The 57,299-nt window shown below is 59.9% G+C and carries 50 protein-coding genes and 2 pseudogenes (2 of these 52 only partly in view); 31 read left to right on the plus strand and 21 right to left on the minus strand.

Features of this window, described 5'->3' with window-relative positions; all coding sequences use genetic code 11:
• Positions 1–549 carry the 5' portion of a LysR family transcriptional regulator gene (locus AO388_RS23710; RefSeq protein ID WP_058417287.1) on the minus strand. 342 nt of this gene lie to the left of the window's left edge, so only the first 549 of its 891 coding nucleotides appear in the window; it begins with the start codon at positions 547–549; its stop codon lies beyond the left edge, outside the window.
• A gap of 103 nt (positions 550–652) precedes the next feature.
• Between AO388_RS23710 and AO388_RS23715 the strand changes: the two genes are divergently transcribed.
• Complete coding sequence (locus AO388_RS23715) at positions 653–1,192, plus strand: GNAT family N-acetyltransferase (RefSeq protein WP_003371825.1); 540 nt, start codon at positions 653–655, stop codon at positions 1,190–1,192.
• Between the two features lie 113 nt (positions 1,193–1,305).
• Positions 1,306–1,950: a TetR/AcrR family transcriptional regulator gene (locus AO388_RS23720; protein WP_046719247.1), complete on the plus strand. Its 645-nt coding sequence runs from the start codon at positions 1,306–1,308 to the stop codon at positions 1,948–1,950.
• A gap of 38 nt (positions 1,951–1,988) precedes the next feature.
• On the opposite strand, the gene AO388_RS23725 is transcribed toward AO388_RS23720, so the two are convergent.
• Positions 1,989–4,730 (minus strand): beta-glucosidase, encoded by a 2,742-nt coding sequence (locus AO388_RS23725; protein ID WP_032609888.1) that lies wholly within the window; start codon positions 4,728–4,730, stop codon positions 1,989–1,991.
• Positions 4,731–5,226: 496 nt separating this feature from the next.
• Between AO388_RS23725 and AO388_RS23730 the strand changes: the two genes are divergently transcribed.
• The 13 genes and pseudogenes from AO388_RS23730 to AO388_RS23790 all read left to right on the plus strand — a co-directional run bounded on the left by AO388_RS23730 (position 5,227) and on the right by AO388_RS23790 (position 16,403).
• A complete protein-coding gene (locus AO388_RS23730; RefSeq protein WP_003435985.1) occupies positions 5,227–5,454 on the plus strand; it encodes a hypothetical protein in 228 nt (75 codons plus the stop codon).
• Positions 5,455–5,537: 83 nt separating this feature from the next.
• Positions 5,538–7,262 carry a type II secretion system ATPase GspE gene (gene gspE, locus AO388_RS23735; protein ID WP_046719248.1) on the plus strand — a complete coding sequence of 575 codons (1,725 nt, stop codon included), beginning with the start codon at positions 5,538–5,540 and terminating at the stop codon, positions 7,260–7,262.
• Positions 7,259–8,461 carry a type II secretion system inner membrane protein GspF gene (gspF, locus tag AO388_RS23740; protein WP_003371834.1) on the plus strand — a complete coding sequence of 401 codons (1,203 nt, stop codon included), beginning with the start codon at positions 7,259–7,261 and terminating at the stop codon, positions 8,459–8,461. The genes gspE and gspF overlap by 4 nt, the downstream gene beginning before the upstream one ends.
• Before the next feature lie 25 nt (positions 8,462–8,486).
• A complete protein-coding gene (gene gspG / locus AO388_RS23745) occupies positions 8,487–8,918 on the plus strand; it encodes a type II secretion system major pseudopilin GspG (protein ID WP_003317918.1) in 432 nt (143 codons plus the stop codon).
• Positions 8,919–8,926: 8 nt separating this feature from the next.
• Positions 8,927–9,361: a prepilin-type N-terminal cleavage/methylation domain-containing protein gene (locus AO388_RS23750; protein WP_072366198.1), complete on the plus strand. Its 435-nt coding sequence runs from the start codon at positions 8,927–8,929 to the stop codon at positions 9,359–9,361.
• On the plus strand, positions 9,361–9,732 hold the full coding sequence (locus AO388_RS23755; RefSeq protein WP_003343408.1) for a type II secretion system protein: 372 nt from the start codon (positions 9,361–9,363) through the stop codon (positions 9,730–9,732). Before AO388_RS23750 ends, AO388_RS23755 begins: the two co-directional genes overlap by 1 nt.
• Positions 9,729–10,361 carry a prepilin-type N-terminal cleavage/methylation domain-containing protein gene (locus AO388_RS23760; RefSeq protein WP_003371841.1) on the plus strand — a complete coding sequence of 211 codons (633 nt, stop codon included), beginning with the start codon at positions 9,729–9,731 and terminating at the stop codon, positions 10,359–10,361. The genes AO388_RS23755 and AO388_RS23760 overlap by 4 nt, the downstream gene beginning before the upstream one ends.
• Positions 10,358–11,092: a general secretion pathway protein GspK gene (locus AO388_RS23765; RefSeq protein WP_058417288.1), complete on the plus strand. Its 735-nt coding sequence runs from the start codon at positions 10,358–10,360 to the stop codon at positions 11,090–11,092. The genes AO388_RS23760 and AO388_RS23765 overlap by 4 nt, the downstream gene beginning before the upstream one ends.
• Positions 11,089–12,183, plus strand: a complete 1,095-nt coding sequence (locus AO388_RS23770) for a type II secretion system protein GspL (protein ID WP_017278748.1) — start codon at positions 11,089–11,091, stop codon at positions 12,181–12,183. Before AO388_RS23765 ends, AO388_RS23770 begins: the two co-directional genes overlap by 4 nt.
• Positions 12,158–12,756 (plus strand): annotated as a pseudogene (gene gspM / locus AO388_RS23775) (type II secretion system protein GspM). The gene AO388_RS23770 and the pseudogene gspM overlap by 26 nt, the downstream one beginning before the upstream one ends.
• Complete coding sequence (locus AO388_RS23780) at positions 12,753–13,283, plus strand: general secretion pathway protein GspN (protein ID WP_003371856.1); 531 nt, start codon at positions 12,753–12,755, stop codon at positions 13,281–13,283. The pseudogene gspM and the gene AO388_RS23780 overlap by 4 nt, the downstream one beginning before the upstream one ends.
• Entirely contained in the window at positions 13,283–15,610 is a 2,328-nt protein-coding gene (gspD, locus tag AO388_RS23785; RefSeq protein ID WP_003435970.1) for a type II secretion system secretin GspD, read from the plus strand. Before AO388_RS23780 ends, gspD begins: the two co-directional genes overlap by 1 nt.
• Positions 15,611–15,683: 73 nt before the next feature.
• Positions 15,684–16,403, plus strand: coding sequence for an alpha/beta hydrolase (locus AO388_RS23790; RefSeq protein WP_054081077.1), 720 nt, complete (start codon positions 15,684–15,686; stop codon positions 16,401–16,403).
• 6 nt (positions 16,404–16,409) lie between these two features.
• On the opposite strand, the gene AO388_RS23795 is transcribed toward AO388_RS23790, so the two are convergent.
• Complete coding sequence (locus AO388_RS23795; RefSeq protein WP_054081076.1) at positions 16,410–17,609, minus strand: MFS transporter; 1,200 nt, start codon at positions 17,607–17,609, stop codon at positions 16,410–16,412.
• A gap of 262 nt (positions 17,610–17,871) precedes the next feature.
• Here AO388_RS23795 and AO388_RS23800 point away from each other — a divergent pair, with 262 nt between their 5' ends.
• Genes AO388_RS23800 through AO388_RS23810 form a run of 3 tightly spaced genes read left to right on the plus strand, consistent with a single transcriptional unit; the run spans position 17,872 to position 20,840 of the window.
• Entirely contained in the window at positions 17,872–18,603 is a 732-nt protein-coding gene (locus tag AO388_RS23800) for a GntR family transcriptional regulator (protein WP_003435951.1), read from the plus strand.
• A 49-nt stretch (positions 18,604–18,652) separates the two neighbouring features.
• Positions 18,653–19,939: an MFS transporter gene (locus AO388_RS23805; RefSeq protein ID WP_058417289.1), complete on the plus strand. Its 1,287-nt coding sequence runs from the start codon at positions 18,653–18,655 to the stop codon at positions 19,937–19,939.
• A 55-nt stretch (positions 19,940–19,994) separates the two neighbouring features.
• Complete coding sequence (locus tag AO388_RS23810) at positions 19,995–20,840, plus strand: amidohydrolase family protein (RefSeq protein ID WP_058417290.1); 846 nt, start codon at positions 19,995–19,997, stop codon at positions 20,838–20,840.
• 4 nt (positions 20,841–20,844) lie between these two features.
• On the opposite strand, the gene AO388_RS23815 is transcribed toward AO388_RS23810, so the two are convergent.
• The 8 genes from AO388_RS23815 to pncA form a co-directional block, all read right to left on the minus strand.
• Positions 20,845–23,883: an efflux RND transporter permease subunit gene (locus AO388_RS23815; RefSeq protein ID WP_058417291.1), complete on the minus strand. Its 3,039-nt coding sequence runs from the start codon at positions 23,881–23,883 to the stop codon at positions 20,845–20,847.
• Complete coding sequence (locus AO388_RS23820; protein WP_003371884.1) at positions 23,880–24,971, minus strand: efflux RND transporter periplasmic adaptor subunit; 1,092 nt, start codon at positions 24,969–24,971, stop codon at positions 23,880–23,882. Before AO388_RS23820 ends, AO388_RS23815 begins: the two co-directional genes overlap by 4 nt.
• Positions 24,968–26,191 carry an efflux RND transporter periplasmic adaptor subunit gene (locus AO388_RS23825; RefSeq protein ID WP_058417292.1) on the minus strand — a complete coding sequence of 408 codons (1,224 nt, stop codon included), beginning with the start codon at positions 26,189–26,191 and terminating at the stop codon, positions 24,968–24,970. Before AO388_RS23825 ends, AO388_RS23820 begins: the two co-directional genes overlap by 4 nt.
• A gap of 65 nt (positions 26,192–26,256) precedes the next feature.
• Positions 26,257–27,183 (minus strand): alpha/beta fold hydrolase, encoded by a 927-nt coding sequence (locus tag AO388_RS23830; RefSeq protein ID WP_052810440.1) that lies wholly within the window; start codon positions 27,181–27,183, stop codon positions 26,257–26,259.
• A gap of 435 nt (positions 27,184–27,618) precedes the next feature.
• Positions 27,619–29,016 carry a sensor histidine kinase gene (locus tag AO388_RS23835; protein ID WP_003435937.1) on the minus strand — a complete coding sequence of 466 codons (1,398 nt, stop codon included), beginning with the start codon at positions 29,014–29,016 and terminating at the stop codon, positions 27,619–27,621.
• Positions 28,994–29,677, minus strand: a complete 684-nt coding sequence (locus tag AO388_RS23840) for a response regulator transcription factor (RefSeq protein ID WP_003371891.1) — start codon at positions 29,675–29,677, stop codon at positions 28,994–28,996. The genes AO388_RS23835 and AO388_RS23840 overlap by 23 nt, the downstream gene beginning before the upstream one ends.
• 86 nt (positions 29,678–29,763) lie before the next feature.
• On the minus strand, positions 29,764–30,699 hold the full coding sequence (locus AO388_RS23845) for a formate/nitrite transporter family protein (protein WP_058417293.1): 936 nt from the start codon (positions 30,697–30,699) through the stop codon (positions 29,764–29,766).
• 141 nt (positions 30,700–30,840) lie between these two features.
• Entirely contained in the window at positions 30,841–31,485 is a 645-nt protein-coding gene (gene pncA / locus AO388_RS23850) for a bifunctional nicotinamidase/pyrazinamidase (protein ID WP_058417294.1), read from the minus strand.
• Between the two features lie 191 nt (positions 31,486–31,676).
• Here pncA and AO388_RS23855 point away from each other — a divergent pair, with 191 nt between their 5' ends.
• Positions 31,677–33,803 carry a TonB-dependent siderophore receptor gene (locus AO388_RS23855; protein WP_058417295.1) on the plus strand — a complete coding sequence of 709 codons (2,127 nt, stop codon included), beginning with the start codon at positions 31,677–31,679 and terminating at the stop codon, positions 33,801–33,803.
• A gap of 110 nt (positions 33,804–33,913) precedes the next feature.
• On the opposite strand, the gene AO388_RS23860 is transcribed toward AO388_RS23855, so the two are convergent.
• The 5 genes from AO388_RS23860 to AO388_RS23880 form a co-directional block, all read right to left on the minus strand.
• A complete protein-coding gene (locus AO388_RS23860; protein ID WP_058417296.1) occupies positions 33,914–35,161 on the minus strand; it encodes a cellulase family glycosylhydrolase in 1,248 nt (415 codons plus the stop codon).
• Between the two features lie 418 nt (positions 35,162–35,579).
• Positions 35,580–36,536, minus strand: coding sequence for a D-2-hydroxyacid dehydrogenase family protein (locus AO388_RS23865; RefSeq protein ID WP_003371904.1), 957 nt, complete (start codon positions 36,534–36,536; stop codon positions 35,580–35,582).
• Positions 36,537–36,578: 42 nt separating this feature from the next.
• Positions 36,579–37,232, minus strand: coding sequence for a DUF1345 domain-containing protein (locus AO388_RS23870; protein ID WP_003396441.1), 654 nt, complete (start codon positions 37,230–37,232; stop codon positions 36,579–36,581).
• A gap of 152 nt (positions 37,233–37,384) precedes the next feature.
• The gene (gene gudD, locus AO388_RS23875; RefSeq protein ID WP_003435928.1) at positions 37,385–38,737 is read right to left on the minus strand and encodes a glucarate dehydratase; all 1,353 of its coding nucleotides are present in this window, start codon (positions 38,735–38,737) and stop codon (positions 37,385–37,387) included.
• A gap of 64 nt (positions 38,738–38,801) precedes the next feature.
• Positions 38,802–40,127 (minus strand): MFS transporter, encoded by a 1,326-nt coding sequence (locus AO388_RS23880; RefSeq protein ID WP_044308790.1) that lies wholly within the window; start codon positions 40,125–40,127, stop codon positions 38,802–38,804.
• Positions 40,128–40,588: 461 nt separating this feature from the next.
• Between AO388_RS23880 and AO388_RS23885 the strand changes: the two genes are divergently transcribed.
• Positions 40,589–41,302, plus strand: a complete 714-nt coding sequence (locus AO388_RS23885) for a FadR/GntR family transcriptional regulator (protein ID WP_003350184.1) — start codon at positions 40,589–40,591, stop codon at positions 41,300–41,302.
• Between the two features lie 210 nt (positions 41,303–41,512).
• Here AO388_RS23885 and AO388_RS23890 read toward each other — a convergent pair whose 3' ends face one another.
• Entirely contained in the window at positions 41,513–42,604 is a 1,092-nt protein-coding gene (locus tag AO388_RS23890; protein ID WP_054081111.1) for an alpha/beta hydrolase, read from the minus strand.
• A gap of 230 nt (positions 42,605–42,834) precedes the next feature.
• Here AO388_RS23890 and AO388_RS23895 point away from each other — a divergent pair, with 230 nt between their 5' ends.
• From AO388_RS23895 to AO388_RS23910, 5 genes and pseudogenes are all read left to right on the plus strand, one after another.
• Positions 42,835–43,926, plus strand: a complete 1,092-nt coding sequence (locus AO388_RS23895) for a sugar diacid recognition domain-containing protein (protein WP_003435921.1) — start codon at positions 42,835–42,837, stop codon at positions 43,924–43,926.
• A 112-nt stretch (positions 43,927–44,038) separates the two neighbouring features.
• Entirely contained in the window at positions 44,039–45,178 is a 1,140-nt protein-coding gene (locus AO388_RS23900; protein WP_058417297.1) for a glycerate kinase, read from the plus strand.
• Between the two features lie 173 nt (positions 45,179–45,351).
• Positions 45,352–46,122: pseudogene (locus tag AO388_RS30450) on the plus strand (HAMP domain-containing protein); the annotation flags it as partial.
• Positions 46,123–46,137: 15 nt separating this feature from the next.
• On the plus strand, positions 46,138–46,977 hold the full coding sequence (locus AO388_RS30455) for a methyl-accepting chemotaxis protein (protein WP_373458268.1): 840 nt from the start codon (positions 46,138–46,140) through the stop codon (positions 46,975–46,977).
• Between the two features lie 125 nt (positions 46,978–47,102).
• Positions 47,103–48,347 carry a D-mannose isomerase gene (locus AO388_RS23910; RefSeq protein WP_003371923.1) on the plus strand — a complete coding sequence of 415 codons (1,245 nt, stop codon included), beginning with the start codon at positions 47,103–47,105 and terminating at the stop codon, positions 48,345–48,347.
• A gap of 33 nt (positions 48,348–48,380) precedes the next feature.
• Here the strand turns inward: AO388_RS23910 and AO388_RS23915 are convergent, their stop codons facing one another.
• Positions 48,381–49,469, minus strand: coding sequence for an AbrB family transcriptional regulator (locus AO388_RS23915; RefSeq protein WP_003371924.1), 1,089 nt, complete (start codon positions 49,467–49,469; stop codon positions 48,381–48,383).
• Positions 49,470–49,575: 106 nt separating this feature from the next.
• Here AO388_RS23915 and AO388_RS23920 point away from each other — a divergent pair, with 106 nt between their 5' ends.
• Complete coding sequence (locus AO388_RS23920; protein ID WP_058417299.1) at positions 49,576–50,478, plus strand: LysR family transcriptional regulator; 903 nt, start codon at positions 49,576–49,578, stop codon at positions 50,476–50,478.
• A 9-nt stretch (positions 50,479–50,487) separates the two neighbouring features.
• Here the strand turns inward: AO388_RS23920 and AO388_RS23925 are convergent, their stop codons facing one another.
• Positions 50,488–51,006 carry a nucleoside 2-deoxyribosyltransferase gene (locus tag AO388_RS23925; RefSeq protein ID WP_003371929.1) on the minus strand — a complete coding sequence of 173 codons (519 nt, stop codon included), beginning with the start codon at positions 51,004–51,006 and terminating at the stop codon, positions 50,488–50,490.
• Between the two features lie 168 nt (positions 51,007–51,174).
• On the opposite strand from AO388_RS23925, the gene AO388_RS23930 reads away from it, so the two are divergent.
• Entirely contained in the window at positions 51,175–52,878 is a 1,704-nt protein-coding gene (locus AO388_RS23930) for a VRR-NUC domain-containing protein (RefSeq protein WP_058417300.1), read from the plus strand.
• Here AO388_RS23930 and AO388_RS23935 read toward each other — a convergent pair.
• Positions 52,854–53,156 (minus strand): hypothetical protein, encoded by a 303-nt coding sequence (locus tag AO388_RS23935; RefSeq protein ID WP_054081064.1) that lies wholly within the window; start codon positions 53,154–53,156, stop codon positions 52,854–52,856. The genes AO388_RS23930 and AO388_RS23935 overlap by 25 nt on opposite strands.
• Before the next feature lie 110 nt (positions 53,157–53,266).
• Positions 53,267–53,554: a hypothetical protein gene (locus AO388_RS23940; RefSeq protein WP_003371935.1), complete on the minus strand. Its 288-nt coding sequence runs from the start codon at positions 53,552–53,554 to the stop codon at positions 53,267–53,269.
• 518 nt (positions 53,555–54,072) lie between these two features.
• On the opposite strand from AO388_RS23940, the gene pstS reads away from it, so the two are divergent.
• The 4 genes from pstS to pstB form a co-directional block, all read left to right on the plus strand.
• Positions 54,073–55,092, plus strand: a complete 1,020-nt coding sequence (gene pstS / locus AO388_RS23945) for a phosphate ABC transporter substrate-binding protein PstS (protein WP_003371938.1) — start codon at positions 54,073–54,075, stop codon at positions 55,090–55,092.
• 81 nt (positions 55,093–55,173) lie between these two features.
• Complete coding sequence (gene pstC / locus AO388_RS23950; protein WP_003371940.1) at positions 55,174–56,169, plus strand: phosphate ABC transporter permease subunit PstC; 996 nt, start codon at positions 55,174–55,176, stop codon at positions 56,167–56,169.
• The gene (gene pstA, locus AO388_RS23955) at positions 56,166–57,050 is read left to right on the plus strand and encodes a phosphate ABC transporter permease PstA (protein ID WP_003435912.1); all 885 of its coding nucleotides are present in this window, start codon (positions 56,166–56,168) and stop codon (positions 57,048–57,050) included. Before pstC ends, pstA begins: the two co-directional genes overlap by 4 nt.
• Positions 57,050–57,299, plus strand: partial view of a phosphate ABC transporter ATP-binding protein PstB gene (pstB, locus tag AO388_RS23960; protein WP_002553918.1) — the 5' end (the start) only. 530 nt of this gene lie beyond the right edge of the window; the window shows 250 of its 780 coding nt (coding positions 1–250); the start codon lies at positions 57,050–57,052; its stop codon lies off the right edge, out of view. Before pstA ends, pstB begins: the two co-directional genes overlap by 1 nt.

Consider the following 57,299-nt stretch of genomic DNA (forward strand, 5'->3'; position numbering starts at 1 on the left):
CATGTGTGCCGGCATCGGTCGCTGGCTGCTGGCGAAAATCGCCACGAACTCATCTTCGAGCAGCGGTGTGATGTGCAGGCTGCGGCCGGAGGCGGGCAGGGTGACCAGTGCCAGGTCCAGAAGGTTTTCTTCGACCGCCTTGAGGATGCCGTCGGTGTTGCCGGTGCTGACGCGCACATCCAGTTCGGGGAAGCGCCGACGTAGCGCCTGCAACATGGGCGGCAGCAGATGGATGCAGGCTGTCGCGCCGGTGCCGATGGCGACTTTCCCGGCAATGCCGCTGGCATGGCTGGACAACTCCTGCAGGGCGTCTTCGACCACGGCATCGATGCGCGCGATATACTCCAGCAGTACATTGCCAGCGGAGGTGAGTTTGAGGCGTTTGCCGACCCGTTCGATCAGTTGCAGCTTCAGTTGTTCTTCCAGCTGTCGCACGTGCAGGCTGACGGCTGGCTGGGTCAGGTGCAAACGCTCTGCCGCCGCGGAAAAACTGCCATGGGCGATGACCAGCGAAAACGTGTGCAGGTGATTGAGGTTCAGCCGACGCATGACAAAGTATTTCTTATACTGTGGATGACAAATCATAGCTTTTTTAATGCTGTGGCGGGCTGCATCATTACGGCCTTCACACACATTCGTACAGAGTCTGGACATGACTTCAACCCTTGACCTGCGTGACGCCCGCGACGATGACATGCCCGCCGTGCAGGCGATTTACGCTGACCATGTGCTGCACGGGATTTCCAGCTTCGAGCTGGAGCCGCCCGATCTGGCCGAATTGCTGCAGCGTCGTCGCATGGTCCTCGCCAAAGGCTTGCCGTATCTGGTCGCCGAGCGCGCCGGAGAAATTGTCGGCTATGGCTATGTCACGCCGTATCGACCTCGCCCAGGCTACCGCTTTACCGTGGAGGATTCGGTGTACGTGCGCGACGGACTCGGCGGTCAGGGGATCGGCCAGGCGCTGTTGAGCGCCCTGGTGCAGCACTGTGAAGCGGGCGGCTGGCGGCAGATGATTGCGGTTATCGGCAATAGCCAGAATATCGCTTCGTTGCGCCTGCATGAGCGTCTTGGCTTTCGCCGGGTCGGCGTGTTCGAATCGGTCGGTTTCAAGCATGGCCGCTGGGTAGACACGGTACTGATGCAGCGCATGCTGGGCGAGGGCTGGGCCAGTGTTCCAGTGGAGCGCACCTGACCCTGCCATGGCTCTGCTGTACAAAATTAAATTGTCGAACAATCTGGCTCAATAGCGTTGCCAGCGCTTGCCTGAATCGTTAGGGTACGCGGCTGTTCAAGAAGGAGCCTGATATGACTCGGCATGACCCCACGGAAAAGGGCACGGCAGTCACTCGACAGCGACGCGCGCCAAAGGGCGAGAAGCGCCGGGAAGAACTGCTCGATGCGGCCCTGCAAGTGTTTTCCCTTGAAGGCTACACCGGCGCTTCAGTGGCCAAGGTGGCAGCCATCGTCGGTATTTCCGTCGCCGGACTGCTGCACCATTTTCCGAGCAAGATCTCGCTGCTGATGGGCGTGCTGGAGCGACGCGATGAGGTCAACGGCCGAATTGCTGCTGAAGTCCGCACCGATAACACCCTGACCGGTCTGCTCGGCGGCTTGCGCGCGATCAACCGCTCCAACGCTACGGCGCCCGGCGTGGTACGTGCGTTTTCGATCCTCAATGCGGAAAGTCTGCTGGAAAACCAGCCTGCCTTTGAATGGTTCCAGACGCGCTACAAGCGCATTCACGCGCACTTGCTGGGACAGTTTTCGGCCTTGGTGGAACGCGGGGAGGTACGTGCGGATGTGGATCTGGACAAGATCATCCGGCAGATTCTGGCGATGATGGATGGTTTGCAGATTCAGTGGTTACGCTTTCCCGATCAGGTGGACCTGGTCGAGTGTTTCGATACCTACATTGCGCAGGTCGATGCAGCGGTAAGGGCTCGTCCCTGAGCCTTTATTTGTCCGTTTACCCTTCAGTCAGCTAACGCTTACTCGACGGTCTGCTTGAATACACCGCCGGTCTTGACCGGTGGTTTCTCGACCAGAACCGAGTTCAGAGCGGAGCGTGGCAGCGGGTTGCTGGTGGTGGTCGACAGTTCCTGACGGAACGAGTTGACCAGCTTGGCGTTCAGGCGGATGTCCTGCGACGACGAACCGAGCGAGATGTTGAAGGTGTCGGCATCGACCACCCACTGCTTGCTCTTCTCGTCAAAGTAGGCCAGCGAGCGGTCATTCAGCTCGATGGTCACACGCTTGCTTTCACCCGGCTTGAGGAACACCTTCTTGTAGCCTTTGAGTTCCTTGATCGGACGCTCGACTTTCGGGTTCTGCTGGCCAACGTACAGCTGAGCGACTTCCGAACCACCGACCTTGCCGGTGTTGCTCAGGTCGAAGGACACCTTGATCGGCGTATTGCCGACCGCGACACCTGGCGTGACCTTGATGTTGCTGTAGCCGAATGTGGTGTACGACAGACCGTAGCCGAACGGGTAGAGCGGCTTGATGCCTTTCTTCTCGTATCCGCGATAACCCAGCAGCAGGTCATCCTTGTAATCCATTTCGGTCAGAGTGTTCTGATTGTCGAATTTCGGGAAGGAAGCGTAAGCCGGGTTGTCTTCGATATTGCGTTCGATACTGATCGGCAACTTGCCAGACGGGTTGACCTTGCCGAACAGGATCTCGGCCAGGGCCTGACCACCGTTCTGACCTGGGTAGAAAGCGTGCAGCGCTGCTGGAACCTGTTCGATCCAGTCGCTCATCTTCAGACCCGTACCGCCATACATGGTCACCACGGTATTGGGGTTGACCTTGGCGATGTTCTGGATCAGCTCGTTCTGGAATTCAGGCAGATCGAAGCTGTGGTCGAAACCTTCACCTTCGTATTCGTTGCTGTTACCCACGGCAACCACGACGGCGTCATAGCCGGACAGGTCCTGAGGAGCGTTCAGCGAAGCGGAGCTCAACTGCACACCTACCAGGCCGCCCATGGTCGACAGGTAGCCGGCACGACGCGAGTACTCGAGCTTCACATCGTAAGACTGGCCTGCTTCCAGATTGATCTTGGCGAACTCTGGAATGGTTGGCGGAATGCTGTTGCCCGGAAGCGGCTTGCCGTCACCGTTGTCGATGATTTTCTTGCCGTTGACCCACAGACGCACGGCGCCGTCGGCACGCACCTTGAACACCTGCTCGCCGCTCTGGGTCGGGGTGACCTTGCCGGTGTAGCGAATCGACGTCGACGATGTATCGCCGTTCAGTTCGCCAGCGGTCGAACCTTTGCTGGTGTACGGATCGGACGTCGACGTGTTGCTTTCGAACGGCAGGTTCTTGTCGTTGGCCCAGTCCAGGTCAACATGCTTCTCGGTGCGGGTGACCGCTGCATCACCAGACCAGTTGGTGTTGCTGAAGTACTCGACCTTCATGCCCTGAACTTCATTGCCCGTTGCGTCGGTGGTGGTCCAGGCACTGGTGCTTGGGTCCAGCGACAGGCCTTCGATGAAGTCGACCTTGGCGTTAGGCGCGATTTGTTGCAGGCCGCTCAATTCGCTGACGTAATGGCTGGCCATAACGTTGGCGCTGCCGAAACCGGTCGGTGGCGAGTACTTGGCCAGGGTGCCGACTACGGCGATTTTCTTGACTTTCTGCTTGTCCAGCGGCAGCAGATTGTCCTGGTTTTTCAGCAGGACGATACCTTCACGCGCAGCGTTCAGAGCAACCTTGTTGCTGGTCGAGCTGTTCATGTTGTGCGTGGTCAGCGGCGTCTTGCTGTCGAACTTGTACAGGTAGATCTGCTTGAGGATGCGGCGGACCTTGTCGTCGATGGTCGCAGCGCTCAGGTCGCCGGCGTCCAGATGCGGCTTCAGCACGGAGCTGTTCATCTGGTAGCCCATCATGTCCAGATCGGTACCGGCGCGGGCAGCGTTGAAACCGTGAACGACAGCGTTGTAGTCGCTCTGTACGAAGCCTTTGAAGCCCCATTCCTTCTTCAGGATCTGGGCGATCAGGTGGTCGCTTTCGCAGGCGAAATCACCGTTCACCTTCTGGAAGGCACACATCATCATCGCCACATTGCCGTTTTTCGACGACGATTCGAACGCAGGCAGCGACATTTCGCGCAGAACGCGCTCTGGCATTGTCTGGTTCAGATTGAAGCGGTTGCTTTCCTGATCGTTGGCCGCGTAGTGCTTGGCGTTGGCCCATACACCACGAGACTGGATACCGTTGATGACGCCTGGTGCCAGGCTGGCGCCGAGGAACGGGTCTTCACCGGAGAGGTATTCGAACGCACGGCCGCCGTACGGCATGCGATACAAATTGACGCCGGGACCAGTGATGAACTGGTAGCCGCCGACGGCAGTGTCATAACCCAGCGCGCGGCCGAGGTCGATGGCACGACGCGGGTTGAAGGTGGCGGCCAGGTTAGGACCGGACGGGTAAACAACACCCTGATCGTTACCTTCGCTGGTGTAGCGCACGCCGACACCGCCGTCAGCGCCGTGGATCTGCGGAATGCCGTAGTTGGTCAGCGGCTTGACGTCCCAGCCGCCGGTGCCGCCGATGTAGGCCAGCTTTTCTTCCATGGTCATTTTGGCCAGGGTTTTCTGTGCGGCTTTTTCGGCGCGATCTTCACGCCCTTGTTGCACGGTAGGGTCAGCGGCGTGCACCTGGGATACTGCCAATGCCAGCAAGGCCAGCGCCGAGTGCGCGCCTATCATCTTTCGCTTGTTCATATTGCTCTCCAACTGCGTTTCAAATAACTGTCTGCCTGCGCACGTGCGCAGGATCATTGCGTTCTTATTTACCGCTTTCCGCCAACTTTTTCTTTCGGCAACAGTTTCCCGTCGTCGCGTTTATTCCCTGTTGTCAGGGCGCGAGTTAGGACTCCTTAGTTGCCGTATTAGTTTTGTTTGGCGTTTCTTTTTTTACTTGTGGTGCGCTACTAAAGTGACATCACGTAGTGGCGTTTTGAATCTACAAAACGGTACAATTAAGTCTAAAACAAGGCATAAATGTCAAATAAAAGCGTATTTTTCTTCGATTTCGTATTTTTTCTTTACAAATGAGGAACTCTTGTTAAACCTACTGGTCGATGGGTTTAAGATTTTTCAGGACGAAGAAAGACAGCTCGCAAGTTGCGACGTTTGCTGTGCGCTAGTTCTTGCCCGGTTTCTACAACTGCCCCGCTTTTTTTGCGGGGCTCTTTTTGTTTTTCGAGGAGTTAATACGATGAAGTTTTCCATGATGAGTGCCGGTGTGGTGTTGGGTCTTGCCCTGAGTGGTGCGGTCTTTGCTGACGACGCGACAGACGCAGACGCGACTTCCGGTGCCAGCGACGAGACCGTGATGACCCAGACCCAGGACGCCAAGGCAGCGCAGAAGGCGCAAAACCAGAAGACCGAAACGACAAAAGGTGGTCGCCCGCAGAACGCAACCACTCAAAAGCAGTCAAACTGATCGTTTGAAGCCTTTGAGCGCAGCACTCTCCAGTCGGAGAGTGCTGTAATATGTCCCTCCGAAGTAGCAAAATGCCCTCATTCATGCCGTCAGCTCCCGTCGATGTTTCCAGTCTGCTCATTCCGGATGCCCAGCAGGTCTGTGCCTGGCTGATAGAAAATGCTGGTCTGAAAACGGCCGATCTGGAGCGCGCGCAACGTTTGCAGCAGGAGTCGGAAGGCACTGAGTTGCTCGGGCTGCTGACGCGTCTGGGCCTGGTTTCCGAATTCGAACTGGCCCGCGCGTGGGCGGCATTGCTGCAGGCGCCGTTGTTGCTCGCCGATGCCGTGCCGCCACTGTTGGATCCTCTGCCGCCGCTGACCGAACGCTTCATGCGCCACTATCAAGTCGTGCCAGTAGGCTGGAGCGATCAAGGCCTGCAAGTGCTCAGTGCCAACCCCGGCACGCTGTACCCGTTTCAGGCCATCGCCTATGCCTGCGAGGTGCCCGTGCGACTTTCCATCGGCCCGCGCAACGAAGTCGAGACCCTTATCGAACGCTACTACGGCCAGGGCCGCTCGGCGATGGGCACCTTGATCGAAAACCTGGATGAAGAGGGCGGCTCGCTGGAAGACATTGAGCACCTCAAGGACCTGGCTTCCGAAGCGCCGGTCATTCGTCTGGTCAATCTGATCCTGCAACGCGCGGTCGAACAGCGTGCGTCCGACATCCATATCGAGCCCTTCGAGAGCCAGTTGAAGGTGCGCTACCGCATCGACGGTGTCTTGCACGAAGCCGAAGCACCGCCGTCCAGTTCTTCGGCCGCGGTGATTTCCCGGGTGAAGATCATGGCGCGGCTGGACATCGCCGAGCGTCGTCTGCCGCAGGATGGCCGGATCATGCTGCGCATCCAGGGCAAGGAGCTGGACCTGCGGGTATCGACAGTGCCCACCAGCTTTGGCGAATCGGTGGTCATGCGTCTGCTGGACCGGCAGACCATCAACTTCGATTTCCCGAGCCTGGGTTTCGATGGCGAACGGCTGGACGAATTTCTCGACGTGCTGGAGCGTCCGCACGGCATTCTGCTGGTCACCGGGCCGACCGGTTCTGGCAAGACCACCACGCTGTACACCGCGCTGTCACGGCTCAATACGGCCGAGCGCAAGATCATCACCGTTGAGGATCCGGTCGAGTATCAGCTCGAAGGTATCAATCAGATTCAGGTCAAGCCATCCATCGGGCTGGATTTCGCCGGAGCGCTGCGCTCCATTGTGCGGCAGGACCCGGATGTCATCATGATCGGTGAGATGCGCGACCTGGAAACCTGCCGTATTGCCATCCAGTCCTCATTGACCGGTCACCTGGTGCTCTCGACCCTGCACACCAACAGCGCGGCGGCGAGTATTACCCGCTTGCTGGACATGGGCGTCGAAAGCTACCTGATCGCGTCCACGGTCAACGGGATTCTGGCTCAGCGCCTGGTCCGTCGCCTCGATCCTGCAACCCGGGAAGCCTTTGATGCGCCACCGGAGTTGATCGCTGAACACGGGCTGGAGCGCTTCACTGACGAGCGCCCCATCCGTCTGTATCGCCCGCGTGCCGATGCGCCCGGCGGTGGCTATCGCGGGCGCAGTGCAATCACTGAACTGTTGGTGATGAACGAAGAACTGCGCAGTCTTTTGATGCGCCATGCCGACGCTTCGACGCTGGAAGAGGCTGCCCGACGTGGCGGCTTGCGCACATTGCATGAAGAAGGTCTGCGTCAGGCCGTGGCCGGGGTGACTTCGCTGGAAGAAGTGCTGCGCGTCACCCGTGGTGAAGGCACATGAGTCTGTTCAAGTACCGAGCACTGGATGCTCAGGGCGCGCCGCAGAATGGCACTCTGGAAGCCCGCGATCAGGATGCCGCCATTGCCGCGTTGCAGAAGCGTGGCCTGATGGTCTTGCAGGTCGATGCCGCCGGTATGGGCGGTTTGCGCCGTGCGCTGGGCAGCGGCTTGCTCAATGGCGCGGCGCTGGTCAGCTTCACCCAGCAGCTCGCAACGCTGCTCGGCGCGGGGCAGCCGTTGGAACGATCGCTTGGAATTCTGCTCAAACAGCCTGGACAACCGCAGACCAAGGCGTTGATTGAGCGCATTCGCGAACAGGTCAAGGCTGGCAAGCCTCTGTCCGTGGCGCTCGAGGAAGAGGGTAGCCAGTTTTCGCCCCTCTATATAAGCATGGTTCGCGCCGGTGAAGCCGGTGGCGCACTGGAAAGCACGCTGCGCCAGTTGAGCGATTACCTAGAGCGTAGCCAGTTGCTGCGTGGCGAAGTGATCAACGCGCTGATCTATCCGGCCTTTCTGGTGGTAGGCGTATTGGGTTCTCTGGCCCTGTTGCTGGCCTATGTCGTGCCGCAATTCGTACCGATCTTCAAGGATCTGGGCGTGCCGATTCCATTGATCACCGAGGTCATTCTCAACCTCGGACAGTTTTTGAGCGACTACGGGCTGGCTGTGCTGGCGGGCCTGATCGCATTGATCTGGGGCATGGCCATTCGCATGCGCGACCCGCAGCGTCGCGAGCGCCGTGACCGCCGATTGCTGGGCATTCGGGTGATCGGTCCTTTGTTGCAACGCATCGAGGCAGCACGCCTGACTCGAACCCTCGGTACGCTTTTGACCAATGGCGTGGCGTTGTTGCAGGCGCTGGTGATCGCTCGCCAGGTCTGCACCAATCGTGCCCTGCAAGCGCAGGTCGAGCAGGCGGCCGAATCGGTCAAGGGTGGCGGCACGCTGGCCAGCGCGTTTGGCGCGCAGCCGTTGTTGCCGGATCTGGCGCTGCAAATGATCGAGGTCGGCGAACAGGCAGGCGAACTGGACACCATGCTGATGAAGGTCGCCGATGTGTTCGACGTCGAGGCCAAGCGCGGTATCGACCGCATGCTGGCCGCGCTCGTACCGGCGCTGACGGTGGTGATGGCGGGCATGGTCGCGGTGATCATGTTGGCCATCATGCTGCCGCTGATGAGTCTGACCAGCAATATCTGAATTCATGAAAGAGGAAACCATTCCGATGACTTTTAGCCGTACACGTTTCAAACCCGCACGTCGACAGGGCGGTTTCACGTTGCTGGAAATGCTCGCCGTTATTGTATTGCTGGGCATTGTTGCGACCATCGTCGTGCGTCAGGTGGGCGGCAACGTCGACAAGGGCAAATACGGCGCAGGCAAGGCTCAGTTGGCCAGCCTGGGCATGAAGATCGAAAGCTACGCGCTGGACGTTGGTTCGCCGCCCAAGACTTTGCAGCAATTGACTGAGAAACCGGGCAATGCGTCGAACTGGAACGGCCCTTATGCCAAGCCTTCGGACCTCAAGGACCCGTTCGGCCATGCATTCGGCTACCGCTTCCCGGGCCAGCACGGCAGCTTCGACCTGATCTTCTATGGCCAGGACGGTCAGCCGGGCGGCGAAGGCTACAGCGCCGACCTGGGCAACTGGGAGTAAAGCTCGGCATGAGAACGCCTGTCGCAAGCCGGGGTTTTACCCTCATGGAAATGCTGGTGGTGCTGGTGTTGATGAGCATCGCCGTCGGTCTGGTGGGTTTCGGTCTGCAACAGGGTTTGAGTACCGCCAGTGAACGGCGCGCGGTCGGTGACATGGTCGAAGCGCTGCGGGCAACCAGAGTGCGTGCAATTGTTACCGGTCAGCCGGCGCGCACCGAGTTCAACCTGCGCAAGGCGACCTTCAAGGCGCCGGGCAAGCGCGAGATGCACTGGCCGGAAAACCTGCGCGTGACGATGCAGACTGCGTCCGATCTTGGCTCCGCCGTGGAGTTCTATCCGGACGGCGGCTCCAGCGGTGGCAACGTGGTGGTCGCTGACGGCGACCGGCGCTGGCGTATTGATATTGGCTGGCTGACCGGCAGCGTCCAGGTCCGGACGCTTTAATGAAAACATCGCAGTCGGGGTTCACCCTGCTGGAAATGCTTGCTGCACTGACCGTCATGGCGGTGTGCAGCGGTGTTTTGCTGGTGGCGTTCGGGCAAAGCGCGCGCTCCTTGCAGCAGGTGTCGCGCAGTGACCGGCTGAGCCATGCGGCACGCACGATAATGGATCAGGAAAGCGCTGGTCCGCTGGAAAACGGTACGCGAAAGGGCGAACTCGCAGGCATCGACTGGACACTGGATATCCGTCAGTTGCCGGGTGCCAATGGTCAGGCGAGGATGTTTCGCCTCGACCTGATGCTCAGTGAACATCAGCGCAAGGCGCAGTTCAGCACGTTTAAATTACGCGGCGCTGTCAGCGGTGCGGGGTCATGATGCGTACCCAGCGTGGCTTCACGCTGCTGGAAGTGCTGCTGGTGATCAGCCTGCTCGGCGTGTTGTTGGTACTGGTTGCCGGGGCGTTGCTGGGCGCCAATCGTGCCGTGCTCAAGGCTGAGCGCTACACCGTTAACCTGGACGAGATCCGCGCCGCGCAAGCGTTTCTGCGCAGCTCGATCGCTCAGGCACTGCCGCTGGACACGTCTGGTGAGGATGACGTCAACAGCGGTTTTTTTGAAGGCTCGGCGCAGCAGTTGCGGTTTGTCGCAACGCTGCCGGGCGAGCTAGGCGGCGGTATCCAGGTTCACAGCCTGGAGCTCAAGGGGCCGCAAGACCATAGGTCTTTGCAAGTGTCGTTCGCTCAGGTTCTGTCCAGTGCGAATGGCATTGCCCTCAAACCCTGGGGTGAGCCTCAGGTATTGCTGCAAAACGTCGAGTCGTTGACGTTCAGTTATCGCGGGCTGACGCCCAAGGGCAAGCCGACCGGCTGGATGGCCGAATGGCCCTGGCCGAATCGCTTGCCGGGCGCGGTGCGCATCGACATGCAGACCCATGGCGCGGTGAAATGGGTCTCTGAAGTGGTGGCCTTGCGGCTGGACCTGTCCGGTGGGGCGGGCGGCGAATGAACGTGACCGGCCAATCGCAGCGCGGTGTTGCGCTGCTGGTGGTGCTCTGGGTGCTGGCACTGCTGAGCCTGTTGCTCGGCGGGCTGGCCGGGTGGGTGCAATTGGAGAGCCGGCAGTCGCTCTGGTTACGGCAAAATATCCAGGCGCTGATGGCCGCCGAAGCTGGCATGAATATGGCTGTACAGGGCTTGCTCGATCCTGAACAGCGCAAACGCTGGATTGCCGACGGGCGTGTGGTCTCGTTACGGATGGATGACACGCAACTGTTGGTGAGCATCAGAAGCGAGCGCGGCAAGCTGGACCTCAACAGCGCACCGGTTGCTGATATATCGCGTCTGCTGCAGGCCTGTGGCGCGGCTAAGAATCAGGCCAGCGGTATCGCCCAGGTGCTGGAGTCGCAGCGCAATGGCGGTCAGTCACCGTTGCGGGTGGTAGAGGAAGTTCGCCAGCTGCCGGGCATGAGCCAGGCGCTGTATGCCCGGTTGCTACCGGAAATAACATTATGGAGCGGTCTGGATCGGCCCGACCCGGCATTCGCTTCGGCGTTGCTGCGCCGGGCCTTGAACCTGCCGAACCAGAGCGCGGTCGGGGCCGATCCCGGTGAGGTACTGGCCATCGACACGCGCGCAGAACGACCGGGCGGTGTGACCGCCCTGTTACAGACCACTGTTTTATTGAGCCCATCGGAGGGAGGCGCACAGCCCTACAGGGTGTTGCGTTGGCAAGAATGAATTCATCAGTTTCTGCACGTCTGGCGCCTGTTTATGCGTTACGCGAACAGGTCGCCCGGCAGTGGCGTGGCAGTCCGGCGCAACACGCCTGGCAGTGGTGGGTGACGGAGCTTCGCGCCTGCCTGCCGCCGCGTGTGCGTCGATGGCTGGGCCGCGAGACCGTGGAGCAGACGCTTGTCTGGCCGTTGGTCGAGCCGCTGCCCGATGCATCGCCTCAGGTGCGGCGGGTGTTGCTGCTGCCGCCGTCGGCTGTGCTGTTGCAGACCTTGCAGCTTCCTGCGGCTGCGGCACGCAATCTGTCGACTGTGGTCGGCTACGAGCTTGACCGTTTCACGCCATTTGACGCTGGGCAGTTGTACTTCGTCGCCCGTCAGGACAGTCGCAGCGCCAGCTTTGTGCAGGTCACGCTGGTGGCAATACTGCGCGAGCGGCTGGACGCGATACTCCGTGAGTGCGCCGAGCGTGGGTTGCGTCCCGATGCTGTCGATGTGGGCACTGATGTGGGCGCTGACAACCTGACTACAGGGCAGCGCATGGGTGTCGATCTGCTGCCGATGCCGTTGCGCCCGCAACAGTCGCGCTCCGGCCATCGCTTGCAGCGCGGGCTGATCTGGCTATGTGCCGGCCTGCTGCTGAGCGCCATGTTGCTGTGGCTGAACGACCGCCAGAGCCTGCTCGATGACATGCAGGCCAGCGTCAAGGCGCAGAAGGCTCAGGTTGGCGAGGTCCAACAACTGCGCCAGCAATTGACCAACACTCTGGGCGCTGCCAACTACCTGTTGCGCCGCAAGGCTGCTCAACCGCCGCTTTCGGCGCTGCTCAGCGAGCTGACCGCCTGCCTGCCTTCGGACACCTGGATCGAGCACCTGGAAATCAGCGACAGTGCCGAGGTGGCCTTTTCAGGGCAGAGCGCCAAGGCCAGTGCGCTGATCGGCCGCGTCAAGGACTGCCGAAGTCTGGATAATGCGCAGTTTCAGGGTGTGATCCAGCCCGACACCAAAACCGGCAAGGATCAGTATTCCCTGCGCGCGCATTTGCACCAGAACCAGCAGCAGGAGAACGCCGATGCGCCGTCCACTGACAAGCCGTGAGCGGCGGGGCGCTGCCCTGATGATCCTGGCTCTGGTGTTGTGCCTGGCTTACTGGTTGCTGATAGACAGCTGGTTCGCCGGTCCACTGCGTGACATCAACGAACAGACCGACCAGCTGCGCGAACAGCAGCAGCGCTACGCTGGCCTTCTGCAGCAGGGTGGCTCGTTGCGCGAGCAACTGGAGCAGGCGCGTCGTGATCCGGCCAGCAGCACCAGCCTCCTGCCGGGCGAAGATCCCAGTGCCGTGGCCGCTGATCTGATGCAACGCATTGCCGACCTGATCAGCAGCCAGGCCAGCACCGGCGGTGGCTGCGAGTTGACCCAGCGCATGCCGATCACNGCGCGGAGCCGTATCGGCAGGTCAAGGTCAGCCTGACCCTGAACTGCGCCATCGAACCATTGACTGCGATCCTGCATGCGCTGGAGTATCAGCGCCCGTTTTTGTTTATTGATGAGATGAGTATGCGTCGCGACGCCAACGCTCCGGCCAGCGGTGCTGCCGGCAAACTGGTGGTGCACCTGCTGGTGCGTGGCTACCTGCAACCGGCCAGTGCCGGCGAGGGCGAGCAATGATCGGTTCACTGCGTCCGCTGGAGTGGGCACTGCTGGCTTTCGCCGCAGTCCTGGCAGCCTTGATCGCATTGGTTGTCAGCGGCGCCGCGCACTCACCGGACTGGCTGCCCGAGCAGGCACCGCGCGACCCGGTCGATCAGAGGGCGCAGGTCCACAGCGCGCCTTCGGCGACACTCGACAGCCTCGCCAATACCTGGAAAACCCCGCTGTTCAGTCCTGATCGCAGCCCTGACGTGGCCGTTCGCAAAGCCGATGCGCAGGCCACCAATCTGGCTGGCCTGACCCTGACCGGGGTAATCATGGACGGCTCGTTGCGCGTGGCATTGCTCAAGCAGGCCAGCGGTCCGGCATTGAAAGTCCGTCAGGGCGATCGCTTGCCCAACGGCTGGACGCTGGACCGTCTGGAGCCCACCCAGGCCACGTTCAAACTTGATGACCGCTCGCAAGTCCTGCGCCTGCCCGCGCTGCGTCTGCCGCCGCCGTCGAATACACCGCCGATTACCTTAACCAACGATTCCACCCTGTGATGGGTACCTTTTCTGGAGTTCCTGCCATCGCTACCTTGCGCACACCCTTGCTTTGCCTGGCCACCGCCGTCGCCCTTGGCGGCTGCGCGTCACAGTCAGACACACTCGATCCCGACAATGGCATGCTGCAGGAAGCGCTCCAGGGAACCGGTTCACAACGCCCGCCGGTAGACCCGCGCAGCGAAAGACCGCCCGTCGAGCCACCTTCCCAGCAGGCGACCAGCTCGCCGCAGCGGCAGATCATCAAAGGCAACCAGCGTTTCATCCGGCAGCCCGCCGCAGCTCCGGCAGCGCGTCAGGCCGAGACCGGTGACATCGTCTTCAACTTCACCAACCAGCCGATTCAGGCGGTGATCAACAGCATCATGGGCGATCTGCTGCACGAGAACTACAGCATTGCCCAAGGTGTTAAAGGCGATGTGAGCTTCTCGACGTCCAAGCCGGTCAACAAACAGCAGGCGCTGTCGATTCTCGAGACACTGCTGTCCTGGACCGACAACGCGATGATCAAGCAGGGCAACCGCTATGTGATTCTGCCGTCCAATCAGGCGGTGGCGGGCAAGCTGGTCCCGGAAATGCGCGTCGCGCAACCTTCGGCAGGCATGTCGGCGCGGCTGTTTCCGCTGCGCTACATCTCGGCGACGGAAATGCAGAAGCTGCTCAAGCCGTTCGCCCGGGAAAACGCCTTCCTGCTGGTCGATCCGGCGCGCAACGTACTCAGCCTGGCGGGTACGCCGGAAGAGCTGGCCAACTATCAGGACACCATCGACACCTTCGATGTGGACTGGCTCAAAGGCATGTCGGTCGGTGTTTTCGGCCTGCAACGCGCCTCGGTCGGCGAGCTGATGCCCGAGCTGCAGAAAATGTTCGGCCCGGAAAGCGGTATGCCGCTGGCGGGCATGGTGCGTTTCCTGCCGATCGAGCGGACCAACTCGGTGGTGGCGATTTCCTCGCAGCCTGAATACCTGCACGAGGTCGGCGAGTGGATTCACACCATCGATGAAGGTGGTGGCAACGAGCCGCAGATGTACGTGTATGACGTGCGCAACATGAAGGCGACTGATCTGGCCAAATACCTGCGGCAGATCTACGGTACGGGTGCCATCAAGGAAGACGCTGCGGCCAAGGTTGCACCGGGCCTGCGCACCACCACCTTGTCATCGCTCAACTCCAGTGGCGGCAGCGGTGTCGGCGGCATGAGCAGCTCCAACGGCCTGGGCAGCACTGGCAGCGGCCTGAGCAATGGCGGAGGTTTTGGCAACAGTCAGGGCATGAACAACAGCCAGACCAATAGCGACAGCGAATCGGAAGGCGACGATCAGAGCGGCGGCGATTCGGATTCGGCCAGTCAGGACGGCAGCGGGTCTGGCGGCAACAACAAGTCTCTGGACGCCAGCACGCGCATCACTGCGCAGAAGAGCAGCAACCAGTTGCTGGTGCGCACCCGTCCGGCGCAGTGGAAGGAGATCGAGTCGGCCATCAAACGCCTCGATAATCCGCCGCTGCAAGTGCAGATCGAAACGCGCATTCTGGAAGTTCAGCTCACGGGCGAGCTGGACATGGGTGTGCAGTGGTACCTGGGGCGTCTGGCGGGCAACTCGGGTACGACCGGCAACGTGACCAACACTTCAGGCAGTCAGGGGGCGATTGGTACTGGCGGGGCTGCGCTGGCCTCCACTGATGCGTTCTTCTATTCCTTCGTCAGCAACAACCTGCAAGTCGCCTTGCGGGCGCTGGAAACCAATGGCCGCACCCAGGTTCTGTCGGCACCTTCGCTGGTGGTGATGAACAACCAGCAGGCGCAGATTCAGGTCGGCGACAACATCCCGATCAGCCAGACCTCGATCAACACCAACACCTCCACCGACACCACATTGAGCAGCGTCGAATATGTGCAGACCGGTGTGATTCTCGATGTCGTGCCACGCATCAATCCGGGCGGCCTGGTGTACATGGACATTCAGCAGCAGGTCAGCAGTGCCGACACCAATGCCAACAACAACGATGCCAACGGCAATCCGCGTATTTCCACCCGTTCGGTGGCCACGCAAGTGGCCGCGCAGAGTGGTCAGACCGTGCTGCTGGGCGGTTTGATCAAACAGGATAACGCCGAGTCGGTCAGCGCCGTACCTTATCTGGGACGCATCCCGGGTTTGAGATGGCTGTTCGGCAACACCAGCAAGTCCAAGGACCGTACCGAACTGATCGTGCTGATCACGCCGCGAGTCATCACCAGCAGCAGCCAGGCACGTCAGGTGACGGATGATTACCGTCAGCAGATGCAGTTGATCAAGCCGGAAGTTTCGCGGACCAGCATGCAGAACTGACGCTGTGCGGGCTTCCGCCACCACGCCCACTCACGACGCTGCCCGTTGGCAGCGTCAAACAGAGGTCATGAACATGCTGAAATTCTTCGCTGCCTTGCTGTTCGCCTTTACCGCAATGGCACAGGCGCAGGACACCTTGCACACCGATCTGCCACTGGATTACCTAGCGCAGACCAATGTCGACAAGCCCGACCAGCCGCTGGTGATTTTCATCCACGGTTACGGCAGCAATGCGGCCGACCTGTTCGGGCTCAAGGAAGAGCTTCCGGCCGACTACAACTACGTGTCGGTACAGGCGCCGATGGAGTTGCGCGCTGACAGCTACAAATGGTTCACCCAGAAGCCCGGCGTCGCGGATTACGACGGTGTGACTGAAGACCTGAAAAGCAGCGGTACCCGGTTGGCTGCGTTCATCGGCAAAGCCACTGAGAAGTTTCATACCCAGCCAGGCAAGGTCTTCCTGATCGGTTTCAGCCAGGGCGCCATGATGAGTTACGAAGTCGCGCTGCGACAGCCAAAACTGGTCGGCGGTTTTGCAGCATTGAGCGGGCGGCTGCTGCCGGTCTTGAAGTCCGAGGTCAAAGCCTCCGACGACCTCAAGGCTCTGAGCGTATTCATCGGCCACGGCACGCAGGATCGCCAGGTGGCCTATGCCAGCGCACCGCAAGCCGAAGCGACGTTGAAATCGCTCGGCCTGACGCCGCAGTTGCATGCCTATGACGGCATGGGGCACAGCATCAACGAGGCTGAAGTGATGGATCTGGCGGCTTGGTTGAAACAGTCAAACCGTTAAGGATCATTAGCCGTTAGCTTGCTTCGAGCGGTCCCTTAGAAACGCCAGCAGCGCAATCAGTGGCAGCGCCGTGCCTGCGATCAGCACCCAGCTCCAGCCACCGTGATCAAACAGCGGGCTGGCGACTGCCGAGCCAATGGCGCCACCGATAAAAATACTGGTCATGTACAGCGCGTTGAGCCGGCTGCGGCTGGCGGCATCCAGCGCGTAGACCGTGCGCTGACCCAGGACCATGCTGGTCTGTACGCAGAAATCCAGCACTACGCCGGTTATGGCCAGGCCAATCACGCTGTAGGCAGGGTGGACCAGGCCTGGAAGAAAGCTGAGTGCGCCGAACAGCAGTGCGCCCAGTGAGGCGATGCGGGTGTAGCCGGCGTCTGCCAGACGGCCGCTGATGGGCGCCGCAATGGCACCGATCGCGCCGATCAGGGCAAAGATCGCGATCTGGGTTTGCGACAGCCCGTGATTGCGCGACAGCTCCAGCGGCACGGCGGTCCAGAACAGGCTGAAAGTCGCGAACATGCAGGCCTGATAAAAGGCACGCTGGCGCAGCACCGGCTGGGTACGAAGAAGAGTCCATAGCGAGAACAGCAATTGTCCGTAGGACGCACGATGATCCGGGACACGTTTTGGCATGGTGGTCGCCAGTACCACGCTGATGCCGATCATCACCACGGCCGCCGAGCCGAACACCGCCCGCCAGCCGAAATGGTCAGCCACCAGACTGGCAATCGGCCGCGCCAACAGAATCCCCAACAGCAGTCCGCCCATGATCCCGCCAACGACCCGCCCACGCGACTCCTCCGGAGCCAGATGCGCCGCCAGCGGAATGAGCATCTGCACCGACACCGAACTGAAGCCCACCAGCAGCGAAACCAGCAAAAACACATTCGGCTGCTCGGCGAAAGCGGCACCCAGCAGGCTGAGAATCGCGACGACAGTCGTTACCAGCATCAGCCTGCGGTTCTCCAGCAAATCACCCAGCGGCACCAGAAAAAACAGCCCCAGTGCGTAACCGATCTGCGTCAACGAAACGATCAGACTGGCCGCCGTGCTCGACAGCCCGATGTCCGGGGCAATCAGCTCGATGATCGGCTGGGCGTAGTAGATGTTGGCGACAATTGCGCCGCAGCAGAAGGCAAACAGCATGACCATGGCCGGTGTCATGGTCACAGCGTTATGCGCGGATTGGGACGAGTGGGGCATGAAAATCTCGCTTGAGCAGGGACTGTCAGACACTGGAAACGTGTCTGTCAGACGGTTTTTGATCGATGCAGCGCAGGCTAACGGTTTTGTCGGCGATTAAGTAGGTGCGGCGAGTTGATACAGGATATTTCCGGGAATGATGATCGGCGAAGCACTGCGATGTGTCGGTATAGTCACGCACGCTCGCGGACTATTGACCTTCGCTTGCCACGGATGAATACTCTTTTCAAAAATTCATATAGATGACTGGATGAATAAAATAATGAACAAGCTTTCCAGCGACGAACGTCTACCACTTTACCAACGCCTGCGCGACAGCCTGGCGGAGCAGATTGCCAATAATCGCTGGCGTCCGGGTGAGGCGATTCCTACCGAAGCGGCGTTGTCTGCAGAGTATGGCCTGTCCACCGGTACGGTACGCAAGGCCATTGATCTGCTGGTCAGCGACAACATTCTGGAGCGCCAGCAGGGGCGTGGCACGTTCATTCGTCGTGCGCAGTTTCAGTCTTCGCTGTTTCGTTTTTTCCGTTTTCAAACCGAAGCGGGTGAACGCCGGGTGCCGGAAAGCCGGATTTTGTCCGTCGAGCCTGTGGACGCGCCTTCGTCGGTCGCTCAGGCGCTGGGGATGGGCGCAGGTGCGCCGGTGATTCGTATGGTCCGCTTGCGGTTGCTGGATGGCCAGCCGGTGCTGGCCGAGGAGATCTGGCTGCCACGTGCGCGGTTTCAGGCATTGCTGGAGCTTGACCTCGATACGCAGGGGCCATTGCTTTATCCGATCTACGAAGACGTCTGCGGTCAGGTGGTCGCCTGTGCGCAAGAAAGCCTGACGGCCGAGACGGTCAACGACGTATACGGTCGGTTGCTGCAGATTCCGGTCGGCAGTGCGGTGGTGGTCATCGAACGCCTGGCGCGCAACTACGCCGGTGAGCCTCTGGAGTGGCGCCGCTCGCGAGGGCACGCCAGTCATTTCCGCTACAGCGTGGAAATTCGCTGACAGCGCTGCAGTCTGCCCGAGCCGTTCAACGTCTTTAAGGATAAAAGCCATGTTCAACTGGTATCGCGACGTCACCCCCAAAGAACGCAAGACTTTCTGGGCCTGTTTTGGCGGCTGGTCGCTGGACGCGCTGGAAGTGCAGATGTTCGGTCTGGCCATTCCGGCCCTGATTGCTGCGTTTGCCCTGACCAAGGGCGATGCAGGGCTGATCAGCGCGGTAACACTGGTGACGTCAGCGTTGGGAGGTTGGGTGGGCGGGACGCTGTCCGACCGCTATGGCCGGGTGCGCACTCTGCAGTGGATGATCCTGTGGTTTTCGTTCTTTACCTTTTTGTCTGCGTTCGTGACCGGTTTCAACCAGTTGCTGATCGTCAAGGCACTGCAGGGCTTTGGCATCGGTGGTGAGTGGGCGGCAGGCGCGGTGCTGATGGCCGAGACCATCCAGTCCCGCTACCGCGGCAAGGTCATGGCCACCGTGCAAAGTGCGTGGGCCGTAGGCTGGGGCCTGGCGGTGGTGCTGTTCACCCTGATTTATTCGTTTGTACCGGAGGATATTGCCTGGCGGGTGATGTTCTTCGTCGGCCTGCTGCCGGCCCTGATGATCATCTGGGTGCGACGCAACGTCGAAGAACCGGACAGCTTCCAGCGCATGCAGAAAAGCGCAGCGCCGAAGGGCAATTTCTTCAAGTCGATGGCCGGGATTTTTCGCCCCGAGCTGCTGCGCGTTACCTTGCTCGGCGGTTTGTTGGGGCTTGGTGCGCATGGCGGTTATCACGCGGTCATGACCTGGTTGCCGACCTTTCTCAAAACCGAGCGCAACCTCTCTGTGCTCAGTTCCGGCGGCTATCTGGCGGTCATTATCGTTGCGTTCTGGTGCGGTTGCGTGTGCAGCGGTCTGTTGATCGACCGGATTGGTCGACGCAAGAACATCATGCTGTTCGCCTTGTGCTGCGTAGTCACCGTGCAGTGCTACCTGATGCTGCCGTTGAGCAACACGCAGATGCTGTTTCTCGGCTTTCCGCTGGGTTTCTTCGCCGCAGGCATTCCGGCCAGCCTCGGTTCGTTTTTCAACGAGCTGTACCCGGCAGAGGTGCGGGGTGCCGGGGTGGGCTTCTGCTACAACTTCGGGCGCGTGCTGTCGGCGGTGTTTCCGTTTCTGGTGGGGCATATGAGCCAGTCGATGTCGCTCGGCAGTGCCATCGGAATCGACGCGGGCATTGCTTACGGCGTGGCAATGATCGCCGCTTTCTGTCTGCCGGAAACCCGTGGGCGCAACCTTGAGGCCGTGCCGCCGATTGCCGAGCCACTGGACAAGGACGCAGCGCAGCAGGCTTGAAAATCCTTTCATTCGCGGTGTTGCGGCGCCGCGTTGACTTTTTGTAGATGATCCCATGACTGATTCCTGTACCACGCCCATACTGGGCATCGATGCCCACGCGCATGTCTTCAGCAAGGATTTGAGCCTGGCGTCAGGACGACGTTACAGCCCGGATTATGACGCAACGGTGCACGCCTATCTGGCCAACCTGAGCGAACACGGCCTGAGCCACGGCGTATTGGTCCAGCCCAGTTTTCTGGGCACTGACAACCGGTTTCTGCTCGACGCCCTGGCGCAGGCTCCTGACCGGTTGCGCGGCGTGGCGGTGGTTGACACGGACATCAGTCGCGGTGCGTTACAGCGTATGGCCGGGCTGGGCATTGTCGGCATCCGCCTGAACCTGATCGGCAAGCCGCTGCCAGACTTCGCCGCGCCGGAATGGAAGACGCTGTTCAAGCACATCTGGACGCTCGGCTGGCATGTCGAACTGCACCGCGAGGTCGCTGACCTGCCGGCGCTGATCCGGCAGTTGCTGCCGTTTGGCTGCAAGCTGGTGATTGATCATTTCGGGCGGCCCGATGCGCGTCTTGGCGTTGACGATCCGGCGTTCCAGGCCTTGCTGGAATTGGGCCTGAGCGGGCAGCTGTGGATGAAGATTTCGGCAATCTATCGTCTGGGCGGCAGTGTCGAGCAGAACGCGACGTTTGCTCGCGCTGCGTGGCCTTTGCTGCTGCAAAGCTTTGGGCCGCGCCGGCTGGTATGGGGCAGCGACTGGCCGCACACCCAGCATGAGCAAGCGGTCAGCTACACCGGTGTGGTCGAGCAGTTCCGCGCGCTCGAATGCCCTGACCCGCTCAAGCGCATTATGTTGGTCGAGGCCCCGCAGGCACTGTTCGATTTCCTGCCTGTCGAAATCTGACCTGCTAAACGACAGGTGGCCTGATCCGATAGCTGACCATATATAGCGCCGGGAGGAAAAACAGGGTCAGCAGGGTGGCGATGGCGATGCCGCCGATCATGGCGATGGCCATCGGCCCCCAGAACACTTCGCGGGCGATCGGGATCATGCCCAGGCTCGCGGCCGCTGCGGTCAGCATAATCGGTCGGCAGCGATGTTCGGTGGCCTTGACCACCGATGTCCAGGCGCTTTCCCCTGCGGCGATGAATTCATCGATCTGCGTGACCAGAATCACCGAGTTGCGGATGATGATGCCGATCAGCGCCAGCACGCCCAGAATTGCCACGAACCCCAGCGGATAGCCGGACATCAACAAGGCTGCGACCACGCCGATCAGGCCCAGCGGCACCACGCTGACCACCAGCAGCAGTTTTTTCACGCTGTGCAACTGGATCATCAAAAAGCTGACCACCAACAGCAGCATCAACGGTACGACCTTCAGGATCGGACCCTGTGAGCGCGCGCTGGCCTCGACTGCGCCGCCGGTGGCGACCGAGTAACGCAACGGCAGGCCGGCGCTGAAGGCATCGACGTCGGGCTTCAATTGCCTGACCAGCGCTGCCGGCTGCAGCTTGCCGAGCACGTTGGCCTTCAGGGTGATGGTCGGCAGCCTGTCACGGCGCCAGACCAGCGGCTGTTCCTGCTCGTAACTGAGCGTGGCGAACGCCAGCAGCGGCACGCTCGCACCGCCAGGTGTCGGGATCTGCAGGTTGGCGAGGGTCTGCACCGAGCTGCGTTCGTCGCTGTCTGCACGTCCGACCAGGTCGATCAGATAGGTGCTGTCACGCACCTGAGTGATGGTGGTGCCGCTCACCAGACTGTTGAGGATTTGCGCCACGTCCTCCGAGGACAGGCCGAACTGGCGTACCTTGTCCTGCGCGATGTCGATCTTCAGCACCTTGCCCGGCTCGTTCCAGTCATAGATGACCTGACCGATATGCGGGTTGGCATCGAGAATCGCCGCCAGCGCCATGGCCTGGCTGCGCACCTGTTCGATGTCCGGTCCGCTGACCCGGTATTGCACCGGCCAGCCCACCGGCGGCCCCATGTTCAGTGGCTGAACGTAGCCACCCACGCCGACGTAATCGTCACGAAAGCGCTGACGCAAGCGCTCGATCAGCCGGTCACGCGCTTCGCCACCCTGGCTGACGATCACCAGTTGCCCGTAGAACGGATTGCTCAATTGTTGATCCAGCGGCAGGTAAAAACGCACCGCGCCCTTGCCCACGTAAGAGCTCCAGCGCAGCACATCGGCATCCCCTTTGAGCGCTGCTTCAAAGCGGTCCATGGTCTGGCGGGTACCTTCGATGGAGCCGTTTTGCGGCATGTAGATATCCACGAGGATTTCCGGTCGGTCGGAGTCCGGGAAGAACTGGTTCTGCAGCAACCTGCCTGCAAACAGCGACCCGATGAACATCAGCAACGTGATGCCGATCACCCACCCGCGGTGCTCGAGTGCCTTGACCAGCAGGCGGCTGAAACCACGCATCCAGCGCCCCGGCGCGGCATGTTGCGCCGAGGCTTTGAGGATGTGCACGCCAATCAGGGGCGCGAACAGTACCGCCACCAGCCAGGACAGCAGCAACGCCACGGCAATGACGGCAAACATGGTGAACACGTATTCGCCTGCCGAACTGGAGTTAAGGCCGATGGGCACGAAACCGGCGACCGTGACCAATGTGCCGGTCAGCATCGGGAACGCGGTCGAGGTGTAAGCGAAGGTAGCGGCCTGCGGTAATGAATCGCCGCTTTCAAGGCGGGTGACCATCATCTCGACGGTGATCATCGCGTCATCCACCAACAGCCCCAGAGCGATGATCAATGCGCCCAGCGAGATACGTTGCATGGTGATGCCGCTGTACTCCATGAACACGAAGACCAGCGCCAGCACCAGCGGGATCGAACAGGCCACTACCAGACCGGCACGAATGCCGAGGCTGATAAAGCTGACGACCAGCACAATCAGGATCGCTTCAAAGAGTGCATGGGTGAAGCCGCCGATGGCTTTTTCGACCACATCGGCCTGGCTGGAGACCAGGTGTACGTCGATGCCCAGCGGCAATTCAGTGGTCAGATCGTCGATGCGCTGCTGCAACTGGGTGCCGAATGCCTGGATGTTGCCACCTTGCTTCATGGCCACCGCAAGGCCAATGGCTGGTTGGCCATTGAAGCGGAACAGTGAGGAGGGCGGATCGGCATAACGGCGCTCGATAGTCGCCAGATCGCTGAGGCGAAAGAACCGGTCGCCGAAGCGCAGATTGACGGCCTCGAGGTCCTGTTCATTGCTGAACTGCCCGCTGGCCCGCACGGCAATGCGTTCCGGACCGGCCTCCATCACGCCAGCAGGCGTAACCGAGTTTTGCGCTTGCAGGCTTTGCAGCACCTGGCGTTGATCGATGCCCAGCGCCGCGAGCTTGCGGATCGAAAAATTCAGATAAATGACTTCGCGCTGGGCGCCGAGCAACTCGATCTTGCCCAGGTTGGGTACGCTGCGGATGTCGGCGCGCACTTGCTCGACGTAATCACGCAGTTGGCGGAAAGACAGGCCATCGGCGGTGAACGCGTAGATGCTGCCGAACACGTCGCCAAATTCGTCGTTGAACGCAGGGCCCTGAATGCCGCTGGGCAGCTCACTGCGCACGTCGCTGATCTTCTTGCGCACCTGATACCACGCCGCAGGGATGTCGGCGCTTCGGGTTTCACTCTTGAGGAAGACGAAAAGCGTCGATTCGCCAGCCAGCGTGTAGCTTTTCACGTAATCCAGCGCGTCGATTTCTTCGAGCTTCTTTTCCAGCCGATCAGTCACCTGCTGCAGGGTATCGGGCAGCGTCGCGCCCGGCCAGCGCGCCTGTATGACCATAGTCTTGATGGCGAATGAAGGGTCTTCCTCGCGCCCCAGATTCAGGAATGACCAGCTGCCCATCAGCAATGAAACGAACATCATGTACCAGACCAGCGTGCGATGCCTGAGCCCCCAGGCCGACAGATTGAAGCGCTCCTTCACAAACTGACCTCTCGCTGCAGGCGGATCTTTTGTCCGGACTGCATGCCGTTGACGCCGGCAGTCACTACCTTTTCGCCCTCGTGCAGCTCGCCGCTGACCCTTACCGTCGAGCCCGATCTCGCCAATACCTGCACCGCTCGCGGGATCAGTGTCGATGTCGTTGGGTCGATCACCCACACCTGAGAGGAGCCGTTACGCTGCAGCACTGCGCTGCCGGGCAGCTCATGAAACGCCGGCGCGTCGCCACTGATCTCTATCGTGACGGTCGAGCCCAGGCGAAAGCTGTCCGGAGGGTTCTGCAAGGCCAGGCGGACGCGCTGAGTGCGGGTCTCGGCATTGATTTGCGGTGCAAGCTGGCGGACGTTCGCGGCCACTGAAAGCTGATCGTTCAGTTGCGAAACCACTCTGATGCGGTGGCGTTCATCCAGCGAACCGAGTGGCAAGTCGACGACCGCTTCACGGCTGTCGGGGCGCGCAAGGCTGACGACTGCCTGACCGGTCGCCATGACCTGGCCGACCTCCGCTTGCCATCCAGTAATCAGGCCATCGAACTCGGCTGACAAGCGGGTGTAGGACACATCATCACGGGCTTGCTGCACCGCCACGCGGGCCTGATTGCACAACGCTTCCTGAGTGCTCAGGTCGTTGTCCAACTGATCCATTCGCGCCCGCGAGCCGATACCGCGCTCATAGAGCTGCTGGTAGCGCGTCAACTCGTCGCGCGCCTGTTGCCAGGCGGACTGGGCCTTGCCGAGTTCCGCCTGGCGGGCGTGTAAACGGTGTTGCTGGTCCCCGGGTTCCAGTGTGGCGAGCAGATCGCCCTTGCGCACTTGATCGCCGATCTCCGCGTGCCGGGTTGCCAGTCGGCCAGCGACGCGAAACCCCAACGCCACTTCATACTGCGGCTGGATGACGCCAGCAAAGCGGCCATAAGAGGCGCTGCGCTGGTCGACTATTTCGGTGAACAGTACCGGGCGTTCGACAACCTCGCGAAGCGGTTTTTCGCGGCAGCCCGGCAGTGCCACAATCAGAATGCAGATCAGCCAGCAGCGGGATCTCGTTCGTGGTTCTGCGCACGAGGTGCTCATTGCGCAGCTCCCGACGAGGCCAACGAGACGGGGTTTTCGGCCGGTGCTCGCTCTGCGACCTCGACCCGTTGCCCCGGGTAGAGAAACTGCAGTCCTCGGGAAACTATTCGATCACCTTCGGACAAGCCCTCTGAAACGATGACCTGACCCTGCTCGTAACGCAGCACTTTCACAGGCGTCAGCCTGACCCTGGCCTCAGCGTCCACCCGCCAGACTGCCGGTTGTCCTTGTGTGCGGCTCAAGACGGACCAAGGCAGGGCGAACACTATTTGCGACTGCGTCTGCAAGCGAGCGCTGACCACGGAGCCCAGCGCAAGCGGTGCAGCAGCTCCCTGCAGTGCAACGCGCACCCGCAACGTGCCGTTCGCGGCGGAGACGATGGGGGTGATTTCCCTGATGATGCCGGTCAGCTGAATCTCTGGCTGGCCGAGGGGGCTGACAATCACTGCAGCACCGGTCTGATCGGCGCGCAGCAGGGACTCGTACGCGGAAAATACCGCTTCGCGCTCGCCATCGTGAGCGACGCTGAAAATCGCAGTGGCGGCCTGAACCACCTGACCTTCTTCGGCGTAGCGCGCCGTCACGACGCCATCGGCTGCGGCGAACAGCTCGGTGTACCCGACCTGTTCACGCGCGTTCGCCTGCTGCGCCTGCAGTGCGGCGAGATCCGCCCGCGCACTGTCGAGGCCAGAGCGGGCCTTCTGGTATTCACTGAGGTTGGTATAGCCCTTGGGCAGCAGCACTTGTTGACGCTGGTAGTTTTGTTCGGCGAGGTACAGTCGCGACTGTCGCACGGCCACTTCGGCACTGGCTGACGCCAGCTCGGTCTTTTGCTCGCGCGCGTCGAGCCTGGCAAGAACCTGTCCGACCCGCACTCGATCCCCGACATCCGCATATCGCTTGATCAGCTTGCCGGAGACGCGAAACGATTGCTCAGTCACCTTGCGGGCCTGGATATCGCCCGTCAGCGTCACACTGCTGGCGACGTTCAGTAGGGCAACCGGTTGCGCGACGACTCGCACCAGCGCCTTTTCTGCGGGTTTTCCTGCAGAGCAAGCGCTGAGCGAGAGTAGCGAGATGAACCCCAGCACCACGCCGCGCTGAGTGTACAGAAAGTGCAACGGCCGGATATTTCCGGAAACACGGCAGCACGAACGCAGGAGCGTTGCAAAGGGAAAAGTCATCAACGAATAGCACTGCCCGATCAAAGAAGCCAACATCATCCATGAGTCACAGCGTCAGGCCGGAAAAGCGCAAGGGCTTCCCGGGCTCAGGCGAGCGAGCTTCAGGCCATCGCGGTGACGCTGGGCCAAACCTCCTGGGTAGCTTCAGTGCCCAGAAATGTAAGTGCGGTTCTTTGCGAGTGGTGCCACGCCGCCTTGCTTTCCAGGTCCAGAAAGTGCCCGGTGTCCGGAACGACATTGAAACTGCTTTTGGCGATGTAGTTGGAAAACATCCGCGCATCGTCAACGGTGGTGTATTCATCTTTTTCACCGTTGATGAACAGCACCGGAATGTTGATCGAGGAAAAACGCTCGACGTAGTTACTGGCGCTTAGTTGGCGAATCTGGCTGATGTGAAAGTCGATCTGGCGATATTCGTGCTCGGCAAGGCTGATCAGGTGCTTGTAGTTATAAAGTTTGAACAGGCGCGGCAGGTACTTGCCCACGGTGTCGTTGAGCAGTGAGCCGATCTTGCGCTTTTCGCGTGCGGCGAGGTAGATCTGGGCGTTGTCGATATAGTCGAGCATGGCCTCGTTGAGCACCGGCGAGAACGAACTGATGATGGCCTTTTCCACGGAAGGAGGGCATTCGGAGAGGGCCAGCAGGGCCGATACACCGCCCCAGGAGACTGACAGCAGGTGGTTTACCTGATAGAGATCAATCAGTTGCAGGAGAATGTTTACTTCATCTTCCTTGCTGACAATCATGTCGTCCGGGTTGTGCGCTCGGGATTGCCCCGAAAATGGCAGGTCGAACAGCACCAGATTGTAGTGCGGTTGCAAGTATTTGACCGTCTGCCCGAAAGAGCCAGTAGTCGACAGTGCGCCGTTGACCAGCAGAATGGTCTTGGCGTCGCTGCCTTTCCAGTAAGTCTCGGCGTACACCTTGTACTTACCGATGGTTAGAATCTTCGATTGTGCGCCCATAACAGCCTCCCAGCTAAAATTTGATCCAGCAATTAGTACAGTGTTCTCTGCTTCGGCAGCCATGCCAAAGCCTCGCCTGGTAAGTGGCGAAATCCGGTGAGTTATTATTAGGGGTGCAGCGAAAACGTTACCGCAGGAACTGTGCTTGCCCTGACATAGATAACGCAGTGCCAGCATTGCGACAAGTCACTGACGTCATAAAAATGTCTAGCTGTTCACATTGCACCTTGGCGTTTGGCCATCATCTTTTGACCAATAGACGGATTTAATCGGGGAAAAACGCCATATCGAACCTGAAAAGCGTATTTATTGGGGTGAACTTGCTGGTGCTGAAACGGTCAAGCTTGATACGGATTTGTAACATTCAGTTACATTTTTGTGCTTGGCATAATGCGCCAGATTAATATCGAAATCGCTGAAACCCTCGAGCCAGACGCTTTAATCTCGTCAAAAAGCAGGCACGATCGTGCAATCAAGGGTTTGGGAAGTGCCTGAATCTCAGGCCAGCGTATTCACTGTGCGGCATTCCAGCAGCAAGCTTGCGCCGCCGTATTCGCTGGTGCCTATCTGCAGGGTAAAACCATGCAGATTGACGATGGCGGCCACTACCGAGAGACCGAGGCCAAAACCGCTTTGCTCGGTGCCGGTTTCGCTGCGATAGAAGCGCTGGAAGACAGCGGCGCGCTCGGCGACGGGGATGCCAGGCCCGGAATCCTGTACTTCGATGCACGGCGTGGTGCCGCCTGGGGCAGGGTAGGCGCTGACTTTGACGATTCCGCCGCCGGGGGTGAACTTGATTGCGTTGCCCAGCAGGTTGGTCAGTGCTTCGAACAGCAGGGCGCGGTCGCCTACCAGCGTGGGTAACGTTTCATGCAGGTCGAGTATCAGGGTGATCTGGTCTTCCTCAGCCAGCGGCAGGTAAAAATCATGCAGCTCCTGCAGCAGCGGGCGCAGTTCCAGTTCAACGAATGCCGAGCGCCGCTGACGGTCTTCCAGCTCGGAAATGCGCAGCAGCCCGCGGAAACGTGCCATCAGTGTGTCAGCTTCGCTGATGACCTGGGCAATCTGCGTGGCGTGGGTCGAATCGTGGGCCGACTGCTGTTGAATACGGTAAAGCTGCGCACGCAAGCGGGTCAGCGGTGTGCGCAGGTCATGGGCGATGTTGTCGCAGACGCCCTTGACCTCGTTCATGAGCTTTTCGATCCGGTCGAGCATGGCGTTGACGATTACCGCCAGCATGTCCAGTTCATCGCGCCTGTTGGAGACCGGCAGACGGCCGGCCATGTCGCCGGCGATGATCGATTCGGCGCTGGCCTGGATCGCACGGATGCGTCGCAACGGTCGACGGCGCAACAGATGCCAGCCGGCAACACCGGGAATGATGGTCAACGAGATGCCCCACAGCAAGGCATGCAGGATCAGCGTGCTCACCGCAAACAGCGAACCGTTCTCGCGAACCAGCACCAGCCAGCGGCCGTCCGACGTGCGATTGACGATCGCATCGCAACTGCCTTGCGGCATGCCTGGATCATCCGATTCGATGCAATCGTTCAGTACATGAATCTGGCCGTCGATAGGCAGGTTTTTCGGGACGCTGGTGATAGGCCCGGCAACCGGGCGGAAGTTCTCGTCGAACAGACCGTAGGCATCCACCGAGCGGGTATCGAAGGTCATGCTGGTGGCCAGAGCGTCCACCAGGCCCTGGCCTTCGAAGCGTGAAAACAGTTGCTGGCGATGGGTAAGCGACTGGCGGGCGAGGGTGTCCAGATAGGACGTCACCTCCCAATACAGGACGCCAAGCAGAATCACACTCCAGGCTACGAACAGCGAGCTGTACAGCGCCAGTAATCGACTTGTGGATGATCGCCAGCCGTCAGACGGGTTCGGCAATGACATAGCCGGATCCTCGCACGGTCTGAATGAGCTGTGCGGTACCGGGTTGGTCGATCTTCTTGCGCAGACGGCCGATGTGTACGTCGATCAGGTTGGTGCCCGGATCGAAGTGGTAGCCCCAGACTTCCTGAAAAATCATCATTCGCGTGATGATCTGTCCGCTGTTGCGCATCAGGAACTCAAGTAGCTTGAATTCGGTGGGCAGCAGCGTCAGCGGTTCGCCGCCGCGACATGCTTCCCGGGTGATCAGGTTCAGTTCCAGGTCGGCAACCTGCAAGACCGTCTTGGCGGCACTGACCGGGTTGCTGCGTCGCAACAACACCTCGACGCGTGCGGCCATCTCATCCGACGCAAAGGGTTTTGGCAGATAGTCGTCCCCTCCGGCACGCAGGCCGCGGACGCGTTCGTCCACGTCGGAGAGTGCGCTGATCATCAGGATCGGCGTGGAAATGCCCTGGGCACGCAAGTGGGTGACGATGGTCAGACCATCCATCTCCGGCAACATGCGGTCCAGGGTAATAAGGTCATAATCGCCACTCACTGCACGCGCCAGACCATCACGGCCATTGTCGACCCAGTCCACTTCCAGCCCGTGGCTGCTGAGTTCGGTCACGATTTCCTTTGCAGTGATGGCATCGTCTTCGATTGCCAGAATTCGGGTCATGGTCCCTGCCTGAATAGGTGCGTTCAAAGAGTCATTCTGCCTTTAAAATCCGCCGCGTTTCCTGAAAGAAAGTTTAATGATAGGGATCATATTTCTCGCTTTGCCGTGGAATCCTCTTCCTTGAGCTTCTGCGCTTTCTCCAGGCGATGTTTTTCTTCCTTGTTTTTGCGATCGCGCTCCATTTTCTCGGTGGTGTCTTTTTCACTGCGGATCTGCGCATGGCTGATCAACGCGAAAATAAAACTGCCACCGATAATGTTGCCCGCCAGCGTGGGGCCTGCGAACGCAAACCAGAAATCCTTCCAGCCCAGCTCACCCGCGAATACAAGATAGGATACTTCGGCCGAACCCACCACGATGTGCGTAAAGTCGCCGAGCGCCATCAGGTAAGTGATAAGCACAATGATCGCTATCTTGGCGTTTTCCATCGACGCGATCATCCAGACCATGGTCGCAATCATCCAGCCCGACACAATGCCCTTGGAAAACATCTGGCCCAGGTCGTTTTCCATGACCTTGTGGCCAATTTCCAGAAACGCCTTGTCGGTGCTGGTATCGAAAATCGGCAGGTTGAGCATGACGTAGGCCACCGTCAGCGTGCCGACCAGATTGCCGGTCAGAACCACACCCCACAGGCGCAGCAGCCGCCAGATGTTGGCCAGGTTCAGCTTGCTCATGACCGGCAGTACAGCCGTGATGGTGTTTTCCGTGAACAGTTGCTGGCGCGCCAGGATTACCGCCAGAAACCCTGCCGAATAGCCGAGGCTGCTGATCACATGACTACCGGGGATGCCTTCGAGGCGCGAGTTCAACAAACCCATCGCCATCAGCGACAGGCCCATGGTCAGCCCCGCAGCCAGTGCCGACCACCACAGCGCGGCTACGCTGCGCTCCAGTTCGTGGTCGCCCTGCATGCGAATGGTTTCGTGCAACACTGCCGCGCGGGGCGGCTGATTCTCATCGATCTCGCGCTCTTCCTCGGCGGAAAGGCCGGGGGTCTTGCCATCTACTTCGTGATCCATACAACGTCCTCAGCGCCAGTGATGAAATGGCCCGACCGGGGCAATGTCGGGCCGATGGTTCAGACAGGCGCCGCGCGCTGTCGTTCGCCAGCGGCGGGGCGTATCGAGAAATGTTTGAGCCAGTCGGCAGAATGTGTCGGTCTAGCCCAGCAGATCGGCGCTCTGCACGCGTTCGATACCCATGCCGAGCATGGTCTTCCAGGCCTGCTCCAGCGAGCCGTTCATGTCGATGGCGCGACAGGCATCTTCGACCACAAAAGTATTGAAACCGGCACCGCGTGCATCCTGCGCCGACCAGGCGACACAGAAGTCCAGCGCCAGACCGACCACGAACAGCGTATCGATACCGCGCTCTGTCAGGTACCCGGCCAGCCCTGTACGGGTCGTGCGGTCTGCCTCCAGAAATGCCGAGTAACTGTCGATGTGCTCATTGCAGCCCTTACGCAGGACCAGTTGCGCGTGAGGCAGATCGAGGTCGGCATGCAACTGAGCACCGTGGCTGCCTTGTACGCAATGATCCGGCCACAGCGTCTGAGGACCGTAGGGCAGGGTAATGCTCTCGAACGGCAGGCGCTGCGCATGGCTGGAAGCAAAGGAAATGTGCCCGGCAGGGTGCCAGTCCTGCGTGATGACCACTTGGGAAAAGCGCGCACCCAGGCGATTGATCAGCGGCAGCAGCGCATCGCCGTCAGCCACAGCCAGTTGCCCGCCGGGCATGAAGTCGTATTGCATGTCGATCACCAGCAAGGCGCAACGAGGATCGGCAGGCTTGTGGGAAAGGGGCATCGTGGGTTCTCTGGTAAGGAGCAATGAGCGCAGTTTGCCTGTTTATCGCCACATTGGCTAAGCGTCATGTCTGGCCTGTGCAAGAGTATTTTTTGGGAATTTGTATCAGGCGTTAATACGAATCTGTACTATTCGCAAAAAATCCTGCCGGGTCCCAAGAGGCCTGGTTTCTTGCCAAGGGCTGCACGTCGATGCGTCGTACTCTCGTTTCACTTTGCGTTATCCAGGCGATCTCTCAAGCGGCCTGGGCCGATCAGGTGGCTGGCGCCCAGCCTGCCATGGAGTTGCAGAATATCGATATCCAGGGCGCCGCCAGTGCCGAAACGGCACAAGGACCGGTCGATGGTTATCGGGCCACACGGTCTGCCAGTGCAACGCGTACCGATACCTCGCTGCACGAAACCCCGCAATCGGTCAGCGTCGTGACCCGTGAAGCGGTCGAGGATATCGGTTCCACACGTTTGCAGGATGCTCTCGACTACGCGGGTGGCGTCGGGCGAGCCAACAACTTCGGCGGCCAGGGGCTGACCACCTTTACGGTGCGCGGCTTCACCACCGGCGAGTTCTATCGCAACGGCTTCCCGATCAATCGTGGTTATCCGAACATGCCGGACGCCAACACCATCGAGCGCCTTGAGGTGCTGCGCGGTCCGGCCACCACGCTCTATGGCCGTGGCGATCCGGGCGGCACCTTCAATGTGGTTTCCAAGCAGCCGTTGGCCGAGCCCTCCGTCACGCTGGGCAGTCAGCTCAATGATCAGGGCATGAAGCGCGGAACGCTGGATGCCTCGGGACCCGTGGATGACGAAGGGCGTTTTGCCTACCGCCTGAATGTCGTGGGCGAGGGCGGCGATACATTCCGTGACCACGTCGAGACCGAACGCTATGGCGTGGCGCCGGTATTGAGCTGGCAGCTCAACGACGTTACGCGGATCACCTTCGAAGGCGACTTCATGCGCAATAACGCGCCGCTGGATCGTGGCCTGACTCGCTATGCCAACCAGACGGGCACGGCTTCCCGCGACACGTTCTTCGGCGAGAAGAGTGTGGGCAAGCTGCATAACGACAACAACATGGCACAGCTGCGCTTCGAGCATGACCTCAACCCGGACTGGACGCTGGGCGGCGGTGTGCAGATCCTTGACGGCTCCCTGCAAGGCGATGCCATCGAGGCCAACGGGCTGGCGGCGGACGGCCGCACCCTCGGGCGCAACTTCAACTATCGCAAGCTGGAATGGACCGATCGCGATGTGCAACTGAACCTGACCGGGCATTTTTCTGCGGGCGGTTTCGAGCACACGCTGCTGACCGGTGTCGAGTACGAAGATTATGACTACAAGTCGATCATTCAACGCTCCAGCGGTGCAGTCAGTGCCTACCCGATCGACATCTTCAATCCGGTCTACGGCCAGGCTCGTCCGGCACTGACCCGAACGACAACCCACGACAAGGAAAACCTCAAGACTTGGGCTGCCTTCGTGCAGGACCAGGTGGCCTTGACCGAGCGCCTGAAGCTGCTGGGCGGTGTGCGTCTGGAGCGTTTCGAACATGATTACGATTCTTTTCTGCCCGGCACCAGCAGTTGGACTGCCAGCGATAACGCGGTCACACCGCGCCTCGGCCTGAGCTACGACCTGACCGACGACCTTGCCGTCTACGCCACGACTGCTCGTTCGTTCAAGCCCAACAGCGGTGCCAGCCGACTGGGTGGGGGGTTCAAGCCGGAGGAGGGCAAATCCTATGAGATCGGAACCAAGTGGGAGGGGCTGGACGGGCAGTTGAGTGTCAACACGGCCGTCTACCAGATCGAAAAGCGTAACGTGCTGACCACCGACCCGGTCGATTCAACGTTCAGTGTGGCGGCGGGCGAGGTGCGCAGTCGCGGCCTGGACCTTAACGTGGTCGGCAACCTGACGCCGGAGTGGCGGGTAATGGGCAGTTACGCCTACGTGGACGCCGAAGTCACCAAGGACAACACGCTACGCTCCGGTACACGGCTGATGAACATTCCCGAGCAAACCTTCAGCCTGCTCAACGTCTACGAGTTTCAGGAAGGCGCCCTGCGTGGCCTGGGCCTGGGCGGCGGCGGTCGCTATGTCGACCAGCGCGCCGGGCGTACAGCCAACACTTCTTTCTCGATGGACAGCTATACGGTGTTTGACCTGCTGGCCTATTACAAGGTCAACCCGCACGTGAAACTCAATCTGGACCTGAAGAATCTGTTTAACACCGACTATGAGGAAGGCTCGTTCGGCAACGTCTATGCCTATCCGGGGGCACCACGGACGGTGCAGGTGGGGATTGCCTATACGTTGTGATGCCATGTGCCGATATCGGGTTCTGATAGCGCAAGCCTGATCCTTTCAGGGGCAGGTTCAGCAGCGTGTGTCATGGGCATCGGCCCTTGTGCACACGCAGCCGTGCATCATCAGTACTGATCGGCCGTTGAAAAGCCGGCACGGTGGCGAAGTTTGCCCCCCTGGAACTGTTCCTTGCCGGGTAAAATGTCCGCTCCGGCTGCTTTGAGAGCGCTCATATTATCCCGCAGGGCATTAGTGGCGGCGTCCTTTTGCTGGAAGGTATTGGCTGCTGTCAGGTTGGCATTACCCACTTCGCCAATCTGGAATTTGTAGCCAGCCTCTTTCATTGCCTTGATCTGGTTGGCGAGTCGCGAAGAGGCTTCGCTTTCCCTGGCATACACATGAAAACTGCCAATCAGTGCAGGGTTGTCGTCGCCATTGGCAGCCTTTAATTGAACCGCAAACTTGACCAGGCCGCTTTGCGGACCTGCGGTCAGGCCACCCCCCCAATTGCTGTCCTCGACAACAATACTTCCTTTATAACCGGCATCGCGCGCCGATTTAATTAACGTGGTCTGCATGTCAGCCCATTCCTGACTTGCGCTTTTACCGCCCTGATGGAAGGTATCCAGCACAAAGCCTGTGCGACTGCCAAACCTTTTGACAATGGTACTGATGTCGGCCGAGGCCTGCTTCAATTTGTCTCCCGTCAGCACGTTTCCGCTACCCTGGTTTGCATTGTCGCGGAACGTGAACTGAACCTTTACACCCTGTTTGCCCCCTTCATTGAGCAACGCCCTGAGCTTGTCCAACTGCCTGCTATCCTGAATCTGGTCGTGCGTCATCTGAAAGCGCAAGGTTCCGCCTCCAATCGCTTTCAGGTCCTGAATCATCTTCGTGGCTGCGGCAGGTGTGGCGATATCATCAGGATTGACGTTGGCTCCCCCGCGCAAGACGGGCTCGGCAGTTTTGACCGGCTCTGAAGCGGAAATCTTGTCTTTGTCTTTGACTTTGTTATCTGGCTCGGCAGGGGCCGTATTGTCTTTGACAGTGGCGACGTCATTGAGCACGGCCTTGGTATCATCCTGACTGACACGCGTTTTTTGACTGGTAAGTAACGCCGTATCCGACGGGGATGCTTCGCTCGCCAGTGCTTGAGCATTTCGCTTGAACAGTGCTCTGGTATAGACCGGAGAGGTTTCCGCTGCTTCAGCGGAGTGCCTGTCGGAGGGCGTGTAAGTAGCGAGTTTCGCCTGCGCATCCGAAGTTGTGTCAGTCGCGCCAGCGCTCGCCGGCTGTACGGTCCTGTCGGCCATGACAGGTTTCTCGTTAGCGGCCATGAGACTGTCATATAGCCTGGCTGAGCGGATATTCATCGGGTGTCTCAGTGATCGGTGCGAAAAGTGATTGCGCCTGGTGAAACAGGAGAATAAATCTCAAGGCAAGCGATAACGGATGGAATGACAGTATTCATATAAATACGTCGGAAACTTGATGGAGCGATTGAGCGACTGTTTCTATTTTTCTGTTGTTTATTGATACTCGGGCTCAGGGTGCAATTATATTCCGGGCATTGTCCATCGGAAGAGCAGGTTCGCCTAGATATAATTTTCAATGTTGGCAAAAACCGGAGGATTAATCCTGTGCTGACCTTTTTTGTCCGAAGCGCTAATCGTTACTGATATGCAAGCGGGGGCCTGCGGCGGGCCCCGTGACCACTCTTTACAGAGGCTGAAATCCGACGCCAGACGCAGCCTGGCATCCATAGGTTACAGCCTGATGTTGCAGGACTCGTCAGCCAAACACCCGAATCGGCGATCCCGCATGCCACGCCTGAATGTCTTCGATCATCTGCCCGTAGAAGGTCCGGTAGTTATTTTCGGTGACATAACCGATGTGCGGAGTTGCCAGCACGTTGTCCAGCGTGCGGAACGGGTGGTCGGCCGGCAGTGGTTCGATGTCGAAGACGTCCAGCGCTGCACCGGCGATTCTGCGCTGTTGCAGTGTGTCGATCAGCGCGGCCTGATCGATGATCGGGCCGCGTGACGAGTTGATCAGATAAGCCTCGGGCTTCATCCAGCTCAGCGCCTCTGCGTCGACCAGACCGCGGCTGCGATCGCTGAGCACCAGGTGCACCGACAGCACATCGGCCTGCTCGAACAGTTGCTGTTTGCTGACATGGGTGACGCCTGACTCGGCAGCCGCCTCTGGCGTCAGGTTCTGGCTCCAGGCAATGACCTTCATGCCGAATGCCTGTCCGTAGCGGGCGATCCACTTACCGATACTGCCCAGGCCGAGAATGCCCAGGGTTTTGCCATGCAGGTCGCTGCCCAGTCCGACCTGCCAATTGCCGGCACGCAACGAGTTGGCCTCGGCTACCAGGTTGCGGGTGATGCCCATGATCAGCGCCCAGGTCAGCTCCGGTGCCGCATGCTTATAGCTTTCGGTTCCGCACACGACAATGCCCTGACGCTTCGCCGCAGCGGTATCGATCGCCGCATTGCGCATTCCGCCGGTGACCAGCAGTTTCAGCGTCGGCAGTTGGCTGAGCAACGTCGCATCGAACAGGGTTCGCTCGCGCATCACGCAAATGATGTCGAAGCCTTGCAGGCGCTGCGCCATGGTCGATGTATCGGCAGGGTAGTCATGCAGAAAGCTGACTGTGCCCACTGAGTCGAGTACGGACCAGTCCACGACATCGCTGGCGACGTTTTGCCAGTCATCGAGTACCGCTATTTTCAATAGGGTCATTGTCTGAAGGCCTCTTGATGGGATTGTTTTTCAAGGCAAACGCTAGTTGAACAGGCTGGCGGCGATGTTGATCGAAAAACCCAGAATCGCGGTGTTGAACACAAAACAGATCAACGACTGGCCGAGCACGACCTTGCGCATTTCGCGCGTCGCTACGCCAACGTCGGAGGTTTGCACCGCGACGCTGAGGGTGAACGAAAAGTACAGGAAGTCCCAGTAATCGGGGTTCTTTTCACCGCCCACAAATGCCAGTGCGGGTTCTTTGCCTTTCCAGGTGTAGAACATGCGTGCGTAATGCAGGCTGAAGATCACGCCGATCATCAGCCAGGAGCCGATGACCGTCAGGCCGGTGAAGGCGTGGTGAAGCATCTTGGCGTCGTTGGAAAGGCCTTTGCTGTTGGCGATTTCAAAAATTATTGCGGCCAGGCTGGCCAGCGCCGCGACGCAGACTGTAACCAGAATGACGCCCGCGTTTTCGTCTTCCCTCATCGCAACTCGCCGAACATCGTCAGCGTCGCTGCGCAGCGTGCGGATGAAAATCATGATCAGATAAAGCCATACCCCCGTGTCCCAGCCAGTCAGCAGGCTCTGGGTCAGTGTCGAGTGAGGTATGAGCCAGGACCAGGCGATGCCTGCGGTCAGGCCGACCAGAGCGGCAAGGGTGAGGCGAGGGCGGGTGCGGGCGAGATGGCGCATGCGGTCTAATCGTTACTGGACATTACCAGACAGTAGCATGCCGCTTCGGCAAGCCAAATTCGATTAAAAAAAACGGCGCGCAAGGGGGTTGCGCGCCGTGTGCCAGCCAGAGAGTGAACAGGCGGCGAGTCAACTGCGAGTGTCAGACCGATTCAACGCACCAGGCAAGGCTGCTTGTTATTGAATTTCCAGTCCGGGATCAGAAACTGCATGGCCACGGCGTCGTTACGCGCGCCCAGGCCCATGCCTTTATAGAGTTCGTGAGCCTTGGCCAACTGGTCCATGTCCAGCTCGACACCGAGCCCCGGTTTCTTCGGGACCTCGACCTTGCCACCGACGATTTGCAGTGGCGCCTTGGTCAGACGCTGGCCGTCCTGCCAGATCCAGTGCGTATCGATTGCGGTGATAGTGCCCGGTGCTGCAGCGGCGACGTGGGTGAACATCGCCAGGGAAATATCGAAATGGTTGTTGGAGTGCGAGCCCCAGGTCAGGCCCCACTCGTTGCACATCTGCGCCACGCGTACCGAGCCCTGCATGGTCCAGAAGTGCGGGTCGGCCAGTGGGATATCCACTGACTGCAACTGAATGGCGTGGCCCATTTCCCGCCAGTCGGTAGCGATCATGTTGGTAGCTGTCTTGAGGCCGGTAGCACGGCGGAACTCGGCCATCACTTCACGCCCGGAATAACCGTTTTCCGCGCCACACGGGTCTTCGGCGTAGGCCAGCACATGATGCTGATCGCGGCACAGGCGGATCGCTTCCTTGAGCGACCAGGCACCGTTCGGGTCCAGCGTAATGCGCGCCTCGGGGAAGCGTTCGGCGAGTGCGGTCACCGCTTCGATTTCCCGGTCACCGCTCAGCACGCCGCCCTTGAGCTTGAAGTCCTGAAAGCCGTAACGCTGATGCGCGGCCTCGGCCAGGCGTACTACGGCCTCCGGTGTCAGTGCTTCTTCATGGCGGATACGGAACCAGTCATTATCGGCCTCGGGTTCGCTGCGGTAGGCCAGATCGGTTTTGCGCTGGTCGCCGACATAAAACAGGTAACCGAGCATTTCGACCTGATCGCGTTGCTGACCTTCGCCCAGCAATGCGGCAACCGGTACTTCCAGATGCTGGCCGAGCAGGTCGAGGAGCGCCGCTTCCAGTGCGGTGACCGCATGAATGGCAATGCGCAGGTCGAATGTCTGCAAGCCGCGGCCACCGGCGTCCCGATCGGCAAACGCCTTGCGTGCCTCGTTGAGGATCTTCTGGTAGGTGCCGATGCTGCTGCCGACGACCAGCGATCGCGCGTCCTCCAGCGTCTGGCGAATCAGCTCGCCGCCAGGTACTTCGCCCACGCCGACATGCCCGGCATTGTCCTTGAGAATGACCACATTGCGAGTGAAGTAGGGGCCATGTGCGCCACTCAGATTGAGCAGCATGTCGTCATGGCCCGCCACGGGCACGACCTGCATCTCGGTAATGACGGGGGTCTTGCTGGTGATATTGGATTGCTGAATATTCATGACGGGTCCTTTAAACGTAAGGCCTTGAAAATATGACCGATGAAAAAGTGGCTGCGCATGTGTGTCAGTGGGTCGCCGGCGTCTGAATGGCGGCGACCGGTGTCGCGCCAGGCTTGGGGGTGTTGCGCGCGGCGAAAACAATGATCGCGGCAATGATCGACGTGGCTGTCAGGCCATACAGCCCACCCTGGATCGAGCCGGTGTGTTCTTCCAGCAGGCCGAAGGTGGTCGGTGCTACGAAGCCGCCGAGGTTGCCCACCGAATTGATCAGCGCGATGACCGCTGCGGCGATCCGTGCGTCCAGATAGGCCTGTGGGATCGGCCAGAACAGCGAAGAAGCCGACTTGAAACCCAGCGCTGCAAAGCAGATGGCAACGAAAGCGAAGATCGGGCTGCCGGTAGTCGACATGAACATCCCGGCAGCGGCAATCAGCAGGGCAATGGCTACCCAGGCCTGCTGGCGTTTCCATTTGGCGGACAGCGTGGCGAACACGTACATGCCGATGATCGACAGCAGCCACGGAATGGAGTTGAACATGCCGACTTCGAAGTCAGTCAGGCTGCCCATTTTGCGGATGATGCTCGGCAGCCAGAACGTCGCTGCGTAAATCGTCAGCTGGATGAAGAAGTAGATCAGGCAGAACAGAATGATCTGACCGTCCTTGAGCAGCTTGCCGATGGAGGCCTTGACCGGCGTCGCGGCTTCGCGGGCAGCTTGTTCGGCATCGATGGCGTTGACCAGCGCATCCTGTTCTTCGCGGGTCAGCCACTTGGCATCGTGCGGTTTGGAGTCCAGCCAGAACCAGACGAAGAAGCACAGACCGACCGAGAACATGCCTTCGATGAAATACATCCACTGCCAGCCTTTAAGGCCGAAACCGGTGATTTGCAGCAGCAGGCCGGACAACGGGCCCGAGATCAGCGAGGCAATGGCCGAGCCGCTGAGGAAGATGGCAATCGCCTTGCCACGCTCGACGCCAGGCAGCCAGCGGGTGAAGTAGTAGATCACGCCTGGAAAGAAGCCGGCCTCGGCCACACCGAGCAGAAAGCGCAGGATGTAGAAGTGGGTTTCGTTCTGGATGAAGGCCATGCAGGCGGCGACGATGCCCCAGGTGAGCATGATTCGCGTCAGCCAGATACGCGCCCCGACTTTCTGCAGCAGGATGTTGGAAGGGACTTCGAAGAGGGCGTAGCCGATGAAGAACAGTCCGGCACCCAGGCCGTAGGCTGCTGCGCCGATGCCCAGGTCATGCTCCATGTGCGAACGCACGAAGCCGATGTTGACCCGGTCGATGTAGTTGACGATGAACATGATGACGAAAAGCGGCAGGACGTGACGTTTGACCTTCGATACGGCTGAATTAAGAGCCGAACCTGTGCCGTCGGCCATCCTGGAATTGGATGTGCTCACAGTTGAATCTCCCACTCGTTGTTTTTATGCGGGTATGTGCGAAGTGTGTCCTTCGCATTGTCGGTCATCATACAAGTAAATGGTGGTTGTGCAATCCCCTTGCGGTGACGATCTGCAAGATTATTAAACTCTGATCGGCTGCCGATGTGCAGGTGTGCGGGGGCTGTATGATGGTGTTAATTTAAAGTTTATGACCAGTAAATACTGGGGTTTTAGATCGTGCGTATCCGTTGATGCCTGTTCGGGACCTTGAACTTAGTGGCTGATGGTAGGCGGTTTGGATGGACACAGGAACTTTGACAGTCGGGAATGACTTGTAATACAAGTAAGACAACTGTGCAGGGCGATTAAATCCGGCTTTCAAACGCCCTCAGCCCGGCATTTGCGCTGCCACGGCCGTGATACGGCAGCTTAACCAGACAAGTCAGGATTCACTCACCATGCAAGAGCCCGCCGGTACTGCGCCCAAACGCCGTCAGCACAGCCTGGCCACTGATCTGGTCACCGAACTGAGCCAGCGCATCCTGCTCGGCAAGATCGCACCGGGTCAGAAGCTGCCGTCCGAGAACCAGATCGTCCGTGAGCACGGCGTCAGCCGCACGGTGGTGCGTGAAGCGATTTCCAAATTGCAGGCGTCCGGGTTGGTGGTGACCCATCACGGCATCGGCACGTTCGTGCTCGAGCGCAGTGACCAGACGGGACTGCGCCTCAAAGTCGAAACGGTATCCAGAGTGCGCGATATCATCGAACTGCGTATCGGCCTGGAAACCCAGGCCGTGGCGCTGGCGGCTGTACGCCGCACCGATGAGCAACTGGCGGCCATGCGTCAGGCGCTGGACGACTATCAGGACCTGCTGGCCAACGACGACAGCTGCGTCGAGGCTGACAAACGCTTTCACATGCTGATCGCCGAAGCCACTGGCAATCCGTATTTTCTGGAGATCATGCAACACCTGGGCAGCGCGATCATTCCGCGCAGCCGCATCGCATCGAGCGAGCGCGCAGGCAACAACCTCGCGCATCAGGGCTATCTGGCCAACCTCGAACACGAAGCACTGCTCAGCGCCATTCGCCGCAAGGACCCGGATGCAGCACGTGCGGCGATGTGGACACACCTGAGCAACAGCCGTGAGCGGCTGGTCCCGCTGGAGTAGGCGCGAACGTGTTTGCTCCCACAAGAGCTCTCCATGCTCGAGCGTACGGCAAAAATGCAGGAGCGAACGTGTTCGCTAAAGGGCCCGTACAGTCGCAGAAGATTCGGCGTTCAAAACACCGCCTTCGCGAACAAGCGAAGCGTCGCCCGGTTCGCTCCTATACAAGCCTGGCGCCCCCGGTATCGACGATACAAGGGAGGCAGTTGCGTACTACGGTGTTGCGTTCAGCACGCCGAGCATCACTTGGGTCTGCCACTCGAAATACGGGTTGAATGTCAGGCGCGCATGGATCTTGCCCGGTTCGGTGTAACCCCAGTCCGAATACCATACCGGCTCGCCTGCCATGCACTTGGCGGTGTCCGGCGTGCTCTGGCCGTTCCAGCAGATACGCTGGCTGCCGGATACGCCGTAAAGCGGATTGTCCGCTGAAAAAAGCAGGCCCATGTGTGAAAAGCGGCTGATGCGGTATTCCGGCAGGTAGTCCTTTCGCACCTCGACGCGCGGCGTATTGGCCGCGCGGGCGGGCAGGTCGCCGTACCAGATCAGGCGACTGGCGGGATTGCTGAAGCGCTGGCTGAAATTATCCAGCACGTAATCAGTGTCGAGTACTGAGTCGTGCTCGGCGATGGCGATGAATACCGGCTTGTCATAGCGACGCTGATGCAGGCGGTCCTGGGCCAGCGCGCTGCTGCGATAGAACTGGGCAAAACCATTGGTGGGCATGTTCATGTAGCGAACCGGCGTCTGCATTGGGCGCAGGCCTTGGTTCGGCGCGGCTAGCCAGGGGCGTGCCCAGCCGATCCACGGGGTCAGCCAGGCATAGCCGCTGTTGGAGCGAAATGCCGGCGAGAACAAGAGCAGCCCGGCGATTTCGTCATGCCCATAGGCGTAATCAAGGACCAGATTGGCACCGGTCGAAAAGCCTCCCAGATAGACCTTCGGCACTTCACGAGCGAGCAGTTGCGCCTGTTCGCGCACCACGCGCTGCCACTGTTCGAGGCGCACGTCGAGCATGTCTTCGGGCTTGGTGCCGTGCCCCGGCAATAAAACGGTTCGGACCAGATAACCCTGAGCGGCAAGCATCTGTGCAACGTCATGAAACGACCACGCCGAATCCCCCAGGCCATGCACCAGCAGCACGCCGCCCTTGGGTGTCCCGCTCGGGGTCCACTGGCGTGGCGCGTTCCAGTCCAGCTCGGCCTGGTGGTCGGCGGTCTGAAAGTTGCGCTGGTTGCGAATCAGCTCGAGGGTCTGCTGACGGTAGTCTTCAAAGCGTTGTTTCGGCTCATCGCTTTCCGCCATTGACGTGCAGGCTTGCAGGGTCAACAGCGACAGCAGGCTGGCGAGTCGGAATTTGATCAAAAGGGGGCCTGTGCGCACATATATGAGGGTTCAAAAGGTCGACGCGGGCACTCTGCCATGTACGTCGCGCCCGTGACTACTTTCAGGCACACTCGGGCGTTCTATAACTTCAACAAAATGTATCCATATGCCCAAGCATTGCAAGCCTCGCCACGCGCCTGGAGTCGTTCATGTTCGCCCTTGATCGAGCGCTGGCCCAGGACATCGTCGACCGGGCCATGGCCATCCTGCCGTACAACGTCAATGTCATGGACTACCTGGGCATCATCATCGGCAGCGGTGATGCCGAGCGATTGTGTACCCGTCATGAAGGTGCGCAGCGAGTGCTGGCCAACCGGCAGGTGGTGGAAATCGATTCTCTGGCAGCGTCACAGCTCGGGGGTGTCAAGCCGGGTGTCAACCTGCCGCTGATGCTCGATCATCAACTGGTAGGCGTGCTCGGCATCACCGGCGAGCCGGACGAAGTGCGGGTGTATGGCGAACTGGTCAAGATGACTGCCGAGATGCTCATGGAACAGCGCCGCCAGCAGGCTGACCTTCAATGGCGGGCGCAGCGCAGCGAAGATCTGCTGGCTCGCCTGCTGTTGCCGGATTGTCCCGACAGCCTGGTGGATGAAGCGCGACAGCTGGGTTTGCAGCCGCACATGGCGCGTCAGGTGGTACTGCTGCAGCTTGCCGAGCAGGGGCTGGCTGCCAGCCAGGTTGCCAAATGGCTCGGCACGCGCTACGCCGACAGCTGGTGCGTGCTGCGTGAGCCCACCTTGCTGTACTGGTGCCGCGCCACGGGCAAGGAGCGTGACGATGCGCTGCTGCTCAAGCAGTTCGATGAACACCACTGGCCAGTGCTGCGTATGGCCACTGTGGCGCAATCGACGGATCTGCCCACCCTGCGCCAGGCCTGCGCGGCAGCGCGGGATCTGCTCGACTACGCCAGCCAGGCAAGGCCGGCACAACGCCTGCTGCGTCTTGAAGCCTATCGGCTGCCGGTGCTGTTCTGGCGTTATCGTCATGACTGGCTGGCCGAGAACGTCGCCGAGCCGATGGAGCGTCTGCACACGCATGCACAACTGCTCGACACCTTATGCAAATGGTTCGAGTACAGCGGCGAAAGCCAGGCGTGCGCTGAAGCGCTGGGTATCCATCGCAACAGCCTGCGCTACCGGCTGGAGAAGATTGGCGAGCTGACGGGTTGCGATCCTTACAAAACCGATGACCTGCTGCGCCTGTACCTGGGGGCGCAGATGATCACCCGTCACACCTGAAACCGGGTTTTGTTCAAACGCCCGATGACGACCGCAGATCATTGTGCGAACGGCAGGCGGAGAACACGGTTTTGAGTGAGAGCATGCGAGATACCGGATCTGGAGAACAACAATGAAAATCGTCATCGCCCCCGACTCGTTCAAGGACAGCCTCAGCGCCCAGGCAGTTGCCGACGCGATCGCCAGTGGTCTGGCCGAGGTCTGGCCGCACGCCGAACTGATCAAATGCCCGATGGCAGATGGCGGGGAGGGCACCATCGAGGCGCTGCTGGCTGCCTGCAATGGTGAAGTGATGAGTGCCAGCGTCAGCGGTCCGCTTGGCGCCCCGGTCAATGCTCAGTGGGGCTGGCTGGCGGAGAGCAGGACCGCAATCATCGAAATGGCCATGGCCAGTGGCTTGCAACTGCTGACCCTGGCACAACGCGACGCCTGTGTGACCAGCACGGAAGGCACCGGTCAGCTGATCTCGGCGGCGCTGGATGCAGGAGCCCGTCGGGTGATCCTGGCCATCGGCGGCAGCGCAACCAATGACGGCGGCAGTGGCATGCTTTCAGCCTTGGGCGCGCGCTTTCTGGATGCCGACGATCAGACTCTGGCGCCGGGTGGACTTGCGCTTGCCGACCTGGCGCGTATCGATCTGAGCGGCTTCGATCCACGCTTGTCTGACGTGTGCGTCGAGATCGCCGCCGACGTCGATAATCCACTCTGCGGGCCGAATGGCGCCTCTTCTATCTTCGGCCCGCAAAAAGGCGCATCGCCTGAGCAGGTCATGGCGCTGGACGCTGCGCTCGGCTGTTTTGCCGACCATACGGCTCAGGTTCTCGGCCAGGACTTGCGCGACAGTCCTGGCAGCGGTGCGGCCGGAGGCATGGGCTTTGCCGCCAAGGCCTACCTGAAGGCCTCGTTTCGTGCCGGCGTGGAAGTGGTGGCCGACCTGACCGGGCTGGAACACGCGTTGATCGGTGCCGATCTGGTCATCACCGGCGAAGGCCGTTTCGACGCGCAAACCCTGCGCGGCAAGACGCCGCTTGGCGTTGCGCGAGTCGCCCGGCGTCGGCAAGTGCCGGTGATTGTGCTGGCGGGAACCCTGGGCGAAGGATACCAACAGCTGTATGCGCAAGGCATCGGCGCCGCCTTTGCTCTGGTCAGCGGACCGATGAGCCTTGAGCAGGCCTGCCGTGATACCCGCCGCCTGTTGCACGAGCGTGCGCGTGACGTGGCGCGTCTCTGGCAGATGGCTTCGGGCCGTTGATGATCGCGCTGTGATCAACGGCAGCAGCCTGGCAATCGGCTGTTATTTTCATTAAGCCTGCGAATATTCACTGGCCGTGCTAAAGAATTGCCTGGTCAGGGCGATATGCTATCGGTTGTCTGACAACTTCGAGTCGGACACCGTCCTCCAAAAAAATATAAAGAGCTCTGGTCATGAATCTACGCAAACTCACTATCGCTCGTCGTGCCGGTCTGGGTTTTACTCTCATTTCCCTGTTGGTGGCATTGCTGGGGTGGTTTGCGCTGGCACAGATGTCGACCATTCGCCAGAGTGAGGTGGCGGTGGAGACCAACTGGCTGCCCAGCATGCGAGTGGTCAACGATATCCGCGAGATCATGCTGCGCATTCGGACCATTTCCCTGCGCATGGCGCTGGACACCGATCCTGCGAGCATTCCGACCTATCGTGGTCAGCTGGACGTACGTCTGGGCGATCTGGACAAGAAGCTGGCCATTCTCAAGACCTTTGTCGACACCCCGGAAGAGAAGTCGCTGACCGACCAGTTCATGGTGACCATGGGCCAATACCGCAGTGCGCTGGACCGCTCATTTGTACTGGCTGGCCAGGGCGATAGCGTCGGACTGAACAAGCTGCTGCTGGTCGACATGAAGCAGATCGTCGACGGTTCCGGCAAGCAACTCGGTGATCTGGCCGACTTTTATGTCACCAAGGTCGATGCGGAAGGCAAGTCCGCCGAAGCCCAGTACGGTAAGTCGCGCGACATCGTCATTATCTTCGTGGTGATTGCCGCGCTGTGCACCATCGGCCTGGCACTCTGGCTGACCCGCAGCATCGTCGGTCCTCTGCAGCGCGCGGTCACCGCCGCCGAGCAGGTTGCCAACGGCGACCTGACCCACACCATCGAGGTCGATGGCGAAGACGAAGTCACCCGGCTGTTGCGTGCCCTGGCGACGATGCAGATCAATCTGCGTGAAGCGATGCGCCACATCGGCAGTTCGGCCACGCAACTGGCATCGGCCGCCACCGAGCTCAACTCGGTCACCGAAGACAGCTACCGCGGGCTGAACCAACAGAATGCGGAGATCGATCAGGCCGCCACGGCGATCAACGAAATGACCTCGGCAGTAGAAGAAGTTGCGCGTAATGCCGTGTCCACATCGGACGCCTCAAATCAGTCCAGCACCTCGGCGCTGGCGGGCCAGACGCGGGTAATCGAGACGGTGCAGTCGATCCAGACGCTGACCGACAACGTGCAGGCCACCTCGACGCTGGTGCAAAACCTTGCCAATCAGTCGCAGGATATTGGCAAAGTGCTGGACGTGATCCGCTCGATTGCCGAGCAGACCAACCTGTTGGCACTCAACGCCGCCATCGAGGCGGCACGGGCAGGCGAGTCGGGCCGCGGTTTCGCGGTGGTGGCGGACGAAGTCCGGGCATTGGCGCATCGCACCCAGCAGTCGACCCTGGAAATCGATTCGATGGTCAGCGCCATGCGCAGCGGTTCGGCGCAGGCACTCGACTCGATGAACACCAGCCGTGACCGGGCCGACTCGACGTTGGCACTGGCCAAGGGCGCGGGTGAGTCCTTGAGCGAAATCACCTCGTCGATCAACCAGATCTCCGAGCGCAATCTGGTGATTGCCAGCGCGGCTGAAGAGCAGGCGCAAGTGTCGCGTGAAGTTGATCGAAACATCGTCAACATTCGCGATCTGTCCATGCAGTCGACTCAGGGCGCCAACCAGATCAGTGCGTCGAGCCATGAATTGTCGCGTCTGGCCGCTGACCTGAATCAGGTGGTCTCACGCTTCAAGGTGTAAAACCCTACATTGATACAGGTTGTGTCCGCTTGCCGACGATCGACCGGACGCGCATTATGCCCTCGGTCGAAATGACCTCCGGTACAGTCTGGGCACAACCTTATCGAAGGGGGCGGCATCGCTTCATGAATAACAATAATCAAACCTTCAGCAGTTGGCTGCGCTCGCCAGCCCATCACCAGTGGCTGGCCCTGGAAGGCAATCGTCTGTTGACCTTCGCCAAGGCCTCCAGACTGGACAACGGCTTTGGCAGTCTTGATGACTACGGTCGGCTGATGGTCGGTGCCACCGCAGGAACCATGAACACTGCGCGCATGACCCACTGTTTTGCCATGGCCCATGCGCAGGGCATTCCCGGTTGTGCTGCGCTGGTCGATCACGGTATCGCCGCGTTGCAAGGCCCGTTGCACGATGCCGAACATGGCGGCTGGTTCAGCGCCGCGCTCGAAGACGGCGGCAAGACCGACAAACAGGCTTATCTGCATGCGTTCGTTGCCCTGGCGGCCAGTTCCGCCGTGGTGGCGGGGCGGCCTGGGGCGCAGGCATTGCTGTCCGACGTCATCCAGATCATCCAGACGCATTTCTGGAGCGAGCAGGAAGGCGCCATGCGTGAGTCGTTCGCGCGGGACTGGAGCAATGAAGAGACCTACCGCGGTGCCAACAGCAACATGCACAGCACCGAAGCTTTCCTCGCGCTCGCTGATGTGACCGGCGACGCGCAGTGGCTCGACCGGGCGCTGAGCATCGTCGAGCGGGTTATCCACGAGCATGCCGGTGCCAACAATTTTCAGGTCGTCGAGCATTTCACCCAGGACTGGCAGCCGCTGGCCGATTACAACCGGGAAAATCCGGCGGACGGTTTCCGGCCCTTCGGCACCACGCCGGGGCATGCTTTCGAGTGGGCTCGGCTGGTGTTGCATCTGGAGGCTGCACGCCGTCAGGCCGGACGCGCCAACCCCGAATGGTTGCTGGACGACGCCCGCCAACTGTTTGCCAATGCCTGCCGGTACGGTTGGGATGTCGACGGTGCCCCGGGCATCGTTTACACCCTCGACTGGCAGAACCAGCCGGTAGTCCGTCATCGTCTGCACTGGACTCACTGCGAAGCGGCCGCTGCTGCTGCCGCATTGCTGCAACGTACCGGCGAGCAACAGTATGAAGACTGGTATCGCTGTTTCTGGGAGTTCAACGAGACACTGTTCATCGATCACGAACATGGCAGTTGGCGCCATGAGCTGAACGAGCGCAACGAGCCCAGCGCAGACATATGGCCCGGCAAGCCGGACCTTTATCACGCCTATCAGGCCACGTTATTGCCGGTGTTGCCGCTGGCACCTAGCCTGGCCAGCGCCCTGGCGGGGCTGGAATGAACGGCTAGCGTCTGTTGAGCTTGAGATCGGAAGTCAAAGCGCAGGGATGCGTTTGTCGGTCAGGCGGATGATCTGCCTGGCCAGGAAGCTTCCGGTCAGGATCACGCCGAACAGGCGCAAGGTCTGCATCGCCAGCACGAAGCCGACGTCGGCATGCGTATCGATGGCAATAATGGCCATGGTGTCCAGGCCGCCCGGGCTGGTCGCCAGGTATACCGAGAGATAATCCTTGCCCATCATCACCGCAATCAGCCAGGCCGACACAGCACAGAGCACGATCAACAGCAGTGAGGCCAGAATCATCATCGGCAGTCGTCTCCAGACGTATTGCACCGTTGGCCGGTCGAAACGCAGGCCGACGTAGCAGCCGATGGCACCGTAAGCGATGGGCAGCAACCAGGCTGGAACGCTGATCTGCATCACACCACTCAGTTGCAGCGCGCCGCCGAGCATCAGCGGCACCAGCAGGGCACCTGCCGGGAGACGCGAGCCGAGTGCCACGCCTGCGGCAATCACCGCCAGGCTCAGCGCCAGATCGACAAGGTCAAGGCTGGGCAAGACCGCCGCACTGCTGTGCAGGGCCGCAGCGGAATCCGGGGTGCCGATGAAATGGCTGACCAGCGCGCCGATGGTGACCACGCAGACCACGCGCACATATTGCATGGTGGCGACAATGCGTGAGTCGGCACCGTAATCTTCGGACATCGCGACCATCGCCGAGGCCGCGCCCGGTGACGTGCCCCAGGCTGCCGTGTTGCTCGGAATGCCGGCAAAGCGCACCAGCACCAGTCCAACTGCCGCGCTCAGCACCACCGTGAGGATGGTCGCCAGGAGCATGACATGCCATGAATGAAGGGCGGTGAGCAGCACACTGACCGACATGGCATGCGCGATCAGCACGCCGACCGTGCCCTGACCGAGTTGAAAGGCCCGCTTGGGCATGCGGATGCTGGCACCTGATACGCCAAAGCCTATGGCGACCAGCATCGGCCCGAGGAACATCGCAGCAGGCATATCGAACAGTTTGAGCAGTTGCCCGGCAATGCCGGCCATCAGGATCAGACCCGCCCATTGAGTCAGCGGGGAAAGGGAGGAAAGCGAAAAGCGTGAAGCGTTTGACAAGGACGTTCTCCTTGATTGGGGTGAATCACATGCACACAGTATCGACTTCCCAACCCATCAAGTCTATTTTCTAATAATCATGAATTGATAACTTTGGTTGATAGATATGGACCTGCGCGATCTCACCTATTTCGAAACCATTGCCGAGCTGGGGCATCTCGGACGTGCTGCGGAGAAGCTAAATCGCAGCCAGCCAGCGCTGACCAAGAGCATTCAGCGCCTCGAGGAGTCATTCGGAACGCGACTGTTTCAACGTGACGGCCGAAGGATCAAGCTGACGCCCGTGGGCGAGTTGCTGCAGGCGCGCGGCAAGGAGTTGCAGCAAAGCATTGCCCAGACCCAGCGCGAGGTGCGGGATTTCGCCAGTGGCATGGTGGGCAACATTCGGGTCGGCTGCGCCGCGACGATGGCGGAATATTTGATGCCGAAACTGACGTCCGCCTTGTTGCAGCGCACCCCGGACGTCACCTTGAAACTGGTGATAGGTCAGGATGACCTGCTGCGCGAATCATTGCGCTCCGGTCAACTGGACATGATCATTTGCGCGCTGGCGCCCGACAGTGAAGACGTCACCAGCTTTGCCATACTCAGGGACGAAGCCGTGGTGGTCGCCAGCAAGAATCATCCGATCTTCAAGCCGTCGTTGAAAATGAGTGACCTGTGCGCGTATCGCTGGGTACTGCCGCCTGTGAGTGTTTCATCGCGCAAATGGCTGGACGCAACCTTCGCTGCTCATGGCCTGCCGCTGCCGACGGTGCAGATCGAAGCGAACTCGATCTCGCTGTTGCCGGGACTGATTGCCCGCAGCAACCTGTTGAGCTTCATTGCCCGCGAGTCGCTGGAGTTCGGCAAGACCATGCAGCACCTGCGTGAAGTGCCGCTGGAGCAAACCACCCTCAAACGCACCATTGGTGTGACGTTGCGCAAGGGCGGTTACCTGTCACCCGCAGCAGAAGGCATGTTGCAGATGCTGCGCGATAACGGCGGGGACTTTCTGGGGGGGGGCTGACCGCACCGGTCAGCCGCTTGTGGGCAGGGCCTGAAAGCCACTCAGGTACTTTGCCAGCGCCTCTGCACCCAGCTCCACGGTTGAGCTGGTGCCCGCCCAGCTGCAGGCGAGCATCAGGTTACGCGGCAGGTCGAAGTCTTCAACCGTAAACCCATTGGCGTCGAGACCGTTTTCATCGTGGGGAACCAGTTCGCGCAGCGACGCCACCGGTTCAAAGTACGCCCACACTGGCTTGTTCAGTGCGACCGCCATACCGACTTCGAAGGCCGTGCCCGAATCCGGCTCCAGGCCACGGAACACGTTGAGGTTGACCAGCATCGCTGAGCAGCGGTGGATCATCGCGACATTCATCGAGTAAATCTGCTGTGCGGTTTCATGCGCTGTTCGTCCGTGCGTGACCTCATTGTCAAACGGGTACAGACCCTCAAGTCCGTGTGCGGCGCACAGAGCCTTCAGATAGCGTCCATGTTCCACGGCATCGGTCCTGAACACGTCGAAGCCTGCGAGATAAACCAGTGGCGCGTGCATATTCGTCTCTCGGCTGCAGATGTTGTCGCGCCGATTCTAAGGCCGACCGTCTGCCCGCGATACATGCCATTGATCGGTCGAACACGATCAGCAGGCGTTTGCACTGGAATCTGTACGGATAACCAGTATCCTTGTTCAGTCTGCTCATTTGTCATGTGAACGCTGGCCTTGAATACTTCGCCCCTCGACAATCCGTTTTACTACCTGGAAAACTTCCGTCAGGTCCTTGACTGGATTGCCCGGCGCTACGATGACCTGCTCGACGCAACCGAGCGCCGCTTCATCAGCGAGTTTGCCGAGCTGCCGGTCCCCGCCCAGGGGTTGCTGGTGCGCATGGTGATGCGCAAGGGTGTGTTGTTTCGGGCCAGCAAACTCGGTTATGTCGAGATTGGCGACCCTCACGACGCCGTATTGCCGCTGCTGGCGCGGGAGTGGGTCGACATCGCTCCGCCACTGGGCCTGAGCGAGTTGTTCCAGCTGCTGCGTCGGGATGAGTTGAGCCACTGCTTCAAGGACCACGCGGTCAACGGCCCTGAGCGCAAGCAGGATTGGTTCGAGCGCCTGCAGCCCATGTACCCGTCGCCGCAGTCCCTCGAACAATGGCATCCGACGTTGCCCGACGCCGTGTTCGGCCTGAAGATCATGCCGCTGTGTGATCGCCTGCGCTTGCTGTACTTCGGCAATCTGTACCAGGAATGGTCTGAATTCGTGCTGGCTGACCTGGGTATCTACCGCTACGAAAAAGTCGAGTTTTCGCTGGAGTCGCGTGGCATCAACGAGCGTGCGGATATCGATGTGTGCCTGCAATTGCATGCCTGTCGTGAAGCGCTGGAAGCCTGCCTGGAACTGCATGCGCTGGCCGAGCGGGTCATTGCCATCGAATGCGGCAACCCGTGGTTGCTCATGCGTCGTGGCAAACTGCTGTTTCGTATCGGGCAACAGGCCGAGCGCATGCAGGACTGGCCTCTGGCGATGGCGGTGTATCGTCAGTCGAGTTACCCCGGCGCGCGTTCAAGGCAGATCCGCGTGCTGGAGCGCAACGCCGAGTACGCAGCGGCGCTGGCGCTGGCGGAGCAGGCCCGTCTCGCTCCGGAAAGTGATGCCGAGGTCCAGCACCTGTCACGCGTCTTGCCACGCCTGCAACGCAAGCTTGGCCTGACTGCCGCGCGCAAGCGCACGGTGCGGGCCATTGCGCGGCTGGACGTGCAGGTCACGCCAGTGTCGGGCATGAGTGTCGAGCGTTTGATACGCCTGCACCTCGAAGAAGAGCAGGGCGGGGAGGTGCATTACGTCGAGAATGCGCTGATCAATTCACTGTTCGGGCTGCTGTGCTGGCGAGCCATTTTCGCCCCGTTGCCGGGTGCATTCTTTCATCCGTTTCACAGTGCGCCGAGTGACCTGTACAGCCCTGACTTTTATCAGCGCAGAGCATCGTTGTTCGATGCCTGTCTGACGCAACTGGAGTCTGATGAATACCTGACAACCATTCGTGAGCATTTTGAGAGCAAATACGGTCTGCAATCACCCTTTGTATTCTGGGGAGCACTGACGCCGGAGCTTCTGGAACAGGCGCTTCATTGCCTGCCGGCAGAGCACTTGCTTCGCTGGTTTCGTCGGCTGTTGCAGGACATAAAAGCCAACCGGACCGGGATGCCCGACCTGATCCAGTTTTTTCCGGAGCAGCGTCGTTATCGAATGATCGAGGTCAAGGGGCCGGGTGACCGCCTCCAGGACAACCAACTGCGCTGGCTGGACTTCTGTGCCGAGCATGGCATGCCGGTGGAGGTGTGTTACGTGCAATGGGCGACTGACGACAGTGCCTGCGTCAGTAGCGACCTGTCAGATCATCAAGGGGCCTTGTGCCCGTCCTGAGTGTCCTGATGATCCGCATCATGGGGCTGTTTCGAATCATGAGGCTTGTCGTCCGCGCTGCCGTTCTTTCCCGGCAAGGGGTCCATGCCTTTGGTGCCGGGGCTTGTGCCTGGTGCGCCGGGGCTGGTGCCGTCGACGTTCTTTTCCATTCCGGTGCCCGGGACTTTCGGACCGTCGCTGACCGGGTTGGTCGGTCCGGTCGAACCTGCAAGCGCACTGGTCGCCGACAGGGCCAAAAATGTCGCCAGGCTTATCGCCCCCAATCTATTCCTGATCATGGTGCAAACTCCGTGAGTACTTTGATCGAAACAGTACGTTGACTGAAACTGTGCCGCGAGAAGGGTAGACCCGCGGGCAGGGCATGGTCCTACCCGCGTAAGACGCCTGATTACTGAGTCTTGGTCTTTTCAGTGGTGGTGCTCTTGTCGTGCGTACCGTGTGTCGTCTTGTTGTCGTGCTTCATCGAACGCTCGGCTGCCGCTTCCTTGCTTTCAGCTTGCGCGCCTGGAGTCTCGGACGAGGTGCGGTCCATCGGCTGGGTATTGGTGCCCGGCAGTTTGGTCGCATTCTTGTTGATCGGGGTTTCAGGGGTGGTGGTCGACTCGGCAAAGGCGGCACCCGAAGCTACAGCCATCAGGCCAGCAAGAGTCAGGGCAGTCAGTTTGGTCTTGATCATGATGATTACTCCGTTGTTTTAAAGTACTCACGTTGGTCATTGGCCAGTGGCCATAGGTGCCGTCGAACCCGACGAACGGTAGATATGTTCGATGCATCAAGGCTTACGCCGTTGCTGTCCGCCGTGAGAGTCATCGCGCGCCCTTTTCGGTCATTCACGCCCCCCTTAACGCCGTCGACAGCGAAGTTTTAAGTTGATTTAGCTATAACTTGACCACTCGGTCATTTACAAAGCTTCTTAAAATCACACTTTCTTACATTTTTATAACGAAGCGGGCATTCCGCTACCTGATGAGTGGTGGCAGAAGGCTATTTGGGCTTGCGGGTCGAAAATGTCCCGTAAACATTGGGTTTGGAAGGGGTTTTCGTAGCTGGCGACGTAGGAAATCACTTACAAAAAAGTTCCCCTAACGACACGATTCGTTGGATTGTCATTAAACAGCAACATTTGAGGTTTTAAATCCGCCTCGGGCCTCCTTAAGTGGACCACCACACAATCTCCTGGACTGAGGTATTACCGTGATTCTGCTGACTAAAAAACGCTTGTCGCTTCTGATCGCATCGCTGTGCCTTAGCGGTGTGGCTCACGCGACTGATGTAACAGGCGCTGGTTCGAGTTTCGTCTACCCGGTTATTTCGGCGTGGTCCCAGGACTACAGCAAGAGCAAGGATAACCGTATCAACTATCAGTCCATCGGTTCGGGTGGTGGTATTGCCCAGATCAAGGCTGCGACCGTTGACTTCGGTGCATCCGACGCCCCGATGTCTGCAGAAGATCTGCAGGCCGGCGGCCTGGGTCAGTTCCCAAGCGTGATCGGCGGTATCGTGCCGATCGTCAACGTCGAAGGCGTCGAAAGCGGCGAGCTGAAGCTGGACGGTCCAACCATCGCCAAGATCTTCATGGGCGACATCAAGAAGTGGAACGACCCGGCAATCACTGCGCTGAACTCGGGCGTCAAACTGCCTGATACCGCAATCACCGTCGTTCACCGTTCGGACGGTTCGGGCACCACGTACAACTTCACCAACTACCTGAGCAAAGTCAGCCCGGAGTGGAACGAGAAGCTGAAGTTCGGTTCGACCGTGCAGTGGCCAGCAGGCGTGGGCGGCAAGGGTAACGAAGGTGTTTCGGCCTACGTGAAGCAGATCAAGGGTTCGATCGGCTACGTCGAGTACTCCTACGCAACCACCAACAAACTGTCCTACACCCAGTTGAAAAACGCTGCCGGCAAATTCATCAAGCCTGACGCCAAGGCATTTGCTGCCGCCGCCGACACTGCCGACTGGGCAAGCGCCAAAGACTTCAACCTGATTATGACCAACGCGCCGGGTGAGGCTGCATGGCCGATCACCGCGACCACCTGGATCATCATGTACAAGAAAGCCAAGAACGAAGAGAAAAGCACGGCTGCTTTCGACTTCTTCAAGTGGTCCCTGGAAAACGGCCAGAAGCAGGCCGAGAAACTGGAATATGTAGCATTGCCGAAATCGCTGGTTGACCGCGTGGAAAGCTACTGGAAAACGGAATTCACCAAGTAAGTGATTCAACCCGTACCACCCCTGTCATCAGCCGCGATATCGGCTCGGTGACAGGGGCTTTTCCTTGCGAGTGGCCTCAACATGACTGAAAACACCCAATACCTGTCCGCTAACGTCTCCGCTGGTGAGTCCGAGGGCGAGAAGCGCGCCAAACGGGATCATCGTCATGACCTGTGGTTCAAGCGTTCATTGCAGGCTGCAGCGATGCTGGTGCTTGCTTTGCTGGGTTGTATTGCCTTGTCGACCCTGTGGGGCGGCAGTCTGGCATTCCAGACTTTCGGGTTTGGCTTTCTGACCAGTACCGAGTGGGACGTGAACGCCGGCAAGTTTGGCGCTCTGGTTCCGATCTACGGCACCCTGGTGACCTCTTTTCTGGCTTTGCTGATCGCCGTACCGGTGAGTTTCGGCATTGCAATCTTTCTTACCGAAGTGGCGCCGCCCTGGTTGCGCATGCCGATCGCCTCGGCCATCGAGCTGCTGGCCGGTATCCCTTCGATCATCTACGGCATGTGGGGGCTGTTCGTCTTCGGCCCGTTCATGGCTGAACACCTGTCGCCGTGGATCACCGAAAACCTTGGCGCACTGCCGCTGATCGGTCCGATGTTCCAAGGGCCGCCGTTGGGTATCGGCATGCTGACAGCCGGTATCGTACTGGCGATCATGATCACGCCGTTCATTACCTCGGTGATGCAGGAAGTCTTCCGCACCGTGCCCGTGGCCCTCAAAGAGTCGGCCTATGCACTGGGCGGTACAACCTGGGAAGTGGTCTGGGATATCGTGCTGCCGTACACCCGATCGGCCGTGGTCGGCGGTGTGTTTCTGGGGCTGGGGCGCGCGCTCGGCGAAACCATGGCGGTAACCTTCGTACTGGGCAACGCGCATCAGTTCTCGGCTTCGCTGATGATGCCGAGCAGTTCGATCGCTTCGGTGATCGCCAACGAGTTCAACGAGGCCTACACCGACTTGCACCGTTCGGCACTGATCGCCCTTGGCTTCCTGTTGTTCGTCGTCACCTTCATCGTGCTGGCCCTTGCACGCCTGATGCTGTCGCGCCTTTCGCGTAAGGAGGGGTTATGAGTAAGGATGTGACCGGCAGCGAGCACCTGTATCGGGTTCGCAGCATCAAGAACAAGATTGCGATGGTGCTCAGCTGTGGTGCCACTGCCTTCGGCCTGCTGTGGCTGGTGTGGATTCTGCTGACCACTATCATCAAGGGCATCGACGCGCTCAACCTGCAACTGTTCACCGGCATGACTCCGCCGCCTGGTACCGAGGGTGGACTGGCCAACGCGTTCTACGGCAGCGTGCTGATGTCCGGCATCGGCCTGCTGATCGGTACGCCGATCGGCCTGATGGCCGGCATCTGGCTGGCCGAGTTTGCCCGCTACACCAAACTGGGCAACGCCGTGCGCTTCATCAACGACATCCTGCTGTCGGCACCTTCGATTGTGCTCGGTCTGTTCGTCTACACCGTCGTGGTACTGCCACTCAACGCGGTGACAGGCCATCAGGTGGGCTTTTCAGCGATTGCCGGTGCGCTGGCGCTGGCATTGCTGGTGATCCCTGTGGTGGTGCGTACCACTGACGAGATGATGCAACTGCAACCCTCGACCATGCGTGAAGCTGCGCTGGCGCTGGGTGTGCCGCAATGGAAGCTGACCCTGCAAATCGTCCTTCGCGCGGCCAAGGCTGGTGTGGTAACCGGCGTATTGCTCGCATTGGCACGCATCACCGGCGAAACCGCGCCGCTGCTGTTCACCGCTTTCGGCAACCAGTTCTGGAGCAGCGATCTGCTCAAACCCATCGCCAGTGTTCCGGTGGTGGTTTTCCAGTACGCCATGAGCCCGTTCGATGACTGGCACTCCCTGGCATGGGCCGGTGCGCTGGTCATGACGTTGTTCGTACTGATACTGAGTCTGCTGTCTCGCTTAATTCTTCTGCGCAATAGGGCGTCCTGATGAACAACCTTTCCCTGGCCAACGAAAAAACCAAGATCCAAGTGCGCGGTCTGGAGTTTTTCTACAACAACCAGAAGTCGTTGAAGTCCATCGACATGACCATCCCCGAGAAGCGCATCACGGCGATCATCGGCCCGTCGGGTTGCGGTAAATCGACCCTGCTGCGCGTCTTCAACCGCATCTACGCGATGTACCCGAAGCAGGAAGCGCGTGGTGAAGTGCTGCTCAATGGCGAAAACATCCTGGCCC

Source organism: Pseudomonas sp. ICMP 10191, assembly GCF_001467335.1.
In the GTDB taxonomy this organism is placed as follows: Bacteria; Pseudomonadota; Gammaproteobacteria; order Pseudomonadales; family Pseudomonadaceae; genus Aquipseudomonas; species Aquipseudomonas cerasi.

Excerpts from the sequence above, each read along its gene's own strand:
- gspG (WP_003317918.1), top strand. The coding sequence starts at position 8,487 with ATGACTTTTAGCCGTACACGTTTCAAACCCGCACGTCGACAGGGCGGT.
- AO388_RS23725 (WP_032609888.1), bottom strand. The coding sequence starts at position 4,730 with ATGAACAAGCGAAAGATGATAGGCGCGCACTCGGCGCTGGCCTTGCTG.
- AO388_RS23860 (WP_058417296.1), bottom strand. The coding sequence starts at position 35,161 with ATGAATATCCGCTCAGCCAGGCTATATGACAGTCTCATGGCCGCTAAC.
- AO388_RS23895 (WP_003435921.1), top strand. The coding sequence starts at position 42,835 with ATGTTCGCCCTTGATCGAGCGCTGGCCCAGGACATCGTCGACCGGGCC.
- AO388_RS23885 (WP_003350184.1), top strand. The coding sequence starts at position 40,589 with ATGCAAGAGCCCGCCGGTACTGCGCCCAAACGCCGTCAGCACAGCCTG.
- AO388_RS23715 (WP_003371825.1), top strand. The coding sequence starts at position 653 with ATGACTTCAACCCTTGACCTGCGTGACGCCCGCGACGATGACATGCCC.
- AO388_RS23865 (WP_003371904.1), bottom strand. The coding sequence starts at position 36,536 with ATGACCCTATTGAAAATAGCGGTACTCGATGACTGGCAAAACGTCGCC.
- pncA (WP_058417294.1), bottom strand. The coding sequence starts at position 31,485 with ATGCCCCTTTCCCACAAGCCTGCCGATCCTCGTTGCGCCTTGCTGGTG.
- AO388_RS23795 (WP_054081076.1), bottom strand. The coding sequence starts at position 17,609 with ATGCCCCACTCGTCCCAATCCGCGCATAACGCTGTGACCATGACACCG.
- AO388_RS23830 (WP_052810440.1), bottom strand. The coding sequence starts at position 27,183 with ATGGCTGCCGAAGCAGAGAACACTGTACTAATTGCTGGATCAAATTTT.
- AO388_RS23720 (WP_046719247.1), top strand. The coding sequence starts at position 1,306 with ATGACTCGGCATGACCCCACGGAAAAGGGCACGGCAGTCACTCGACAG.
- pstA (WP_003435912.1), top strand. The coding sequence starts at position 56,166 with ATGAGTAAGGATGTGACCGGCAGCGAGCACCTGTATCGGGTTCGCAGC.
- AO388_RS23935 (WP_054081064.1), bottom strand. The coding sequence starts at position 53,156 with ATGATCAGGAATAGATTGGGGGCGATAAGCCTGGCGACATTTTTGGCC.
- AO388_RS23835 (WP_003435937.1), bottom strand. The coding sequence starts at position 29,016 with ATGTCATTGCCGAACCCGTCTGACGGCTGGCGATCATCCACAAGTCGA.
- AO388_RS23940 (WP_003371935.1), bottom strand. The coding sequence starts at position 53,554 with ATGATCAAGACCAAACTGACTGCCCTGACTCTTGCTGGCCTGATGGCT.
- AO388_RS23760 (WP_003371841.1), top strand. The coding sequence starts at position 9,729 with ATGATGCGTACCCAGCGTGGCTTCACGCTGCTGGAAGTGCTGCTGGTG.
- gspE (WP_046719248.1), top strand. The coding sequence starts at position 5,538 with ATGCCGTCAGCTCCCGTCGATGTTTCCAGTCTGCTCATTCCGGATGCC.
- AO388_RS23805 (WP_058417289.1), top strand. The coding sequence starts at position 18,653 with ATGTTCAACTGGTATCGCGACGTCACCCCCAAAGAACGCAAGACTTTC.
- AO388_RS23800 (WP_003435951.1), top strand. The coding sequence starts at position 17,872 with ATGAACAAGCTTTCCAGCGACGAACGTCTACCACTTTACCAACGCCTG.
- AO388_RS23845 (WP_058417293.1), bottom strand. The coding sequence starts at position 30,699 with ATGGATCACGAAGTAGATGGCAAGACCCCCGGCCTTTCCGCCGAGGAA.
- AO388_RS23730 (WP_003435985.1), top strand. The coding sequence starts at position 5,227 with ATGAAGTTTTCCATGATGAGTGCCGGTGTGGTGTTGGGTCTTGCCCTG.
- AO388_RS23780 (WP_003371856.1), top strand. The coding sequence starts at position 12,753 with ATGATCGGTTCACTGCGTCCGCTGGAGTGGGCACTGCTGGCTTTCGCC.
- AO388_RS23910 (WP_003371923.1), top strand. The coding sequence starts at position 47,103 with ATGAATAACAATAATCAAACCTTCAGCAGTTGGCTGCGCTCGCCAGCC.
- AO388_RS23870 (WP_003396441.1), bottom strand. The coding sequence starts at position 37,232 with ATGCGCCATCTCGCCCGCACCCGCCCTCGCCTCACCCTTGCCGCTCTG.
- AO388_RS23820 (WP_003371884.1), bottom strand. The coding sequence starts at position 24,971 with ATGAGCACCTCGTGCGCAGAACCACGAACGAGATCCCGCTGCTGGCTG.
- pstC (WP_003371940.1), top strand. The coding sequence starts at position 55,174 with ATGACTGAAAACACCCAATACCTGTCCGCTAACGTCTCCGCTGGTGAG.
- AO388_RS23840 (WP_003371891.1), bottom strand. The coding sequence starts at position 29,677 with ATGACCCGAATTCTGGCAATCGAAGACGATGCCATCACTGCAAAGGAA.
- AO388_RS23925 (WP_003371929.1), bottom strand. The coding sequence starts at position 51,006 with ATGCACGCGCCACTGGTTTATCTCGCAGGCTTCGACGTGTTCAGGACC.
- AO388_RS30455 (WP_373458268.1), top strand. The coding sequence starts at position 46,138 with ATGCGCCACATCGGCAGTTCGGCCACGCAACTGGCATCGGCCGCCACC.
- AO388_RS23920 (WP_058417299.1), top strand. The coding sequence starts at position 49,576 with ATGGACCTGCGCGATCTCACCTATTTCGAAACCATTGCCGAGCTGGGG.
- AO388_RS23790 (WP_054081077.1), top strand. The coding sequence starts at position 15,684 with ATGCTGAAATTCTTCGCTGCCTTGCTGTTCGCCTTTACCGCAATGGCA.
- AO388_RS23770 (WP_017278748.1), top strand. The coding sequence starts at position 11,089 with ATGAATTCATCAGTTTCTGCACGTCTGGCGCCTGTTTATGCGTTACGC.
- gspF (WP_003371834.1), top strand. The coding sequence starts at position 7,259 with ATGAGTCTGTTCAAGTACCGAGCACTGGATGCTCAGGGCGCGCCGCAG.
- AO388_RS23825 (WP_058417292.1), bottom strand. The coding sequence starts at position 26,191 with ATGTTGGCTTCTTTGATCGGGCAGTGCTATTCGTTGATGACTTTTCCC.
- AO388_RS23855 (WP_058417295.1), top strand. The coding sequence starts at position 31,677 with ATGCGTCGTACTCTCGTTTCACTTTGCGTTATCCAGGCGATCTCTCAA.
- AO388_RS23890 (WP_054081111.1), bottom strand. The coding sequence starts at position 42,604 with ATGGCGGAAAGCGATGAGCCGAAACAACGCTTTGAAGACTACCGTCAG.
- AO388_RS23810 (WP_058417290.1), top strand. The coding sequence starts at position 19,995 with ATGACTGATTCCTGTACCACGCCCATACTGGGCATCGATGCCCACGCG.
- gudD (WP_003435928.1), bottom strand. The coding sequence starts at position 38,737 with ATGAATATTCAGCAATCCAATATCACCAGCAAGACCCCCGTCATTACC.
- AO388_RS23765 (WP_058417288.1), top strand. The coding sequence starts at position 10,358 with ATGAACGTGACCGGCCAATCGCAGCGCGGTGTTGCGCTGCTGGTGGTG.
- AO388_RS23880 (WP_044308790.1), bottom strand. The coding sequence starts at position 40,127 with ATGGCCGACGGCACAGGTTCGGCTCTTAATTCAGCCGTATCGAAGGTC.
- AO388_RS23900 (WP_058417297.1), top strand. The coding sequence starts at position 44,039 with ATGAAAATCGTCATCGCCCCCGACTCGTTCAAGGACAGCCTCAGCGCC.
- AO388_RS23755 (WP_003343408.1), top strand. The coding sequence starts at position 9,361 with ATGAAAACATCGCAGTCGGGGTTCACCCTGCTGGAAATGCTTGCTGCA.
- AO388_RS23750 (WP_072366198.1), top strand. The coding sequence starts at position 8,927 with ATGAGAACGCCTGTCGCAAGCCGGGGTTTTACCCTCATGGAAATGCTG.
- gspD (WP_003435970.1), top strand. The coding sequence starts at position 13,283 with ATGGGTACCTTTTCTGGAGTTCCTGCCATCGCTACCTTGCGCACACCC.